The organism is Carboxylicivirga litoralis, assembly GCF_025499605.1.
GTDB lineage: Bacteria > Bacteroidota > Bacteroidia > Bacteroidales > Marinilabiliaceae > Carboxylicivirga > Carboxylicivirga litoralis.
The window spans coordinates 1-40,602 of sequence record NZ_JAFMVC010000031.1 but is presented as its reverse complement, the minus strand read 5'-3'; the positions used below and the strand labels follow the sequence as shown (position 1 = coordinate 40,602).

Here is a 40,602-nt window from a genome sequence, read left to right as displayed (position 1 = left end):
TAAATACGGACTGATTAGAATCGCAAATGCGTTAATCAATCCAATAAATAACAGCGATTTAGATAAATGTTATAAACTTTTGTCATGTACTTAGGGCTTTTAGTTATTGTATTGTTGGCAGCATGTGGTCCTAAAAAGATTGATTCGCTGGGTGACAAGCAAATATCGGTGTTTGATAATGAGCATTTGTATTTTGATGCAGGTGCTTTTGATGCTGATTTATCAGCAAAAGAAACGACTTGTCGGATTATGGATGGTCGTATTTTAATGAAGAAAATTACTTTACCCACTTACCTTCGGGAGGTTACTGCCTCGGTGAAAGTAACAGTGGCCTCGGCAGGCGATCGATGGGATAAGTCTGGTTCATTGTTTGTGATTCCGCAAAGCTCATTGGTCAATTTTGTAACTCTAGATAAAGAAGGCGAGTTGCCTGAAGGTGATGCAGCACATGAGGGTTTGACAGGTATTGTAGCTGGTAATGATTACGAGCCGGTGGTTGAGCTAATGCGCTTTATGACACCCTTTGGAATTGGTTTTTATAATGATAAAATGGATTTACGCCAACCGGTTTATATTCCTCATTGGGAAGACAAGGTAGTGTGGGAGCAGGATGTAACCGACCGTTTGTCAGTACTGGAAGGGGAAGTGTGGATTGGTGTTTGGATTGATGCCTGGACAAAAGAAGGTTATACCGTTTCGGTAGATATTACTTATGATGAAACGGATTATTTATATGCAGTTAAGCCCCGAACAAAGGTCAAATCAATACTTAATACGATACCGTATTTCAGAGGGCAGAAGCATGTCGATTTATTTGCACGTCAAGATATGGAGTTGACAGCATCGGTGCCAGCTTCGGCTAAAAACATTCGCTTGAATTATATTACCACCGGGCATGGTGGTCATTCTGGTGGAGATGAATTTGTTAAGAAACGTAACATCGTTAAAGTCAATAATGAGGAAGTCATCAATTTTATTCCCTGGCGCGATGATTGTGCTTCGTTTCGTCGTTTCAATCCGGGCTCGGGTGTATGGTTAATAGAAGATACAGCCACTTATATCGATTGGAATACCTGGAAGTATGAAGAAAAAGTGATAGAAGAACGTTTAGCCTCATCAGATTTGTCCCGTTCCAACTGGTGTCCGGGCTCTGATGTTACTCCATTAATCGTAGATGTAAATCTTAAAGCAGGTGAGAATCTGTTTACATTTAGTATTCCTGAAGCACAAGAGATTGATGGTGATAAAATGAACCATTGGCTGGTATCGGCTTATCTCGCCTGGGAAGAATAAAAAAGAAGGTAACACAATGTGAAAGCTCATCTAAAAAAGATGAGCTTTTTTTCTATAACTGAAATTTATCATTTCCCTGTGTGCAAGAAAAAAGCGACCTTTGCGCGATTTTTTGAATGAACACTATTATTTAAATTAAGTTATGGCTTTTGTTACAAAGGAAAAGTTCTTATCAAAGGACTGGTTTGTTGCCTACTCATACATACTGATGGGTAGCCTCTTGTTTGCAATTGGTGATGTGTTATTTGTTAACCCGTACATGTTAGCACCGGGTGGTGTGTATGGTATTGCCAACTTCATGTTCCACACGATTGGATGGAACATTAGTACATCAGTTTTATTTATGGAAATACCGTTGTTAATCATCGGTACCATCATTCTGGGACCTCGATTTGGGGTCAAGACATTGGTAAGCACATTTGCCATTATGGGATTTGTGTACATACTGGAATTACCATCGGTGTGGGGGCACGATGCCTTTATTCCGAATGAGCCAATTTTAAATACCATCATCTCAGGTATTATATATGGTGTGGCTATTGGTTTTATTTTCAAGTCGCGAGCTACTTCTGGTGGTTCAGATATCATTTCAATGATTCTGAATAAATACACACGCATGTCATTGGGTAAGTTGGTGATGATTGTAGATGGAACCATTACCATGCTAACGATATTTATGCCGCAAGAAGGTGGTGATTTTACGTTCAGGGGGATTGACTGGACTTTACCAATCTATTCGTGGGTGGTTATCTTTATTGAAGGTAAGATTATTGACATGGTGATTGACGGTATGAAGGTAAATAAAACCTTATTTATTATATCCGATAGAGCTGAAGAGATTCAAGATAAGCTATTACACCATGTTAAGCGTGGCGGTACCATGATTACAGCGATGGGGATGTATGAAGGGGTTGAAAGAAAGGTGATTTATACAACTGTTACCCGTCGTGAGTCGCAAATTCTGCTGAGTCATATTTCGAAAATTGACCCTAAGGCTTTTGTGAATGTGATGGACAGTAGCCAAGTATTGGGTGAAGGTTTTAAGTCGATTGATTCTGATAGTGGAGCTCACTAAATGAAGAATTGAAAATAATATTGAAAGCGTCTCTTTGTGAGGCGCTTTTTTTATACAAAAAAACTTCTCTATATTTGCATCTAAACCGGTTTAGTAGTTTTTTAGTGAGACCATCAATAAAAACCATAGCAGAGCAATCAGGCGTATCAAAAACCACCGTATCATTTGTATTAAATGGGCGTGGTAATGAAAAGAACATCAGTGCCGAAACACAAAAGCGGGTATTGGATATTGCACAACGCTTAAATTATCAGCCCAACCATCTGGCTCGTAGTTTAAGTATGGGACGCTCATACACCATTGGGTTTGTGGTGCCCGATATTTCCAATCCCTTCTTTAGTAAGATTGCACGCCTGGTTGAGCATTATGCCGAGGAAAGAGGTTATTCGGTGATGGTGGCCAGTACCGATGAAAAACCGGAAAAGGAGCAGAAGATTTTAACTGCTTTTACCAACCGACAAATCGATGGTGTTATTATCGCGCCCACAACAGAGTTGGTTTCGTCAAAGATAGCTAATCTGCCAATGGTTAATTTCGACCGTAATTTTAATGACAAGGACGACAATTTTGTGACCATTAATAATTCAGAGACAGCTAATCAATTGACTCAAAAATTGATTGGTAAAGGATGCCAAAAAATTGGCCTGGTAGGTTTATCATCGTTTTTGCCCAATATTAACGAGCGGATTGATGGTTATAAAGAAGCATTGACTAATAATGGATTATTTATAAATCAAAGCTTGATTATTGATGTTAATACCAATCTTATAAAACAAGATGTAGAATCAGCTATTCACCAATTATTAAAAGAGGAAGTTGATGGTTTTCTGTTTTTAAATAATGTACTGGCAGCCGAAGGTATTTGGTTGGTTAATAAGCATTATCCACAGTTGATAGACAAAATTAAGTTTGCCAGTTTCGATAACCTCGATGTTTTCGATTATGCAAAGCCAAAAGTGACTTCAGCTCTTCAGCCAGGAGATGAGATTGCCCGGAATTGTGTTGAAATGTTGTTTAAGCAAATTGAGGATAAAGAACAATCAGGTAGCATCCGGCTTTCTACAACGATAATAGAACGATAAAAAAAATTTATAAACATACTAAAGCGGTTTACTAAGAGATATGAGCAGTATTTATTTTGACAACAGAACAGTAATGACCCTTGATGCAGGAGGGACTAACTTTGTGTTTAATGCCATTCAAGGCGGTAAAACCTTAATGGAACCGATTAAGAAACCTGCCAATGGCGATAAGCTGGAGCTTTGCCTGCAAACCATGCTAAATGGTTTTCAAGAAGTGAAAGACAAGATAAACGAGCAGCCTGTGGCTATCAGCTTTGCTTTTCCTGGTCCGGCCGATTATCCCAATGGCATTATTGGTGACTTAGCAAATTTGCCTGCTTTTAGAGGAGGTGTGGCATTAGGGCCAATGTTGGAAAGTCATTTTAATATTCCTGTATTTATCCAAAACGATGGGGATTTATATGCTTATGGCGAGGCTTTAGGCGGAATATTGCCTGAGATTAATGCTGAGTTAGAGAAGCAGGGCAGTGTTAAGCGTTATAAAAATGTGATTGGTTTAACACTGGGAACCGGATTTGGTGCAGGACTGGTTCATAATAATGTCCTGATTGGTGGTGATAATAGTATTGCGGCCGAAGTATGGAACATTGGTAATACTATTTCGCCTGAGCGAAATGCTGAAGAAGGAGTGAGTACGCGGGCTATTGTTAATGCCTACAATGTGGCAACTGGTAATGCCGAACCTTTGATGCCAAAAGATGTTTTTGATATAGCTTCTGGTGCCAAGGCAGGTGATAAAGAGGCCGCGCTCGACGCATTTAGTTGCTTTGGAAAGCATTTAGGCGATGCTGTAGCCAACCTTATTAACCTGTTTGATGGTATTGTTGTTATTGGCGGCGGATTAACTGGAGCCAGTCAATACTATATGCCAGCGGTTTTGGAGGTTTTAAGAGGCACGTTTGCTGATGGTCAGGCACGCTTGGTGCAAAAAATATATTGTCTGGACGATGAGCAGGAGAAGCAAGCTTTCTATCAGTTCGATAGCAAGGCGATTAAAGTACCTTTTACTGAAAAGATGGTGGATTATTCATCGGAACAAAAAGTAGCTATTGCAACCAGCAAGCTTAATGCTAGTGAAGCCATTGCCATTGGAGCTTATGCTTATGCCTTAAGCCAGTTATAACAGTAGGGTATAAATAACAGATTATTAAAATAACAAATCAACGAATTAACAATACTATAAAATGCTTTATCCATTAAAATTTAATCCCATTCTCAAAGAAATGATTTGGGGTGGGCAAAAGATTCCACAAACATTGAATGTTGAGGTGGCTGATGATGTAAAGATTGGTGAAAACTTTGCGGTGTCGGGTTTGAAGAATGATTTATCGGTTGTGAGCAACGGTGAGCTGGCAGGTAAAAATATGCTGGAGCTGATGGAGACCTACAAAGGCGAATTGTTGGGTGAAAAGGTTTACCAGCAGTTTGGAACTAATTTTCCATTGTTAATCAAATACATCGATGCCAATGATGATTTATCCATCCAGGTACACCCTGATGATGAATTGGCTAAGGTTAAACACGACTCATTTGGTAAAACAGAGATGTGGTATGTGGTAGATGCCGAAAAAGGAGCAGGTCTGATTTCGGGCTTTAGCAAAAAAACAACAGCCGAAGAATTTGAGACTTACCATTCATCAGGCAAGCTAATGGAGCTGATGGCGAAGCACCCAACAGCTGAAGGGGATACGTTTTTTATACCGGCTGGTAAGGTGCATTCCATTGGTAGTGGTAACCTGATTGCCGAGATTCAGCAAACATCGGATATTACGTATCGTATTTACGATTTTGATCGTCGTGATAAGTTTGGTAATCCTCGCGAGTTGCACCACGAATTGGCCATGGATGCGATGGATTTTACCGATGATGCATCGGGCAAAGTAGATTACAAAGTCCAAAACAATGAGTCGGTTAATATTGCGTCTTGTCAATACTTTACCACCAATATGTTGGAAGTAAAAGGTGGGGTAACGAAAGATTATACTCAACTTGATTCGTTTATTATATTAATGAATGTAGGTGGTAAATGCTCTATTGAAACAGAAGGCCATGTCATCGAGTTAAAGGAGATGGAAGCTGTTTTGGTTCCTGCAGCCATTAATGAGCTTGATTTAAAAGCTGATGCAGCAAAATTACTGGAAGTATATATTTAATAGTAAAAAGAGGGTGTCCGAAAGCGAAGTTTGGTCATCGAGCGGAGTCGAGATGAAATGTAAAGAAAGTTGGTTATCTGTATGTAATCACTTCGACTCCGCTCAGTGAACGGGTTCTTTTGATGTTTTTTGTTCACCCTCATTAGAGATTATTCTTCTTCTTCAGGCGACAAATACTTATACACAATGCCAGCTAAAACTGCACCAATAATAGGTGCTATCCAAAACAGCCAAAGTTGCCCCATTGCCCAGTCGCCAACAAAAATTGCCTGACTGGTGCTTCGTGCCGGGTTAACAGAGGTGTTGGTGACGGGGATACTGATTAAATGAATAAGTGTTAAAGCCAGCCCGATAGCTAATCCAGCAAAACCTTTTGGTGCTTTTGAGTGTGTAGCACCAAGGATGACAATTAAGAACATAAAAGTCATTACAATTTCACATACCAATGCAGCCAGCATATTGTAGCCATCGGGTGAATGGTCGCCATAGCCGTTGGCCGCAAATCCACCCATATCAAAACCTGGTTTACCACTCGCAATCAGGTACAAAATGGCGGCAGCTACAGTAGCTCCCAGTACCTGCGCGATAATATACGGCGCAATCTCTTTCTTATCAAAACGACCACCGGCCCATAGACCAATGGTGACGGCCGGGTTCAGGTGGCATCCTGAGATATGTCCGATGGCATAGGCCATGGTGACAACGGTTAATCCAAATGCGATGGAAACACCTACAAAACCAATTCCTAACTCTGGGTAACCAGCTGCCAGCACAGCACTGCCACATCCTCCCAGAACTAACCATAAGGTGCCAAAAAATTCTGCTACTAACTTCTTCATAGTTTTAGTGTTTGATTAATTATGAGAAGCAATTTATAACCTTATTGTTAATTATTCCAGTGTTTGTATGATTACAATAAGTATTATGTATTGTTTTGCATTGATTTCATCTTTGTTCCGATCGGTCATTGTAAAATATACAAGATGCAGAGAAACACGAACAGGCATGAAAGGCCACTTAGCTCATTGGTAGTGATGAACGGATTAAAGGCTTACATAAAAAAAACGGTTCAGGATTAACAGATGAACCCTTGAACCGTTTTTTTTAAAGTGTACTGCCTTATTGCTAGTAAGTATCGTCAAGCGTGCGAATCAATAACTTACTATTGAAATCTTCAATTATTTCCTTTGTTTCAAAAACAATGGTTTTGGATTGGCCCGGTAGTAAATCAAAATAATTATCTGAATACCAGCCTTCAGCTTCATTGTAGCTGAGGTAAAGATTCTTAGCCAATTTATCAGTCGAAACCGTTATCTCGTAGCCTTTATCAACCTTTTTAACTGAGCTACTAACTTGTGGTTGAGGCAGACTTAAGTCTTTAGCTTCTTTAAAATAGCTGGTGGTCGAATAAGTTAACTGGTTGTCAATAAATAATTTGGTTGACAATACTGCGTTGGATGTATTTATTCCTTTCAGCAGCTTTTGAAGCGACTTTTTAAAGATGATATTCGATGTATTTGCTTTGACAGTGATATTGTTAGTATTCGACCAAAGTTCTTTGCCTTCAAAATCCAGGATTGTTAACTCAAGGTGCCCTGTTTTATCTTCAAAATTGTCTGAAACACTATATACTAGCAGGTCATCTGTTTTTGTGTCCGGCACGGCAATAATTGGCGCAAAGGCTTTGCGTGTAAAGTACTGCAGTGCTTTCCAGTTGCCAAAATAGTCGATGCTCGACCAGGATGCTACCGGCCACACATCGTTTAGCTGCCAGTATAAGCTTCCCATGGTTGTTGGCATATTAATACGATGCCCTTCAATGCCGGTTCTGATACCTTCGGCTTGTAGTAATAAACCTACGTATAAGAAGGATTCAAAATCTTTTGGGTTACGATAATAGTTATCCATATAGCGTTTGATGGCTCCATTGCCAATAAACGAGCGCTGGTGCGATTTCATCACTTCCGAATTAATGTCGTAATCTTCAGGAATAGTATATTTCTTAACCGTCTTTAACTCCGGGAACGACTGGAAACCATATTCGCTGACAAAACGTGCGGCTCCATCGTGATAGGTAATAAACGGAACATCCTGGAACCAGATACGCCAGTCGTGCTCATCGCCATCAATTTTATTGGTGCGGATGGTATCTTCAGCCTGTGGACTTGATGCCCAGTATTGTTTGATTGGGTCGTGTGCCTGAACGGCTTTAGGTAATACATCCAGAAAAATGTCTTTGTACGCCTGCCACATCGCTTTTGCTCCATCGGGTTGTTTCTTCTCGTTATCTTCTTTCCAGCCCCAACCAAACCAGGCGGCTAAAATCTCGTTATTACCACACCAAAGGGCAATACTAGGATGGTTGCGTAATCGGCGCACATTGTATTCCGCTTCATGTTTAACGCTTTCAAGAAATTCAGGGTGACCTGGATACATATTGCAGGCAAACATAAAGTCCTGCCAAACCAAAATACCGTACTTGTCACATAGGGCATAGAAAATTTCTTTTTCGTAGATGCCGCCACCCCAAACACGCAGCATATTAAAATGACAATCAGCGGCCGATTTAATGATGTGTTCATACTTCTCAGGGGACACACGATCCAAAAAAACATCGTTTGGAATGTAGTTGGCGCCTTTCATAAAAACAGGTTGTCCGTTCAATTTAAAATAGAACGAACGACCTGTTTCGTCATCTTCGCGAACAAGTTCTATGGTTCTGAGACCCAAAGTATGCTCGAAAGTTTCAATGCCAGCCTTGGTTTTCAACTGGCCTTTAACCTTATAAAGATGAGCATCACCTAAGCCATTGCTCCACCACCTTTTAGGATTTTCAATTTCAAAGTCAACCTTATAAGTATGCAGTCCTTCTTGTAGTTGTACTTTTTTAGTGGATAGCTCTTCGTTATTGACAAAAATGCTTAGTTCGGCATTTTCACTGGTTTGAGCCTCAATTTCAAATACTGAATTTAATAACGCAACCGTTTCGGAGATATCAAGCTGATTGGTGTGGATATTATCCAATCGTGCCGTATTCCAGGCTTTTAAAGTGATAGGTTCCCAAATGCCGGAAGTGACAAGGCGTGGTCCCCAGTCCCAACCGAATTGATAAGGTGCCTTACGCACATGCGGACTCACCCACTTTTCGCCTGGTACTTGCCCAATCTTGGCCAGATCGTTGGCTGATGATTGCACCACATAAGGATAGTTGTCGTAAATATCCAGGCCTACTTTGATGGGCGAGTGGAAATAGATGCGCAATTTGTTGTCTCCCTCTTTAATGTACTTTTTACAATCAACCGTCCAGCCACGGAACATATTGTCGGCTTTTAATATTAGTTCATTGTTCAAATACACATCTGCATATGTATCCAGACCTGCAAAGTTAAGGCTTATGCGTTCCTTATTAAACGTGTATTTATCAATGTTGAAAGTCGTTTGATATACCCAGTCTTTTTTGTCGATCCATTGCAAATCGTGTTCATTAAGGCGATAAAAAGGGTCCTTAATTAAATCATGATTTAATAAATCGGTGTGTATGCAGCCAGGAACTTCGGCATCAAGCCATTCATTTTTGTCAGATTCGCTAAACTGCCAGCCTTTATCAATGTTAATGGTTACAGAAGATGGCGAGTTGTTGGTGTGGGAACAGGCCATCAGAGAAAGCAAAGTAAATGCTAGAAAAATAGAATGTGTTAATGTTTTCATATTGCAAAAATTGTTGCCGTAAAACTACAATGTTACAGTCTTTTCAAAGGAGACAATTGTTTAAAAAGATAAACATATTCTCACTTAATATCTATTGTTTTCTCTCAATGGTGCAATTCTAATATTTGTATCTTTAGCCTGAGAACAATTATTATTGCATAGATTTATGATATTGAACCTGCTGGATATATTGGTATTTAATTTGTTATTATTAATGTCGTTTATTTTGGTGTCAAACCCAATGAAAGTAAATGTTAAAGCCAATAGGTGGTTTGGTTTTTTACTGTTACTTTGGTCTACTTACTGGTTTGATGAGATATATTTAATCATTTCGGGAAATAACGTTACAATAAGCTCATACTGGCCGGTGGCATGGGTTCAATTTTTAGCTCCTCCAATATTTTTTATCGCAGTCAGTTATTTTTCGGTACCAGCCTATGATTGGCGAAAAGATGCTTATAGGTTTATAGTGCTTCCAGCAGTCTATTTGCTTCTGATTTTTACAGATGCTCTTATCTCATCTGATTTATACTATTTTCAGATGCTATTAATTTTAATGAATGCATTGATATATACATCTCTGTCATTCTTTCGAATTAGAAAACATCAGAAGAATATTCAGAAATATACTTCCTCTACACAGGCCATTAACTTAAACTGGTTAGAGTATATTATCATGGCCATGATTGTTCTTGTTGTTAGTGTTGGAATATTTAACCTGGTGTTTTTCGAATTACCACTCAATGTATTTATGAATGCCGCTGTACTTGGTGTGGTTTTATTTATTTGCTACAATGCCCTGAAGCAAACAGAGATATTTCCTAAGGATACAGCCGGTGTGCAGCTGGTGATGGATATAAGTGCTGAAGAGCAAACCAAAGAATCAAAGCGACCATTGTTGGCCGATGATAAAGTTGTAGAGCTGAAACAAAAGCTCGATGGCATAATGGAAGACAAAGCGCCGTATTTAGAAAGTGATTTAAACCTGATTAAACTGGCTCAAATGGTCGATATCACCTCGCATCAATTGTCTTATGTTATCAATAAAGGATACGATGAAAATTTCTTTCAGTTTGTAAATCGATATCGGGTTGAAAAAGCAAAGCATATGCTGGCCGATAACGATAACAATAATCTCTCAATTTTGGGTATTGCATTCGAGGCCGGGTTCAGTTCCAAAACATCGTTTAATACTACTTTTAAGAAAATGACCGAACTAACACCGTCGGAATACAAGAAAAAATGTACGACTTTATAAAAGAGTCGCTGTTTCTTTGTAAATATTAGTAAATCAGCTATTACTGATTGGTTCGGGTTTATAAAACAGGACTTTTATACTCCTTTTAGCTGGTATTTTTGCTTCATAAATGTTTAAAATCTAAACAAGCATGAAGAAAATTATTGTAGCCTTATTAATTGGTGTTGGAGGATTTGTTGGTATTGCATGGGGGCAGCCTGCACAAACAATTAAAGGCAGGGTGGTCGATGCTGATTCAGAAATCAGTATTCCTGGCGTTAATGTGGTGGTGATGGAAACGAATCCTCAACTGGGTATAATTACCGATTTAAACGGCTATTTTACTATAGAAGATGTACCTGTTGGACGCTATACGATTCAAATTAGCTTTATGGGCTACGAGCCTGCAATCTTGTCTGAAGTAATGGTTGGTTCAGGAAAAGAAGTGGTGTTGAATGTAGCCCTCAAAGAAACCTATCAGCAGTTAAATGAGGTAGTGGTTAAACCACAGCAACGAAAAGACAAAGCACAAAACAACATGGCCACATTATCGGCACGTTCGTTCACAGTTGAAGAGGCCGGACGTTTTGCAGGCGGTTGGAATGACCCATCACGTCTGGCAGGCTCGTTTGCAGGTGTTACCATGGCCGAGGGAGTGAATGATAATGCCATAGTGGTTCGAGGTAATGCTCCAAAGGGTATTTTGTGGCGCTTGGAAGGTGTTGAAATACCAGCTCCTAATCATCTGAATGGGATTAATAATGGAGGAGGTATCGAAACAGTTTTTAGTGTTAATATGCTCGATAACTCCGATTTTTTTACAGGCGCTTTTCCAGCGGAGTATGGCAATGCCATGTCGGGAGTGTTTGATATGAAATTTCGTAATGGGAATAATGATAAGCGAGAATCGGCCTTTCAGATCGGGAGTCAGGGTATTGACATCAGTTCTGAAGGACCTTTTAAAAAGGGTGGAGACGCTTCTTACTTGTTTAATTACCGTTATTCATCAATGGGCCTGGTAGGGCAGCTGGCTCATATGGATGTGGGTTTGCCTAATTACCAGGATTTAAGCTTTAAATTGCATTTGCCAACGAAAAAAGCCGGAACATTCTCGTTTTGGGGTATAGGAGGTAAAAGTAATGTGGCTTTTGAACCGGATGAAGACCCCAATGAGTGGGAAACATCTTGGGACAATAATGAATACGATACAGGATCAGAGATAGCAGCTGGCGGTATCAATCATCGTGTGAATATTGGTCAAAGTAGCTATGTTTTTACCTCTTTAGTGGGGGCATTTGATGGTTTCACCAATGAAAGTGAACAGTTTCAACGCGATGGTAGCGTCATCCCAATTGCTGATCATAGTGAAAAAAACTATCGTTTGATAGCAAGTACATACCTCAATCATAAATTTGGAAATCGTCATACCAATCGCACAGGTGTTACCTATACTAACTTAAGTTTTGATTTGGATATAAAGGGAAATCCGAATCCTGGAGTGGAAGTGGAGTTAATCCGCATTGCTGATCAGCGGGATAATTCTTATCTGATGCAAGCTTATACACAAAGTAAATTTCGTGTTGCTCCAACAATTGATGTAAATGCCGGGATGAACTTCAGTTATTTTGGTTTAAATGAAGAATTCATTCCTGAACCTCGCTTGGGACTAACCTGGCGATTTATACCGAAACATTCTTTTAGCCTGGCTTATGGTAAACATAGCCGATTGGAGGCATTACGTTTTTATCTGGCGCAAAATGATTCCGGTAATTATTTGAATCCTGATTTAAAAGTGACAAAGGCCGATCACTTCGTTTTTTCATACGACTGGCGTGTATCGGATAATATGAGTGTTAAGATAGAGCCATATTACCAGCGCTTGTACGATGTGCCGGTAATAGCAGGAAGTTCAGAGTCTTTAATAAACTATCAATGGGATATGTATTTTGATGAGCCATTAATAAATACGGGCACAGGTTCTAATGTTGGTGTTGATATTACCATCGAACGCTTTATGAAAGATGGTTATTACTATATGTTTACTGGCTCTTTTTTCGATTCAAAGTATAAAGGTGGCGACGGAATAGAGAGAAATACTTCATACAATCGCAATGTTGTTCTAAACCTTTTAAGTGGAAAAGAATGGAAAGTGCGCGAAAACAACCTTTTTAGTATTAATGGAAAGCTAACTTATATGGGTGGCAATCGTTTTACTCCTCCTAATCAGGAGTTGTCAAAATCTTCTGAGATGGTTGTGTTGGATGAGACACGCGCATTTGATTGGCAGGAAAGTAATAAATTCTACGTGGACGTGGCTGTTAATTACCGAATAAATCGTCTCAATGTATCGCACGTGTTTATTCTGCAAGGGAAAAATATTTTAATGACAGAAGAAATGTTTGGCTGGGCCTATGATTTCAAAAAGCAAAAAGTGGTACCGCATGGAATGACAATGGTTTATCCGTTTTTTAGTTATCGTCTGGAGTTTTAATTAAATAAAAGCATGCTCTATATAAAGGTCATTCCACTATGGAGGAGTGACCTTTTGCTATATGTTGAATTAGTAAATTGAAAGTTTATGAGAGTAATGCTTAAATAGTTGGCAATTGAAAGCTTGTACAAGTACTTTAGTTTGGTGTTTAGATAAGGGTAAATTAAATGAAAAATGTCATGTATGACCTTCTTGTAGTATTTGATGTGAGGCTCGTAAGCTATAGAAAATGAATGTTTAAAACAATATTGCTGACTAAATAAAGAAAAGTTTCAGCTTTTAATATGGAAATGTTTCTTCAATTTGATATTGAAAATGAAAGCATTGTTGTATTTATTTTTACTAAATATAAATAGCAGGAGATTGTAAAAATTGCAATGTTGAGTTTGCAATTGTCTCGATTATCCTTTTAGATTTGCATATATAATTTAAGCTAATGCAATCATTTTTTGAAACACACCGCTATCTATTAGAGCATCTAGGATCGCCTGTTAGACGTGAATTGATGAATGAAATAGACTGGAATCATCGCTTAATTGGTATCAAAGGAGCGAGGGGTGTTGGTAAAACGACCTTCTTACTTGATTTTGCCAAATTAAACTTTGGTTACGACAAAAGTTGCTTGTATGTCAATTTAAATAACCTCTATTTTACCGAACGCACGATTATTTCCTTTGCCGATGAGTTTCGAAAGAAAGGGGGGAAGACCTTAATATTAGACCAGGTGTATAAATACCCCGATTGGTCAAAAGAGCTTAGGTATTGTTACGATAATTTTCAGGATTTAAAAATTGTATTTAGTGGTTCGGCCGTCATGCGCCTGATGGATCAAAATCCGGATTTAAAAGATTGTGTAGCCGTTTATCGTTTGGACGGGTTTTCGTTCCGTGAGCACTTGAATTTGGCAACGAAGAATAAGTTCCAGGCTTATTCATTGGAAGAAATATTAAACAATCATGAAGCAATAAGTGCTGAGATTAGTTCTAAAGTGCGCCCATTGGCATATTTTAATGACTATTTGGAACATGGTTATTATCCGTTTTTCCTTGAGAAGCGCAACTATCATGAAAATGTGGTGAAGAACATTAATCTGATTCTTGAAATTGATATTTCATACCTTGAACAAATTGAATTGAAGTATTTACCCAAATTGCGTAAATTGCTCTATTCCATTGCTAAGTCGGCTCCGCTTCAACCCAATGTGAGTCGTTTAAGTCAGGAGATTGAAACGTCAAGAGCCACTGTGATGAACTATCTGAATTATCTGAAAAACGGACGTTTAATTAATATGCTGTATGAAGATAGTGAGTCGGCAAAGAAACCATCAAAGATTTACATCCAGAATCCGAATGTGTATTATTCAGTCACACATGGCGAAGTAAGTCAGCTAAATATGAACCGGACTTTCTTCCTTAATCAGGTTGGGTATCGACATCAGGTGAATGTGTCGAAAAGCAGTGACTTTAAAGTGGATGATAAACTTGAGTTTTACATTGGCGACGAAACAGTGCCTGGTAAAGAATTAGGTGGAAACGAATACCTGGCGCATCATATGCTGGAAGTAGGAGAGAAGAATCAAATTCCTTTATGGCTCTTTGGATTCTTGTATTAATCAATTAGGCGCAAGGCATAAGATAAAAAGAAATAAGACAAGAAATTTAAAAGATAAGTAGTGAGTATAGAGTTGTAAGATTTTTTTCAATTGTAAACAGTATCCAAGCTGTAAGTGGTCTTGATACTCGGTACTTGATACTTTGTACTATATTATAATAACCAATTAATTATTAGGAGTATATAAAATGGCTAAAGAAAAAAAGTTTATTACATGTGATGGTAACCATGCCGCTGCACATATCGCGTATATGTTCAGTGAAGTGGCGGCTATCTACCCAATTACGCCATCGTCAAACATGGCGGAAAATGTGGATGAATGGGCTGCTGCCGGAAGAAAAAACATCTTTGGGGAGACAGTTAAAGTAGAGGAAATGCAGTCGGAAGCTGGTGCTGCAGGTGCTGTTCACGGTTCGCTTCAGGCTGGTGCTTTAACATCTACATTTACAGCATCGCAGGGATTATTACTGATGATTCCTAACATGTACAAAATTGCCGGTGAGCTTCTTCCTGGTGTATTCCATGTGAGTGCACGTAGTTTGGCTGCTCAGGCTTTATCTATCTTTGGTGATCACTCTGACGTCATGTCGACTCGCCAGACTGGTTTTGCCATGTTGGCAACAGGTTCAGTTCAGGAAGTAATGGACCTTGCTGCTGTAGCACACTTAACATCTATTAAATCACGCGTTCCTTTCTTACACTTCTTCGATGGTTTCCGTACTTCTCACGAAATTCAGAAGATTGAAGTATTAGAAAACGACGATTTAGCTCACCTGGTTGATCAGAATGCACTACAGGCTTTCCGCGATAACGCATTAAGTCCTGAGCACCCTGTAACACGAGGAACAGCTCAAAACCCTGATGTTTACTTCCAGGCGCGTGAGGCGGCTAACCCATTCTACGAAGTATTACCTGATATGGTAGCTGAGTACATGGATGAGTTAAGTAAGATTACTGGTCGTAAATACCGTCCATTCGATTACTATGGTGCTGAAGATGCCGAAAATGTAATCGTGGCCATGGGTTCTATTACAGAAACAATTCGCGAAGTTATTGACAGCTTAACGGCTAAAGGTGAAAAAGTTGGTTTGATTGCGGTTCACTTATACCGTCCGTTCTCAGCGAAGTATTTCATGGAAGCATTCCCAAAAACAGCTAAGAAAATTGCTGTTCTTGACCGCACAAAAGAGCCGGGAGCTAACGGCGATCCTTTATACCTGGATATCCGCGATTTGTTCTACGGAAAAGAAAATGCCCCTGTTGTTGTAGGTGGTCGTTATGGTCTGTCTTCAAAAGATACAACGCCAGCCATGATGTTGAGCGTATTCGAAAACCTGAAGCAAGACGAGCCTAAGAATCAATTTACAGTTGGTATTGTTGACGATGTGACTCACACTTCACTACCATTGTTGCCTGAATTCTCATTAGCTGCAGAAGGTACTTTCGAAGGTAAATTCTACGGTTTAGGTTCTGATGGTACAGTTGGTGCCAACAAAAACTCAATTAAGATAATTGGTGATAACACCGATAAGTATGCTCAGGCTTACTTTGCTTATGACTCTAAGAAGTCGGGTGGTATCACTATTTCTCACTTACGTTTTGGTGATACACCTATTCGTTCGCCATATTTGGTAAATACTCCAGATTTTGTGGCTTGTCACGTACCTGCTTACCTAAACATGTACGACATGTTGAAAGGTTTAAAAGAAGGAGGTACTTTCTTATTAAACTGTTCATGGAGCGCGGCTGAATTAGAAAGTCATTTACCTGCTTTCGTGAAGCGTTATATCGCAGATCACAAAATCAAATTCTATACAATTGATGCCACTCACATTGCCAAAGAAATTGGTTTAGGTAACCGTACCAATACCATTATGCAGTCGGCCTTCTTCAAAATTGCTGAGGTAATCCCTTATACTGATGCTGTTGAGCAAATGAAGAAAGCGATTGTGAAGACTTTTGGTAAGAAAGGTGAGAATATTGTTAACATGAACTACCAGGCTGTTGATAAAGGTGGTGAGGTTAATGAAATTTCTATTCCTGCATCATGGGCTAACGAAGCTGCAGAAGTTGTTTTCCCAAGTAACGAGAAAGCACCTCAGTTTATTAAAGATTTCGTATTCCCTGTTAACGCTCAGAAAGGTGATGATCTTCCGGTAAGTATCTTTAAAGGTCGCGAAGATGGTACATTGCCAGCTGGTACTACCGCATACGAAAAACGTGGTATCGCTGTTGATGTTCCTGAGTGGAATGTTGATAACTGTATCCAGTGTAACCAGTGTGCCTATGTTTGTCCGCACGCAGCAATCCGTCCTTATTTATTAGACGAAAAAGAATTAGCGGGTGCTCCAGAAGGAACAACTTCTAAGAAAGCAAATGGTAAAGGATTCGACGGTCTTCAGTATCGTATCCAAGTAAGTGCATTGGACTGTACTGGCTGTGGTAACTGTGCTGATGTATGTCCGGCTAAGACAAAAGCTTTAGAGATGAAACCGCTTGAAACACAGCAGGCTGAAATCGCTCGTTGGGATTACATGGTAGAAGAAGTATCTATCAAAGATACTATCATGCCAAAAGAGCAGAACGTGAAAGCTTCTCAGTTTGCTCAACCATTATTTGAGTTCTCTGGTGCTTGTGCTGGTTGTGGTGAAACACCTTACATCAAGTTAATCACTCAATTGTATGGAGATCGCATGATGGTGGCTAACGCTACTGGTTGTTCTTCTATCTATGGTGGTTCGGCTCCTGCAACGCCTTACTGTGCTAACAAAGAAGGTAAAGGTCCGGCTTGGGCAAATTCATTATTCGAAGATAATGCTGAGTATGGTTTAGGTATGGCAACTGGTGTTAAGAAGCTACGCGACCGTATCGAACGCAAAATGAATGAGTCGATGGCTGAAGTAAATGCCGAGACTAAAGCTGCTTTCGAAAAATGGTTCGAAACCAAAGATAATGGTAACGAAAACGTTGCTGCTTCTAAAGCTGTTGTGGCTGCTCTTGGAAATGAGTCACATGCAGTTGCTAAAGAAATCCTTGCATTGAAAGACTACTTATCTAAGAAGTCAGTTTGGATTTTCGGTGGTGACGGATGGGCTTATGACATCGGTTACGGTGGTTTAGATCACGTGATTGCTTCTGGTGAAGATGTAAACATCCTGGTAATGGATACTGAGGTTTACTCTAACACAGGTGGTCAGTCGTCTAAGTCAACGCCAGTTGGTGCAGTGGCTAAGTTTGCTGCTTCAGGTAAGCGTATCCGTAAGAAAGACCTTGGTTTAATGGCAACTACTTACGGTTATGTTTATGTTGCTCAGGTGGCTATTGGTGCTAACCAGGCGCAGTATTTTAAGGCTATTAAAGAGGCTGAAGCCTACCCAGGACCATCATTAATCATTGCTTACGCTCCATGTATTGCTCATGGTTTGAAGACCGGAATGGGTAAAACTCAGGAAGAAGGTAAGAAAGCGGTTGAGTGTGGATACTGGCACCTATATCGTTACAACCCAATGATGGAGAATGAAGGTAAGAATCCATTTACTTTGGACTCTAAGCCTCCACAATGGGATAAATTCCAGAGCTTCTTGATGAACGAGGTGCGTTATACAGCTCTTGCTAAATCATTCCCTGAAGATGCGAAGGTATTATTCGCTGAATCAGAAAAGAATGCTAAATGGCGTTATAGCTCATACAAGCGTTTGAATGATTTGGAATATGAAGTGATTGAATAATTGTTCAATTTCAGATATAATGAGAAGCCGCTTCCGTTTGGGAGCGGCTTTTTTGATGTTTAAAAGGTAATTCGATAATTGATTTTGAAGCTGAAAGGGTGTAACTTAATATAACTATTAAATCTAAAATAAGACTTTTGAATCTTATTTGTAAAACAATTACTATCAGCTTCTTGTTAGAAAAAGGCAATAGAAATTAAAAACCCTTTAATATCACCTTTGTCATGGATTTAAGAACAACTTACATGGGGATTGAATTGAAGAATCCCATCATCATTGGAGCCAGTAACCTGGTATTAGATTTAGAAATGGCCAAGAAACTTGAAGCAGCAGGTGCAGCCGCCATTGTTTATAAATCACTTTTTGAAGAGCAATTGCACCTCGAAGCAGCAGAGTTAGAAGACGAATTGCATGAGTATGATAACCTTCATGCCGAAATGACCTCATTATTCCCCAATATTGAGCATTCAGGACCTAAAGCTCACTTATTAGCGCTTAAAAAACTCAAAGAAACAGTATCTATTCCTGTATTTGCGAGTCTTAATTGCACCTATGATGTAAGTTGGATAGAATATGCAAAGTATTTGGAGGAGACGGGAGTTGATGGTTTGGAATTAAATTTTTACTCAACCATTTCCGATGTAGAAAAAACACCCGCCGAAGTTGAGGATTCTCGTATTGATATACTTAAAAAAGTTAAAGATGCGGTTAGTATTCCGGTTAGTGTGAAGCTGAGTCCATTCTATACGAATTTAATGAACGTGGTTTATCGTATGGATAAAGTTGGAGCAGATGCCTTTGTCCTCTTTAATCGCTTATTCCAGCCAGATATCGACATTAAAGAAGAAAAACTGCGTGTTCCTTATAACTTAAGTCATAAGGGAGATAATCGATTAGCACTGCGTTTTGCTGGTTTATTATCCTGTAACCTTAAAGGAAGCATTTGTAGCAATACAGGTATTCATGATGGAGAAGATGTCATAACGATGTTATTGGCTGGAGCTAACACAGTTCAAGTTGTAAGTACTGTTTATAAAAACGGAGTAATACAAATTACACGAATTTTAGAAGAACTATCGGCCTGGATGAAAGAAAAAGGATATGAAAAAATAGATGATTTTAAGGGGAAACTTTGTAAAAAGAATGTTGAAGATCCTCATGCGTACCGAAGAGGACAATATGTTGATTATTTAATGAAGGCAAAGGAATATTTAAAGAAATATCCGGTAAATTAATAAAATAACAATATGAGATTGAGAAAAAGCAGTTCATTTTTTATGAACTGCTTTTTTGTTTTAAAACCCATTCATTTATTATTTATTAACGCACTACAACCACTTATAAAGTGGTGACTTTCCCAAATTTTTTGTTTATTTGTATGGTTTTAGAAAAAAATCTTCAAACAATATTGAATTCACTGATAACTACTATTTTATAATAATTTTTTAATAATCTAAGTATGAGCAATAAACGCGTTTATACCTTTGGTAACGGACAAGCTGAAGGTAAAGCTGATATGAGAAATCTACTTGGGGGTAAAGGTGCAAACCTTGCTGAAATGAACCTTATCGGGGTTCCTGTACCAGCTGGTTTTACCATTACAACTGAGGTGTGTACAGAGTACAATCAAAAAGGTAAAGAAGCTGTTGTTGAATTAATGAGAGCTGAAGTAGAAGCTGGTGTAGCGGCTACTGAAAAAGTAATGAATGCTAAATTTGGTTCTACAGGTGAGGCTTTCCCATTGTTATTATCTGTTCGTTCTGGTGCTCGTGCTTCAATGCCAGGTATGATGAACACAGTTCTTAACCTTGGTATGAATGACGATGCTGTAAAAATCATCGCTGAAAAATCAGGTAACGAAAAATTCGCGTATGACTCATACCGTCGTTTCATCCACATGTATGGTGACGTGGTAATGGGTGTTGAGGCTGAAGAAGGTCAGCACAACCCGTTCGAAGTTGTATTAGATGAATTAAAAGAATCAAAAGGATATAAATTAGATACTGAATTAACAGTTGAAGACCTTAAAGCTTTGGTTGAAGGTTATAAGGCTGTAGTTCGCAAGCACGCCGGTGTTGACTTCCCAACAAATCCATGGGATCAGCTTTGGGGTGCTGTTTGTGCAGTGTTTGATTCATGGAACACTGAGCGTGCTATCCTTTACCGTCGAATGGAGCAAATTCCTGATGAGTGGGGTACTGCTGTAAACGTTCAGGCGATGGTATACGGTAACATGGGTGAAACTTCTGCTACAGGCGTATGTTTCTCTCGTGATGCAGCTACTGGTGAAGACTTATTCAACGGTGAGTACCTAATCAATGCTCAGGGTGAAGACGTTGTAGCTGGTGTACGTACACCTCTTGAAATTACAAAAATTGGTTCTCAGCGTTGGGCAGAGCGTAACGGTACTTCTGAAGAAGATCGTCAGAAAAACTTCCTTTCTATGGAAGAAGCAATGCCTGAGTTATATGCTGAATTAGATGCCGTACAGCAGAAATTAGAAGATCACTACTCAGATATGCAGGATATGGAGTTCACCGTTCAGGATGGTAAGCTTTGGATGTTGCAGACGCGTAGTGGTAAGCGTACTGGTGCTGCCATGGTAAAAATGGCTATCGATATGTTGGAAGAAGGACGTATTGATGAGAAAACAGCTGTCTTACGCCAGGAAGCTAACAAATTAGATGAGCTATTACACCCTGTATTCGATCAGGCTGCTTTAGATGCTGCTAAAGAACTATCTAAAGGTCTTCCTGCTTCTCCGGGTGCTGCTACAGGTCAGATTGTATTCTCTGCTGAAGCTGCTGAAGAATGGGCTGCTGCCGGTAAAAAAGTAATCTTGGTTCGTCGCGAGACATCTCCGGAAGACTTAAAAGGTATGTATGCTGCTGAAGGTATCTTAACTGAGCGTGGTGGTATGACTTCTCACGCGGCTGTGGTAGCTCGTGGTATGGGTAAATGTTGTATTTCTTCTGCTGCTGGCTTGTTAGTGTCAGGTTCTTCAATGGCTATCAACGGTGTTGAGTACAAAGAAGGTGACTTTATCTCATTAAACGGTACTACTGGTGTTGTTTACGAAGGTAAAGTAGCGACTATTACTCCTACATTAGATGGTGACTTTGGTAAAATCATGGATTTAGCTGAAAAGAACACACGTATGTATGTTCGTACTAACGCTGATACGCCTGCTGATGCGCAAACTGCTCGTGAGTTTGGTGCTAAGGGAATTGGTCTTTGTCGTACAGAGCACATGTTCTTCGAAGGCGACCGTATCTGGAAAATGCGTGAAATGATTCTTGCTGAGGACGTAGAAGGTCGTAAAGAAGCTTTAACTAAATTATTGCCTATCCAGCGTGAAGATTTCCACGGAATCTTGAAGGCTATGGACGGTTATGGTGTAACTATTCGTTTACTGGATCCTCCATTGCACGAGTTTACTCCAAATGATGCTGCTTCACAGAAAGAAATGGCTGAAAAGTTAGGTGTTGCTGTTGAAGTTGTGAAAGAAAAAGTTGATTCTTTACACGAATTCAACCCTATGTTAGGTCACCGTGGTTGTCGTTTAGGAAATACTTATCCTGAGATTACAGAGATGCAGGCGCGCGCTATCATCGAAGCTGCTTGTGACTTGAAATTGGAAGGATTAAATCCTAAGCCGGAAATCATGGTTCCATTAATCGGTACTGTTAAGGAGTTGAAGATGCAGGAAGAAATCATCCGTGCTACAGCTGCTAAAGTATTCGAAGAAAAAGGAACTGAAGTTGAGTACTTGGTTGGTACAATGATTGAGATTCCTCGTGCTGCATTAACTGCTGATGAGGTAGCCGAAGTAGCTGAATTCTTCTCATTCGGTACAAACGACTTAACGCAGATGACTTTCGGATACTCTCGTGATGATGCTGGTAAATTCTTACCAATTTACATTGAGAAAGGTATCTTGAAGCAAGACCCATTCCAGGCATTAGACCAAACAGGTGTTGGTCAATTGGTAGAAACTGGATGCCAGAAAGGTCGTGCAACTCGTCCTGAATTGAAATTAGGTATCTGTGGTGAGCACGGTGGTGAGCCATCATCAGTAGAGTTCTGTCATAGAACAGGATTGGATTACGTTTCATGTTCTCCTTTCCGTGTGCCTATTGCGCGCTTAGCTGCTGCTCAGGCGAACCTTCGTTAATAGAATATAACGAATTGATATATAAAAGCCGTTCCTTTGGGGAGCGGCTTTTTTAGTATTTTTTGGGCTCAATAGTATAATATTTTAAGTCCAAAGTACTTATGGCAATGAAGTTAATTTCTCGTCATTGTTGAAAAACTGATAATGTCAAGAGTGCGCATTTATTTTTATATTAATATATTGTTGTCATCCATTAATCATTTTGTTGATATATCTGGCAAAAAAATGTTTCAATGGAGCTTGGGGATTTTTATAAAATGTTTAACTCAATTGATTTGCTATGAGTGAGATGCGAAAAAGAAACTTTTTGTATTGGATTTTACCGTTAGCTGTTCTTATTCCTTTAATAACCATGTATTTTTCTGGAGTAAAGTGGGCAATGGAATTAGTTTGTCCAACTGTTAATTGGGAACTCGGTATTGTTGAAAACCTGCAGCTTCTTGTGCTACTAATGATTTTCATTATCAGTTTAATGGGATTCAAGTATAAAAAGCCTATGATAGAAAAAGTTGCATTAGGTCTTTTGGCTTTTGTCACTTTGTTCGTATTTCTTGAGGAAATGGACTATGGTTTACATTACGTGCAGTATTTTACAGGGGAGTCAAATACCTTATTTAGAGATGTAACAGGAGCTAAAAATCTTCATAACCTAGGAAATAACGCCCGCCTGTTTAAAAGACCTTTTTATCCATTGATGGCTTTATTATTTATTATTGGACCTTTGGTTGTTGATAAAATAAAGTACGATTTCATTCGTTTTTTTATCCCTCATAAACTTATCATTTTAACGGCTATTATTACTGTTTTCTCATACCTGGTACCGCGTTTGTTAGTTGACTGGAATATTTTTCCTGATGGAGGATTTAAAAAAAACATAGGTGAGTTTTCTGAGTTGATGATGTATTATATTTTCTTTTTATACTTGAAAGAATTAATATTCGAACGTGGCCCATTATTTAAAAAAAAGGAACAATCACTGGCTTAAATATTTTCAGTCAATCGATTATGAAAAGAGAAATCCAATAGTTTAGGGTTTCTTTTTTTTTGGCAATAGAAAAACTAACTTTACTCCCAAAACAAAGACGTGGGGCGAATCTTAGCAATTGATTACGGACGGAAAAAAAGTGGGCTGGCGGTAAGCGATCCTTTGCAAATAATTGCAAACGGACTGGAAACTGTCGCCTCGCATGAACTTTATGATTACCTGGTAAAGTATATGCAGCAAGAGGAAGTGGAGCGGATAGTAATAGGATATCCTACGCAAAGCAATGGACAGGAATCTGAATCGATGAAGTACATCAAGCCCTTTGTTAATCGTTTAAAAAAGAATTTTCCACAATTGCCAATTGAGTGGGTTGACGAGCGATATACATCTAAGTTAGCTTTTCAAACAATGATTGATGGGGGCCTAAAGAAAAAGGCACGCCAAAACAAAGCTTTGGTGGACAAAGTGAGTGCTACGATTATCTTGCAAACCTACATGGAGCAAATTCGTTAAAATGATTTTACCAGTTGCTGTATATGGTCATCCGGTTCTGCGATTGAAGGCAAAAAAAGTAACAATCGATTACCCCGGTTTGGAACAATTGATTAAAGATATGTGGGCTACCATGTATCGTACGGATGGTATTGGATTAGCTGCACCTCAAGTAGCGAAAAGCCTTCGTGTATTTGTAATTGATGCCGATGTAATTAAAGATGAATATCCTGAATTGAAGGGTTTTAAGAAGGTTTTTATCAATCCGCAATTAGAACTGTTAGCCGGCAAGAAAATTTGGATGAACGAAGGTTGTTTAAGTCTGCCTTTAATAAGTAAACGAGTTAAGCGGCCTACTCGTATTAAATTATCCTATCAGGATGAGCATTTTAACTCAAAAATTGAATTTTTTGAAGGCATGGCGGCCCGTATTATTCAGCATGAATACGATCATCTGGAAGGAAAACTATTTGTAGATTACCTTGATCCTTTTAGTAGACTGTTTCTAAGGAAACGCTTAAAAGACATTTCAAGTGGTAAGGTAAGGGTTGATTATAAGGTGCTTAGTGATATTATACACGACTAAGCTACTGTTGTATTTGTTTAGTTATAAAAACACATTTCTCACAACTAATCATCAGTTTGCCAACAAATTCACCGCGTTAGTGTAAAGTTCCCACATCTCGATTTCTTTTCTCATAAATTGAATATCAAAATCAACCTAAAATTATTTGCTATGAGAAAACTTTACCTAAACAAGAAGGGCTACCTTATACTCATTTGTGTTTTAATTGTTGGGCTAATAAATGCTCAAGAGCGTATTTATGTGAAAACTGCAGCTACAGGTGGAGTTGCCTTTTCTAGTCTAAATGCGCATGATTCATGGGCTTCCGCAACTTCGGATCTGCAAGCTGCTATTAATGCTGTAGATGATGCTGGTGGAGGTGAAGTATGGGTCGGTTCTGGAGATTATAAGCCAACAGAATCATACTATACAACCGATGTTGAGCATCCTGATTATAATGCAACGGATGATCCTTTGCGTAGTGTAAGTTTTTTAATGCGTAACGGAGTTTCTATTATTGGAGGTTTTAATGGCGAAGATAACCCTGATGATAGATCCAATTATGATTATGGCGAAGATAATGCGACCAGGCTGAGTGGTGATATTGGAGTAGAAGGTGATGAGAGTGATAACGCATATCATGTTGTATATGGTCAGGATTATACCGACAATACAGCTGTTTTATCTGATGTAATTATTGTTGATGGTTATGCGAATGGTACTGGGCGTAATTCCAGAGGAGGAGGTATTCAAACACGAAATGGCGGTACCTATAATAACCTAACGATTGTTGATAATACGGCTAATAGAGGAGCAGGTGCATATGCTTATAGAGGTGGCGAATTTAATAATTGTCTATTTTGGTATAATACAGCCAGGGAGTACAATGGAGATGATGCAGTTGGTGGTGGTATTTATTTACACTTGGATGGATCCAGAGTAGAAAATTGTTTATTTAACAATAACCGAAGTTTGGACGTAGGTGGTGCAATTGGAAGCTCATCAGGTGAAATAGTTGGGTGCACTATGATAAACAATAGTTGCAGTACAAAAGGCGGTGCAATTTATACTTATTTTGATAATGATAATGGCAATACCAGTGGGGGTATATATAAAAATTGCCTCATAGCAAATAATACAGCAAGTGTTGATGGTGGAGGGGTTTTTGCTGATGCTGCCGGGATCTGGATTAATTGCACTATAGTTAACAATCAATCTGAAAGTGTAGCTGGAGGCGTTTACTCTGAGACAGGGGCTAGTTTTACAAACGTTGTTATATGGGGTAATTATTGTATTGGAAGTCCGACTGATGAAGTCCATCTGACGGGAGGAGGTACTTATACTAATTGCGCAATCGGTAACTTAACAGATTTAACTGTAGGTACAGAATTGGTAAGTCTTAACCTTACCAATTCAGAAGTGGATGGGCCTAATTTTATTTCGCCTTCAACTGTAAAAGGACGAGGAGAAACATCTACAGAAAGAACTCAAAACTTAGAGGCTAATTGGCAGCACGCAATAGGTAGTGCTTTAACAGATTTAGGAACAGCTGATATTACTGGTCTTAATTTAGGTGATTATGATCTTGCAGATAATGATCGTGTAATTCAAGAAAGAATCGATATTGGAGCATATGAATTACCTTATTTCAGAACCACTATTTCATCAATAGGGAATGGGTCAGTGTCTGAAACTGGACCAATAGATGTTGATCCCGGAAGCAATGTAAGTGTTGACTTTACGCCAGATGCAAATCATCAGATCTATACTTTTACAGTAAATGGTGACGATAGATTGGCTGACTTAGTGGAAAACACAGGAGTATTCACATTTATTGAAAACAATGTTCAGAGTAACATGGATATTGCAGTTGAGTTTGTTTCATTAACAGCCTATGATATTGATGTAACTGGTGATGTTGGGGGTGATGTTTCTCCGGAAGGTACAACTTCTGTTTATGAGGGACTTGATTTTAGTATTGAATTAGATCCTTCAAATGGATATGACTTGCGAAGTGTATTGCTCGATGGTGAGGAGCAAATTGATAATGTTACTGATAATGGTGATGGTACTTATACCTTTAGTATAACTGCTGTTTCTTCAGCGCATACTATTGAAGTGGATTTCGCATTAATTCATACGGTTACTATCAATCTTTCAGCAGGAGGAAGTGCTTCTCATTCAGGAACAGTGGAGATACTTGAAGGTAACACTATTGAATTGGTTTTAACGCCAGAGAATAGCTATAAGCTAAAATCATTCTTAAAAGCTTCGGTTGAAACAATTAATGATGTGACACATGAAGGTGGTACTTATACTTACCTTATATCAGGTATAACTGAGAATCTAACGATTGATGTGACCTTTGAGTTATTCCATAATATTACTGTTAGTGCAAACGTGGGGGGCACTGTGTCTAATATTGGTGTAACAGAACTATTCGAAAGTGAGGATTTAACACTATATATTACGCCTGATCTTGGATACAAGTTCACTCAAATACAAGCTAATGGCAATGATGTGATGGGTGATGTAACCGAAGATACGGGTGTTTATAGTTATCTGGTCCAAGGGCATACCGAAGATATTAATATAGAAATTGCATTTACAAAGTTTGAGGTGGTAACGATTAGTGCCGGTACAGGTGGTACTGTCAGTCCACTTGGCGATAATGAACTTTTAGCAGGTGAGGAGCTTACAGTGGTGATTATACCAGATGCTAATTATAAAATAAGTAGTGTGGTGATGCAAGGTGTTGATGTAACATCCGGAATAGTTAATAACGATGATGGTAGTTATAATTATGTAATCAGTAATGTTACAGAAACTTCAACACTTGAAGTTCAGTTTATTCATTATAATATTGTGACTATCGTTGCAGGACCAGGAGGTGCTGTGAGTCATGAGGGTGAATATCAGATTGTTGATGGAGAAAGTTTGGAAGTGACAATAACTCCTGATAATGGTAATGTTGTTGGAGGCCTAACATTTGATGGAGAAGATCGTGTTTCAGACATTGATGACAATGATGATGGCACCTATACTTATCTGATACAAGGATTAACAGAAGATGTAGTACTTGATGTTCAATTTACATTGGCTACGGGTTTTGATGACCAAAAAGAGGAAAGTGTTATGTTTTATCCCGTTCCGGCCAATACAGAAATAGAGTGCAATATTGGCATTACTAATGTGCGTTTATTTAATGCCACAGGAACACTTGTAAAAGCATTGAATGCGAATAGTAGTGTTAATTTTATTCCGGTATCAGATTTACCTGATGGTGTATATATAATTAGCTATACGACTAAGACAGGTATAAATAAAGTTGCAAAAGTTCTCATTAAGCATTAAAGTTACTTCTAATAATGATTAACGGGGGCTAAATGCCCCCGTTATTTTTCTGGGACTTTATTATAACTCATGTAAGTATTTGAACTGTTGGTGAAGTAATATAGGGAGTTAATAAAATAAAGAAGTTAATGCTCAGAAATGTTTTTAAATTAGATACTGGCTAAAAATTAATAATCAATTACATGCAAAGAATCTTTCCCTTCCTTTTTATTGTCATTTGCAGTATAGCTTGTGTTCCTCAAAAAGAGGTGGTGTATTTTCAAGATGACATAGAAGATAAGTATATTGATACAGAGTATAATATACATAAAAGCAGACAGATTATTCAACCTTTTGATGAGGTTTACATCGAAGTAATAAGCACCGATCGTGAAGGTTCAAACTTTCTTCAACAACGCGAACGGGGTGGATTCTATAATACAACAACACCAGAGGGATTATCTATTATCTCCTATAGAGTTGATGAATATGGTAATGTTAACCTACCTGTAATAGGGAAAGTAAAGATATCAGGCCTTAGTATTGAAGAAGCAGGTGATTATATGGAGAAACAGCTTGAGGATTACTTATATCAGCCATCGGTTAAAATAAACTTTGTCAATAAGAGTATTACCTTAATTGGTTATGTGTCTAGACCTGGCCGATACTATTACTCAAGTGACCATATTAATATATTACAAGCCTTAGGAATGGCCGGAGATATTCAGGAATTTGGTAATAGAAAGCAGGTTGTTATTATTAGAGAACACGAAAACAATACAACTAAAGCTGTTGTTGATTTAACTACAGAGAAAATCTTTGATTCGCCATATTATAATTTGAGATCGAATGATGTGGTATATGTTGAACCATTAAGAAGAAGAAGGTGGGGAATTGATACCTTTCCATATGCTTTGTTATTATCTTCAATAACAACATTTATTTTGGTAATGGAATATGTAAAATAATTATATGAGCACAGATACCGAGCAAATAAATGACCTGAAGAGTATTGTAAACAAGCTTACCAAATACTGGAAACTATATCTGGCTTCAGTAGCAATTGCGGTTTGTATAGGCGTCTTTTACAATAAATTTTCCGAGCCTTTGGTCAATATCATGTCAAAGGTTGTGGTGCATGAAAATGGCCGACAAAGTGTCGACCCATCTAGTTTTATGCCTGGATCGGAGTTGTTTAGTGGTCGGAATACTTTTCAGAATAGTTTAATATCATTGAATGCACGCCCTTTGTTGGAAAAGGTAGTTGAAAAATTAAACTTTAGCGTGTTTTATTACCAGCGTAAATTGCTTTACGACCAAAATCTATATACCTCTTCTCCTTTTCAGGTAATATTAGATAAAAACTATTTGCAGTTAACAGGCGTTGAAATAGAGATTGATATTCTTTCAAAAGAACTTTATTCGCTAAGTTGTGAGGTGGAGGTAGCACCTCTTCATAACTTTTTGACAGGTAAAAATGAACAGGAAGTATTGGATTGGGAGTTTCACCATACATACCGTTTTGGTGATCCGGTTGAAAATGAGAATTTTAATTTTACAATTTTACTAAAAGATGGTGTTGATGTAGAAAAGCTTATAGGTAAGAAATATTATTTTTTATCCAGAAGTAACCGTCAATTGGTAAATGATTATAAAGATAATCTACTGATTGAAGCTACCCAGATAGATGCTACAGCAGTCAATATTAGCTTGGTAGCTAACAATTATCAGCAGGGTAAGGATTTCTTAGACAGATATGTGGAGACGATAATTGAACATGATTTACAACGAAAAAATCACATAGCCTTTTCAACAATTGATTTTATTGATGAGCAATTAGACGAGGTGTACGACTCATTAAGCTTGGCTGAGCAGTCGCTGCAGGATTTTAAAACGCGCAGGCAAGTTGTGGATGTGAGTTTAAAAGCCGGGCAGATTTACGATAATTTACAGGTGATTAATACCGAGAAAGATCAAATGGAAGCGCACATAAGTAATTTGGAGTTTCTGAATGAAAACTTTCAGAATGATAAAGATTTTTCAGCGCATTCTGTAACCGTAATATCCGATTTAAATAATCAGGTGTTAAATGACCTGTTAAATGAATACATTAATCTAATTGGACGAGTTAATCATTTAATGGAGAATCGACAAGCAAAAAGCCCACAGCTGAGAGAGCTTAATTTTCAAATTTCAAACCTAAAAAATACCATTTTAGTTAACCTTCAGTATGAATTAGATGCTTCTCGTTTAGCTTTGCAACAATTAGAACAAAAGTTAAGAACGTTAAACTCTGAATTAAACAGTTTACCAGAAACACAACGTAACCTGACAAGTTTTGAGCGCAATTTCCGCCTAAACGATGAAATTTATACATTCTTGATTCAAAAGCGTTCAGAAGCACAAATTGCTAAGGCATCTAATCTGCCTGATTATGAAATAATTGATTATCCGGCATATGAAGAAATGAAAGCTCCAAAAGAAGCACGAAATATCGTATTAATGATTTTTCTAGGGCTTTTTGTTTCAACAGTTTATATGCTAATACATGAAGCCTATTTCGAAAAAGTAAGTGATATTGATGACTATCGGCTTGGATTTGAATCACCAGTTTTAGGACAGATTTATTTAAGTTCGAATGGACACAAAAGACTATTTGAAGAAAACGATAGCCAACCTATAGCTGCAGAGGCATTTCGGAAATTGCGAACAAATCTTGGTTTTTGGACTTGGCAGCATGAGAAAAAAGGCCGAATTATTTTGTTTACTTCGACAATGCCTGGTGAAGGAAAAACGTTCTGTTCCTATAATTTAGGCCATGCACTAGGTGCTTTAGGTAAAAAGGTGGTTATTCTCGATTTTGACTTACGCAAAGGTGATTTAAGCCACAACTTTTTTGGAAGTAAAAAACATGGTATTTCAGAATATTTATCCTCGCAGGTTGATTTGGATGAAGTTATTGAGACTCGTGAGGGAAGCAATGTTCATTATATTTCTACAGGACCTTTACCTCCAAATCCATCCGAACTGGTTGAATCAGAAGAATGTCGGGAAATGCTTCAGGAGTTAAGAAAGAAATACGATTATATAATTGCAGATACAGCTCCTACCTCAGTAACAGCTGAGAGTTTATCTCTAGGGCAAGTGGCGGATTTAGTTATGGTTGTCTTACGAGTCAATTATACTTTGAAGAAGGAGTTTACGGAGGTGTTAAATGAGTTAGAAAATTCTCTAGGAAAAAAGGTTACGGTTTTGCTTAATGGTGTTAAGGCATCCAGAAATAGATATTACAATTATTCATCGTATTATTTAAAGCAAAACCAAAAAAAGAATGTATAAGATAACCAGCTATTTATACCTGTATTTTATAGCGTTGGCTTTTGCTCCTCTGGTAGCCTTTGTTAGCTACCATACTGTTGACATGGGATTTAATAAGCTTTATGGTGCAACTGTTACCATTTTGGCTTTTATTTTGATGATAAGAAAAGGAGTAAAGTATTCTACCATTGATGTCTTACTTATTTTTGCTTTAGGAGTTTATCTCTATAACCTGGGTTGGGATATTATTCTTAATCAAAGAACTTTGGAGCGTAAAGGATTTGTACATGATTTTTTTGTAAACCCCTATTTTAATATTGTTGCCTTTATTTATGTTATAGATAATTATAAAATACCAGATACGCTGATTCGACATGTTCGTCTGATTTTGATTGGAGTGGTTGCGGTTGCTTGCGGTGTATCAGTTATACAACTTATTGGTGATCCATTTTTTCTTACACCGAGTGAGGTTGTTGAGTACACACGCATGATGGGGGCTTTGACAAATAGTTTTGAAATTCGGCGGGTGTCTATTTTTGGTTATTTAGATAATCTGCAGGAAACAATTTCATTTTTGCCTATTGTCGCCATTGTTACTTCACACGCAATTAGGCGAAAGAAATACTATTTGCTTCTTCTAGTAATGTTTGCCTTCATTGTACCATTTGGGAATAATTATCGATATGCCCAATTAGCCTATTTTGTAGCTCTTTTGCCGTTAATAGAAATACGGAAAAGTAAAGTTCAGTCCGTATTGATCATTACAGGCGCTATTGCATTGGTTGGTGTTGTATTTGTGGGAGGCCTTTATCTTTCAGATTTCGACCTTGAGGCATATGTTAGAGAACGAGTTTTATCTGATTCTGCTTCAACACGCCTATTGGCTATTGAGATTTTTAATAAGTTTTTCTACAGAAATCCATGGTTTGGATCAGGCGTTCATTTGACGGATGAAGTTATTGCAGCCATTGCTGGACGAAGTTCTCAAATTCATGTTGGTTATTTAGCTCACCTATATTCATACGGTATCGTAGGAAGTATAATTGCTTTTTCGTTTTGGTTAATGATTGCAAGGCGTTTTTATAGAACAGCTGTTAGAACCCATTTTTGGGGAAGTTTAGCTGGAATACTCATCTACTTGTGGGCTAATGTTACGCAGGTGTATTATGAAATTTTTTGTTATGGATTGACGATTGCTTTCCTATTTGACAGGTACTATTATAATAAATGGATTGATGAGAATAATAAGCAAGTTGAAGAAGACAATCTCCAATCTTCTGAATAAGGGAGATTCTCGTTTTGTTCTTCTGAAAAAAAATGTTGCTGTATCTTTTATGCTTAAAGGGATCGGTTTGCTTATTGGCTATATACGATTCCCCCTTACTTTATCATACTTGGGCAATGCCTGGTATGGAGTTTGGCTAACTATTGGTTCATTTACCGGGTGGTTAAGTTTTTTTAATATTGGACTTGGCAATGGCCTAAGAAATAAGCTGGCAGAAAGCCTCGCCCAAAACAATATAGAAGATTCAAAGAAGTATGTTAGTAGTACTTATTTTGTTATTTCTTTAATTTCGCTGGGCATTTACATTGTCTTGGTTCCTATTATCTTTTGGATTGATTGGAATAGTGTATTCAATGTGCAGGATGTCTCTCCTTCCATTTTAAAGGTCTCGTTATTTTCATTTGTTACTTTTTTTTGTGTTAAGTTTGTTTTGCGATTGCTACGCACCGTTTTTGAGGCTGATCAGAAGCCTGCCTTTAGTGATTTAATAGATTTCCTTTCTAGTGTTTTATTCTTTATCGCGATAATCTTGTTGATTAATTACGCCGAATCATCTTTGGTCTATGTTGTCACTATTCATGGTTCATTACCGGTAGTTCTGTTAGTTGGTTTTTCGTTGTATTATTACAATAACTCCTATAAGTCTATTCGACCATCATTAAAATATGTTGATCGAAAACTATTAAAAGGCCTTGCTAACCTGGGAGTGAAATTTTTTATTATCCAAACTTCTGTATTAATTCTATTTTCGACTGACAATATAATTATAACTCGGGTGTTGGGCCCAGAGGAAGTTGTTGGTTATGAAGCAGCTCGGAAGTTCTTCGGAATTGTAGATATGGGTTTTTCTATTATCCTCGTACCCTTTTGGTCCGCCTTTACAGATGCCTATACAAAAGGAGAGATTAATTGGGTTCGCCAATCCATTATGCGACTTCTCAAGCTTCTGTCATTAGTTGCGTTAGGCCTTGTCGTTATGTTTTTTGCTTCGCCATGGGTTTATAAAGTTTGGTTAGGCGATAAAGTAGAAATATCATGGCAGTTATCCTTATTCATGGCCGTATTTGTTTTAATTAGAGCTTGGAGTAATGTTTTTATTTACTTCATTAATGGTGTAGGAAAAGTTAAGCTTCAGTTGTTATTATCGATAATAATTAGCGTTGTAAATATTCCGCTATCAGTTATGCTTGCTAAACATTTTGGTGTTGTTGGTGTGATTATGGCGACTGTAGCTTGTTTAATAATTGGTGTCTTTATATACCCAATTCAGTATTTTAAAATCATTCGGAAAAAAGATAAGGGCATTTGGGGACAATAATTGGGATAGTTGTGTCGCTGCATAAAAAGGCTAGCCTGATGAAAGTACAGATTTCAATTGTTAGAGAAAATGCTTAAATTAAACAGAAATACCTTATAACCTAAATCAATAAGCTGTGAAAGAACTAAACTACCCCAAAATAACAATTGTTACCCCATCATATAATCAGGAGGAATTTCTTGAGAGAACCATTTTATCGGTTATTAACCAAAACTATCCGAACCTGGAATATATCATAATTGATGGAGGCTCCACGGATGGAAGTGTGGATATAATAAAGAAGTATGAAGAGCATCTAAGTTATTGGGTCAGTGAACCTGATGATGGTCAGAGTCATGCTATTAATAAGGGATTTGACAGGGCAACTGGCGTTATTCTTAATTGGTTAAATTCTGACGATGTGCTATACTCAGGAACGTTACATTTGATAGCTCATTATTATAATTCGCATAAAGGAGAACATGTTTTTTATGGCGATCGAACCATACTTGATAAGGATGATAGAGTCATCGGAATTAATGAGGGGCCATCTTTCAAAAAATGGGAATCTAAATACTTTCTAAAGATTCCTCAGGAAACTACATTCTTCACCAAAGAGTTGTATTTTAAAGTTGGAGGACTTAACAACGAATTGCATTATACGATGGATGTTGATTTATGGAATCGATTTCTTGAAGAGTGTGATTTTGTGCATATTCCGTATTTTCTTGGGGGATATCGCGAACATTACTTATCTAAATCGATTGAAGTGTTTGGTCCCAATAAGCGCAACGATAAAGCTGTAAAAGAGGTTAAACGGTACCAACAATTGTATGGCTCAGCATTTGGACGTAAGCCTAAAGTTCGTAAACTGTTTTTTATTGCTAATCAGTTGAGATTAATAATGGAAAAATCATCCAAGAAACGGCGGTTAGAAATAGAGCGAATACGTGAGATTATCTCAGGGAACTAGTTTTTTTGTCAAATAATTAGTGAGCACTCGTATGACATTGAGACATTGGTTTTGGAAATTTATAACGGCTATTATAAAAAAAGTAGATAGGATAGTCCAATATAAATATATGAAGGTGGATAATGCCCAGTTAGCTAATAGTTATACACCAAAAGAAGTCAGTACATTCTACAAGTTATCTGGAAGCGATGTTTCAGAGTATAGAAAATACTGGGGGCAACTGGACCGGTTCTGTAATTTATGTCATGTTCGAAATTCAGTATTGTTCACAGGTAGTTTTGATAAAAAAATTGTACCATCGGATGTTTATTTTGGAATAATAGAGCCTTTATTGAATAACCGGAAGTATGCATTGGCATACGAAGATAAATGCCGAATTGATTGGATAAATGGAGAGGAACATGTGCCTAAAATTTATTTAAGAAATATACACGGCGTTTATTATATGAGTAATGGCTCTGTAATAGATAGGAATAAAATTGATTTAAATAAGTTATTAGAAGGAATCGATAGTATAATAGTAAAAAAGTCAATAGAAGAACATGGTGGTAAAGGGGTTGAAATATTAGATAGAAATAATGGGGTGTTGATAAACCGTCACCAAGAGGAGTTATCACTTGACTACCTGGAATCAAAATATATTAAGGATTTTCTAGTACAAGAGCGATTAGTTCAACATGATTATTATAAGGCTTTTAATCCGACATCATTAAACACGTTTCGCATTGTGACCTATCGTTCTGTGAAGGATGATCTCATTTACATCCTTTATAGTTATTTACGTATTGGCGCACCCAATATGCAAATCGACAATATTTCCAGTGGCGGTGTTTTTGTTTGTTTAAACCAAGATGGAACCTTTTCAGAACAAGGCATGACAAAAAAAAGTGAATTTAAAAAGCAAGTTGGAAATCAGGCAACCTTTGCTGAATTGGGTAAGGCATATAAAATTGATGAAGTGTGGGCATTTGCAAAGCAAGTTGCATCATACCATTATAATTGTCGACTTTTAGGATTGGATATAGCTGTTGATGAAAAAGGCCAAGTGCGATTAATTGAAACAAATACCTCAGATATTGGGATGGAAGGCCAGCAATATATGCTTGGGCCGCTGTTTCACAAGTTTACAGATGAAGTGATAGAGTATTGCCAAAAGCAGCTACAAAGTAAAACAAAGTACCATATCTATAAATCATAAATAAAGCAAGAGATATAATGTTGGTTAGAATAGTCGGATACATTTTCAGGGAAGGCTACAAACCTACTTGAACAGTTGCCAGAAGTTGAAGTTAATCAGTCGGTTGAATCGCATAGGGTTAGGTAATAGTCAAGTCTTCTAACGAATAAATGGACATTACAACAATAAAGTCGGCGATGGCTTGACATTGGGTTATTTATTGAGCAAATTTAAGTGAACATACGTCCGGCAGTACCCATTTTTTATACAGTTTAATCCTTCATCGATAAATACTTTGAGGGTGATGACTTTGCTCGCTATTAGATAATCAAAGAGAAGTACTGAACGTAGCGCTTAGGGTAGTTGCGATGGGCAGCATTGTTGATGGCCGTAAAAATGGCGGCCGTATAATTGGGGTTACTCCTGAAAGTTATCTGCGATTGTCTGGCGCCAATAACAAGGGAGCTTTTATGAGTAAGTTTAATTGTATTGATTTCGAGGAGTTTGAGAGTGTTGTTGGGATAGATGAAATAAAATTGCCATTGAATCGGCTAAAGTACTTTACCATGTCAGAATATTGGATTTTGACATGCCATATACAGATGAAGTTATGGCTTATTGCAATAAACGATTAAAAACATAACCAATATAAATTGAAAGGGAAGGCTTATGAATTTAAAGTATCAAATGTTAGGGTATTTGTCAGCCTTTGCGCGCAAAGCCTATCGTGTATTGCATTATGAATATTTTGTTGAACAAAATGTTGAGTTAGCAAAAAAGTTTGAACCCCAAAATGGGCAGATATTGTATAAACCTACTGCTGAAGAATTGAAGAAATACAGAAAGAAGTGGGGGAAATTTGGGGTTGATATCAGGGATATTTATGTGAGAAATGCAGCTGGATTTTTAGGGTATTTTGATGTAGATATTGTTCCTTCAGATTTGTACTTTTCTATAATCGAGCCAACTTTAAATAACCGTAAGTTTGCGCTTTCTTATGAGGATAAAGCTCAAATAGATTGGATTAACAAACCTGAAAATATACCAACTATCTATGTTCGAAATATAAATGGTATCTATTATTCTAATGATAAAAAAGAGCTTCGAAAGCAATCAATTGATCTGGATGAAATTCTAAAAGATATTGATGGTGTTGTTATTAAAAAAACAATTGAGGTACATGGCGGTAAGGGGGTTGAAATGTTTGACAGAAATGACCAGGGGCAATTGGTTAATGATAACCATGAAATCTTGTCACTCAAATTATTGGAGCAAAAGTTCAAGAAGGATTTTTTGGTGCAAAAATGTGTGGAACAACATCCGTTTTATAAAGCATTGAACCCATCATCACTTAATACGTTTCGTGTATTTACATATCGTTCTGTTGTTGATAATCAAATACATATATTATATAGTTATTTGCGTATCGGAGCTAAAAATAGTCGGGTAGATAATGTTTCCAGGGGAGGTCTCTTTGTCGGTATTAAAAATGGACGATTTGTTAAAGAAGGAATGGGGAAATGGGGTGTGAAAGTCAAACAAATTAAAGGACTTAAGTCGTTTGAAGAGATGGGAGCTCCACCATATATTGATGATGTCTATAAATTGGCAAAGGAGTTAGCGGTATCTCATTATTACTGTCGGCTAATAGGATTTGATTTAGCTCTTAATGCACAGGGTAAAGTGATGCATATCGAAACCAATACCTCGGATATTGGGGTGGAAGGTTTTCAACATGCTTTTGGACCTTTATTTCATCAATTTACCGATGAGGTGATGGAATATTGCCAATCACAGATAAAACCAAAGACTAAATACCATGTTTATGATTGTTAAACGAAGTGAGCTTTTTCAATTGTCGCAAATTTATTTTAATGGATTCCTATTTGGGAAAAAACGTTCTGATGTCGAAGAGTTTGTAGTTAATGAGTTTAGCAAAAAAGGTAAAGAAGCTTTAAAAGAATTAAATGGAAGTTTTAAAGGGTGGTTTTTAGATAAAGAAAAGCAATTGCTTTATGTATTTAATGACCGCCATGGTATGATGGATTTGTTTTTGATGCAAGAGGGGGATAATTGGCTGATTACAGACGATTATTGGAAGGCTGTTGAAGAACTTTCTGTAATATCAATAAATGAATTAGCAATCGGGCAGTTGCTTCAATTTGGATACATGCATTGGGGTAACACCTATTTGAATGAAATTGAGCTATGTTCTCCTGCTTCAATAATAACAATTGATTTGAGTACTAACTCAATCGCTTTAGTTGAACAGTATTGGAAGTATAAACCAGAACCAACGATCAGTAATTATTCAGTAGCCAAAGAGCAAACGGTTGAGGTAATTAAAAAGGCTGTTGTTGAAAGCTTCAATGAACCTGATGCTTCATATGCAGTAGCCAATTCAGGAGGACTTGATTCTCGGTGGAATTTGTTCTTTGCCAGTCAGTATAATAAGGAGTTTTTATCGTATACTTATACAGGTTATAGTAATTCGGATGCTACACATATATCCCAAAAAATAAACCAAACCTTAGGATTATCAAACAGTCAAAATATTCAGATACATACAAATAGTTTTATTGCTAACTATGCAGACATTCATTTGAGTAAGGCACCTATGTTGCCTATGTATAGCTCATGGTATTACGATGCTTATAAAGGTTTGTCTGATATTGATGTTAATATAAACGGTTTTATATCAACGTTTTTAGATGCTTTTACCTATATGGATGGGGCTGAAAACCACGCTAGGTTTAAAAATGGTTCGATTAAAGATAAGCAAGAATATTGCTATTCATTGTATAAACCAGCTGAAGAAAGTTTAGTTAGTAAGGTATATAGGAAGAATAATGGACAACTGAAGGATTCATTTATTGAAACCCTTGATTTGTTAGATATGAATGACTTGGGTGATATATGTGATGCCTTTGATTTCTATTGTCGTCAGCGACGTTTAAATAAAAATGAGCCTTGGACCAATTTTTATGGTCAGGTTGAAGGTAGAAGTCCTCTAGTTAATAATGATATAGCTGATCTTTCTCTGGCTCTGCCATTTGAAATGCGTGATAATCGAATTTTGTATAAGGAAGCAGCGGCAGAAGTGATGAAGAGCCTTCGAAAAGTTCGGTTTGAACGCACTCCTTGGGGGCTTGAAGGCAGGGGCAAAGGTGTCTTTGCTATTATGAAAGACGCGCTGTGGCGGACAGATATGAAATTGTATAAAAAGACAGGAAAATCGTTATGGTTTAAAGGGAGTCATAAAAACGTGGCGGAATGGATGTGTCAAAGCCCAAATATTGATTTTATAAGAGAGGTAATAAATTCAAAGAATCATTTAATAGAAGAGCGTTTTAATCAACATTATTTGAATGATCATTTGGAAGCGATAATAAAAAAGGATTTTGTATTTATAAGTTCATTACTTACAATATTCATGTTTTTGAATAAATTGATAGATATCAAATAATCTATTTACAAACAGAGTATCACAATGAAGATACTATACATTGCAAATTCATATGTGCCAAGTAAAACGGCCAATAGCATTCATGTTATGAAAATGTGTCAGGCTTTTGGATTACTGGGGCATGATGTTACATTACTAACTTTTGATTCTCCTCAAAATGAAGAGGAGGGCATCAATGATGTGTACTCATATTATGGAGTAAAGAATGCTTTTCGCATCAAGAAAATCCCACTAAGAAGTGTAAAAGGTAAAATGCACCTGTTTGCCATTGAAGCGATTAAATTTGCTAAACGTTTTAATGCCGACTTAGTTTATACGCGATGTGAAACACCAGCAGTTTACTTGTCATTTACTAATATGCCCTTTATAATTGAGGCACATAAACCATTTGCTGATTCTAATGGTGTTATGGGTTATTTCTATAAGCGAATATTTAGGGCTAATAACCTTCAACGCTTTGTGGCCATTTCAAAGGTTTTGGAACAGATGTTTGCTATTCACTTTAAGAAAAGCATTGATAGTTTGGTGCTTCACGATGCTGCTGATATACCAGTCGATCCGCTTGGGCATAATGTGAAGTGGAATGGCCGAAAGGGAGTATTGCAGGTAGGTTATTTTGGTCATCTATACCAGGGAAGAGGGGTTGAGGTAATTATTGAAATGGCAAAAAACAATCCGGATGCAGATTTTCATATTGTTGGCGGACGTCAGCAAGATGTTGAATACTGGAGAACTCAGCTAAATGACTTGTCAAATCTGAATTTCTATGGTTTTGTTGAACCTTCTGAAGTTGGTATTTATCGTTCATTTTGTGATGTTTTACTGGCTCCTTATCAGAGAGAAGTTTGGGTTGAAAACAAAGGACATGAATCTTCTAAATACATGTCTCCGCTTAAAATCTTTGAATATATGTCTTCAAAGAAGTGTATCATTTGCTCTGATATGCCTGTATTACGCGAAGTATTAAATGAAAATAACGCTATTTTGGTATCGCCAGATAAAACAACAGAGTGGAATGAGGCTTTAAAAAAGTGCGCCGATGAAACTTTAAGAGTTCGGTTATCAGAACAAGCATTTGATGATTTAAAGGAAAAGTATACCTGGAAAAAAAGGGCCGAATTATCAATCAAAGGAATAATTGATGGATAACAAATCTTTA

Annotated in this window: 27 protein-coding genes; 25 read left to right on the top strand and 2 right to left on the bottom strand. The window is 37.6% G+C overall.

What is annotated here, in order from left to right:
• The first annotated feature begins 84 nt into the window (after nucleotides 1-84).
• From J1N10_RS18505 to J1N10_RS18485, 5 genes are all read left to right on the top strand, one after another.
• Nucleotides 85-1,293 (top strand): PNGase F N-terminal domain-containing protein, encoded by a 1,209-nt coding sequence (locus tag J1N10_RS18505; RefSeq protein WP_262328223.1) that lies wholly within the window; start codon nucleotides 85-87, stop codon nucleotides 1,291-1,293.
• Nucleotides 1,294-1,435: 142 nt separating this feature from the next.
• On the top strand, nucleotides 1,436-2,368 hold the full coding sequence (locus J1N10_RS18500; RefSeq protein WP_262328222.1) for a YitT family protein: 933 nt from the start codon (nucleotides 1,436-1,438) through the stop codon (nucleotides 2,366-2,368).
• A 104-nt stretch (nucleotides 2,369-2,472) separates the two neighbouring features.
• Entirely contained in the window at nucleotides 2,473-3,450 is a 978-nt protein-coding gene (locus J1N10_RS18495) for a LacI family DNA-binding transcriptional regulator (protein ID WP_262328221.1), read from the top strand.
• Between the two features lie 40 nt (nucleotides 3,451-3,490).
• Complete coding sequence (locus J1N10_RS18490; protein ID WP_262328220.1) at nucleotides 3,491-4,573, top strand: ROK family protein; 1,083 nt, start codon at nucleotides 3,491-3,493, stop codon at nucleotides 4,571-4,573.
• 61 nt (nucleotides 4,574-4,634) lie between these two features.
• Complete coding sequence (locus J1N10_RS18485; RefSeq protein ID WP_262328219.1) at nucleotides 4,635-5,603, top strand: type I phosphomannose isomerase catalytic subunit; 969 nt, start codon at nucleotides 4,635-4,637, stop codon at nucleotides 5,601-5,603.
• Nucleotides 5,604-5,752: 149 nt separating this feature from the next.
• On the opposite strand, the gene aqpZ is transcribed toward J1N10_RS18485, so the two are convergent.
• Both aqpZ and J1N10_RS18475 read right to left on the bottom strand, forming a co-directional pair.
• A complete protein-coding gene (gene aqpZ / locus J1N10_RS18480) occupies nucleotides 5,753-6,442 on the bottom strand; it encodes an aquaporin Z (protein ID WP_262328218.1) in 690 nt (229 codons plus the stop codon).
• Nucleotides 6,443-6,728: 286 nt separating this feature from the next.
• Nucleotides 6,729-9,311, bottom strand: coding sequence for a glycoside hydrolase family 2 protein (locus tag J1N10_RS18475; protein ID WP_262328217.1), 2,583 nt, complete (start codon nucleotides 9,309-9,311; stop codon nucleotides 6,729-6,731).
• A gap of 241 nt (nucleotides 9,312-9,552) precedes the next feature.
• On the opposite strand from J1N10_RS18475, the gene J1N10_RS18470 reads away from it, so the two are divergent.
• The 20 genes from J1N10_RS18470 to J1N10_RS18375 all read left to right on the top strand — a co-directional run bounded on the left by J1N10_RS18470 (nucleotide 9,553) and on the right by J1N10_RS18375 (nucleotide 40,592).
• A complete protein-coding gene (locus tag J1N10_RS18470; RefSeq protein ID WP_262328216.1) occupies nucleotides 9,553-10,569 on the top strand; it encodes a helix-turn-helix domain-containing protein in 1,017 nt (338 codons plus the stop codon).
• 130 nt (nucleotides 10,570-10,699) lie between these two features.
• Nucleotides 10,700-13,039 (top strand): TonB-dependent receptor, encoded by a 2,340-nt coding sequence (locus tag J1N10_RS18465; protein WP_262328215.1) that lies wholly within the window; start codon nucleotides 10,700-10,702, stop codon nucleotides 13,037-13,039.
• A gap of 436 nt (nucleotides 13,040-13,475) precedes the next feature.
• The gene (locus J1N10_RS18460; protein ID WP_262328214.1) at nucleotides 13,476-14,651 is read left to right on the top strand and encodes an ATP-binding protein; all 1,176 of its coding nucleotides are present in this window, start codon (nucleotides 13,476-13,478) and stop codon (nucleotides 14,649-14,651) included.
• A gap of 187 nt (nucleotides 14,652-14,838) precedes the next feature.
• Nucleotides 14,839-18,378 (top strand): pyruvate:ferredoxin (flavodoxin) oxidoreductase, encoded by a 3,540-nt coding sequence (gene nifJ, locus J1N10_RS18455; RefSeq protein ID WP_262328213.1) that lies wholly within the window; start codon nucleotides 14,839-14,841, stop codon nucleotides 18,376-18,378.
• 224 nt (nucleotides 18,379-18,602) lie between these two features.
• Nucleotides 18,603-19,613 (top strand): dihydroorotate dehydrogenase-like protein, encoded by a 1,011-nt coding sequence (locus J1N10_RS18450; protein WP_262328212.1) that lies wholly within the window; start codon nucleotides 18,603-18,605, stop codon nucleotides 19,611-19,613.
• 224 nt (nucleotides 19,614-19,837) lie between these two features.
• Entirely contained in the window at nucleotides 19,838-22,552 is a 2,715-nt protein-coding gene (gene ppdK, locus J1N10_RS18445) for a pyruvate, phosphate dikinase (RefSeq protein ID WP_262328211.1), read from the top strand.
• A gap of 280 nt (nucleotides 22,553-22,832) precedes the next feature.
• On the top strand, nucleotides 22,833-23,537 hold the full coding sequence (locus J1N10_RS18440) for a hypothetical protein (protein ID WP_262328210.1): 705 nt from the start codon (nucleotides 22,833-22,835) through the stop codon (nucleotides 23,535-23,537).
• Nucleotides 23,538-23,636: 99 nt separating this feature from the next.
• The gene (gene ruvX, locus J1N10_RS18435) at nucleotides 23,637-24,050 is read left to right on the top strand and encodes a Holliday junction resolvase RuvX (protein WP_262328209.1); all 414 of its coding nucleotides are present in this window, start codon (nucleotides 23,637-23,639) and stop codon (nucleotides 24,048-24,050) included.
• Between the two features lies 1 nt (nucleotide 24,051).
• Nucleotides 24,052-24,615 carry a peptide deformylase gene (gene def, locus J1N10_RS18430; RefSeq protein ID WP_262328208.1) on the top strand — a complete coding sequence of 188 codons (564 nt, stop codon included), beginning with the start codon at nucleotides 24,052-24,054 and terminating at the stop codon, nucleotides 24,613-24,615.
• A gap of 150 nt (nucleotides 24,616-24,765) precedes the next feature.
• A complete protein-coding gene (locus tag J1N10_RS18425) occupies nucleotides 24,766-27,948 on the top strand; it encodes a T9SS type A sorting domain-containing protein (protein ID WP_262328207.1) in 3,183 nt (1,060 codons plus the stop codon).
• A 182-nt stretch (nucleotides 27,949-28,130) separates the two neighbouring features.
• A complete protein-coding gene (locus J1N10_RS18420; protein ID WP_262328206.1) occupies nucleotides 28,131-28,895 on the top strand; it encodes a polysaccharide biosynthesis/export family protein in 765 nt (254 codons plus the stop codon).
• Between the two features lie 4 nt (nucleotides 28,896-28,899).
• Nucleotides 28,900-31,266, top strand: a complete 2,367-nt coding sequence (locus J1N10_RS18415) for a GumC family protein (RefSeq protein ID WP_262328205.1) — start codon at nucleotides 28,900-28,902, stop codon at nucleotides 31,264-31,266.
• Nucleotides 31,259-32,530 carry an O-antigen ligase family protein gene (locus tag J1N10_RS18410; protein WP_262328204.1) on the top strand — a complete coding sequence of 424 codons (1,272 nt, stop codon included), beginning with the start codon at nucleotides 31,259-31,261 and terminating at the stop codon, nucleotides 32,528-32,530. The genes J1N10_RS18415 and J1N10_RS18410 overlap by 8 nt, the downstream gene beginning before the upstream one ends.
• Complete coding sequence (locus J1N10_RS18405; RefSeq protein ID WP_262328203.1) at nucleotides 32,499-33,848, top strand: lipopolysaccharide biosynthesis protein; 1,350 nt, start codon at nucleotides 32,499-32,501, stop codon at nucleotides 33,846-33,848. The genes J1N10_RS18410 and J1N10_RS18405 overlap by 32 nt, the downstream gene beginning before the upstream one ends.
• A 115-nt stretch (nucleotides 33,849-33,963) precedes the next feature.
• Nucleotides 33,964-34,800, top strand: a complete 837-nt coding sequence (locus tag J1N10_RS18400; protein WP_262328202.1) for a glycosyltransferase family 2 protein — start codon at nucleotides 33,964-33,966, stop codon at nucleotides 34,798-34,800.
• 109 nt (nucleotides 34,801-34,909) lie between these two features.
• Complete coding sequence (locus J1N10_RS18395) at nucleotides 34,910-35,998, top strand: sugar-transfer associated ATP-grasp domain-containing protein (RefSeq protein WP_262328201.1); 1,089 nt, start codon at nucleotides 34,910-34,912, stop codon at nucleotides 35,996-35,998.
• A 347-nt stretch (nucleotides 35,999-36,345) separates the two neighbouring features.
• Nucleotides 36,346-36,612, top strand: coding sequence for a hypothetical protein (locus J1N10_RS18390; RefSeq protein ID WP_262328200.1), 267 nt, complete (start codon nucleotides 36,346-36,348; stop codon nucleotides 36,610-36,612).
• 34 nt (nucleotides 36,613-36,646) lie between these two features.
• Nucleotides 36,647-37,813: a sugar-transfer associated ATP-grasp domain-containing protein gene (locus tag J1N10_RS18385; RefSeq protein WP_262328199.1), complete on the top strand. Its 1,167-nt coding sequence runs from the start codon at nucleotides 36,647-36,649 to the stop codon at nucleotides 37,811-37,813.
• Nucleotides 37,803-39,443, top strand: a complete 1,641-nt coding sequence (locus J1N10_RS18380; RefSeq protein WP_262328198.1) for an asparagine synthetase B family protein — start codon at nucleotides 37,803-37,805, stop codon at nucleotides 39,441-39,443. Before J1N10_RS18385 ends, J1N10_RS18380 begins: the two co-directional genes overlap by 11 nt.
• 24 nt (nucleotides 39,444-39,467) lie before the next feature.
• Nucleotides 39,468-40,592: a glycosyltransferase gene (locus J1N10_RS18375; RefSeq protein ID WP_262328197.1), complete on the top strand. Its 1,125-nt coding sequence runs from the start codon at nucleotides 39,468-39,470 to the stop codon at nucleotides 40,590-40,592.
• The last annotated feature ends 10 nt before the right edge of the window (nucleotides 40,593-40,602 follow it).

What these genes read in the sequence shown, in the direction of transcription:
- J1N10_RS18505 (WP_262328223.1), top strand. Translation starts at nt 85, where the DNA reads ATGTACTTAGGGCTTTTAGTTATTGTATTGTTGGCAGCATGTGGTCCT.
- J1N10_RS18500 (WP_262328222.1), top strand. Translation starts at nt 1,436, where the DNA reads ATGGCTTTTGTTACAAAGGAAAAGTTCTTATCAAAGGACTGGTTTGTT.
- J1N10_RS18490 (WP_262328220.1), top strand. Translation starts at nt 3,491, where the DNA reads ATGAGCAGTATTTATTTTGACAACAGAACAGTAATGACCCTTGATGCA.
- J1N10_RS18485 (WP_262328219.1), top strand. Translation starts at nt 4,635, where the DNA reads ATGCTTTATCCATTAAAATTTAATCCCATTCTCAAAGAAATGATTTGG.
- aqpZ (WP_262328218.1), bottom strand. Translation starts at nt 6,442, where the DNA reads ATGAAGAAGTTAGTAGCAGAATTTTTTGGCACCTTATGGTTAGTTCTG.
- J1N10_RS18475 (WP_262328217.1), bottom strand. Translation starts at nt 9,311, where the DNA reads ATGAAAACATTAACACATTCTATTTTTCTAGCATTTACTTTGCTTTCT.
- J1N10_RS18470 (WP_262328216.1), top strand. Translation starts at nt 9,553, where the DNA reads ATGAAAGTAAATGTTAAAGCCAATAGGTGGTTTGGTTTTTTACTGTTA.
- J1N10_RS18465 (WP_262328215.1), top strand. Translation starts at nt 10,700, where the DNA reads ATGAAGAAAATTATTGTAGCCTTATTAATTGGTGTTGGAGGATTTGTT.
- J1N10_RS18460 (WP_262328214.1), top strand. Translation starts at nt 13,476, where the DNA reads ATGCAATCATTTTTTGAAACACACCGCTATCTATTAGAGCATCTAGGA.
- nifJ (WP_262328213.1), top strand. Translation starts at nt 14,839, where the DNA reads ATGGCTAAAGAAAAAAAGTTTATTACATGTGATGGTAACCATGCCGCT.
- J1N10_RS18450 (WP_262328212.1), top strand. Translation starts at nt 18,603, where the DNA reads ATGGATTTAAGAACAACTTACATGGGGATTGAATTGAAGAATCCCATC.
- ppdK (WP_262328211.1), top strand. Translation starts at nt 19,838, where the DNA reads ATGAGCAATAAACGCGTTTATACCTTTGGTAACGGACAAGCTGAAGGT.
- J1N10_RS18440 (WP_262328210.1), top strand. Translation starts at nt 22,833, where the DNA reads ATGAGTGAGATGCGAAAAAGAAACTTTTTGTATTGGATTTTACCGTTA.
- def (WP_262328208.1), top strand. Translation starts at nt 24,052, where the DNA reads ATGATTTTACCAGTTGCTGTATATGGTCATCCGGTTCTGCGATTGAAG.
- J1N10_RS18425 (WP_262328207.1), top strand. Translation starts at nt 24,766, where the DNA reads ATGAGAAAACTTTACCTAAACAAGAAGGGCTACCTTATACTCATTTGT.
- J1N10_RS18420 (WP_262328206.1), top strand. Translation starts at nt 28,131, where the DNA reads ATGCAAAGAATCTTTCCCTTCCTTTTTATTGTCATTTGCAGTATAGCT.
- J1N10_RS18415 (WP_262328205.1), top strand. Translation starts at nt 28,900, where the DNA reads ATGAGCACAGATACCGAGCAAATAAATGACCTGAAGAGTATTGTAAAC.
- J1N10_RS18410 (WP_262328204.1), top strand. Translation starts at nt 31,259, where the DNA reads ATGTATAAGATAACCAGCTATTTATACCTGTATTTTATAGCGTTGGCT.
- J1N10_RS18395 (WP_262328201.1), top strand. Translation starts at nt 34,910, where the DNA reads ATGAAGGTGGATAATGCCCAGTTAGCTAATAGTTATACACCAAAAGAA.
- J1N10_RS18390 (WP_262328200.1), top strand. Translation starts at nt 36,346, where the DNA reads ATGGGCAGCATTGTTGATGGCCGTAAAAATGGCGGCCGTATAATTGGG.
- J1N10_RS18385 (WP_262328199.1), top strand. Translation starts at nt 36,647, where the DNA reads ATGAATTTAAAGTATCAAATGTTAGGGTATTTGTCAGCCTTTGCGCGC.
- J1N10_RS18380 (WP_262328198.1), top strand. Translation starts at nt 37,803, where the DNA reads ATGATTGTTAAACGAAGTGAGCTTTTTCAATTGTCGCAAATTTATTTT.
- J1N10_RS18375 (WP_262328197.1), top strand. Translation starts at nt 39,468, where the DNA reads ATGAAGATACTATACATTGCAAATTCATATGTGCCAAGTAAAACGGCC.